Source organism: aff. Roholtiella sp. LEGE 12411 (assembly GCF_015206995.1).
Classification (GTDB): domain Bacteria; phylum Cyanobacteriota; class Cyanobacteriia; order Cyanobacteriales; family Nostocaceae; genus Komarekiella.
This window is the reverse complement of the sequence record NZ_JADEXR010000006.1, coordinates 1-57,671: the sequence shown is the minus strand read 5'-3', so window position 1 is coordinate 57,671 and position 57,671 is coordinate 1. Positions and strand designations below refer to the sequence as shown.

Annotated in this window: 26 protein-coding genes and 2 pseudogenes (1 of these 28 running past the window's edge); 12 read left to right on the top strand and 16 right to left on the bottom strand. The window is 40.2% G+C overall.

Annotation, left to right across the window (positions count from 1 at the left end; translation table 11 throughout):
* From IQ246_RS02680 to IQ246_RS02635, 10 genes and pseudogenes are all read right to left on the bottom strand, one after another.
* On the bottom strand, positions 1-564 hold the start of the coding sequence (locus IQ246_RS02680) for a condensation domain-containing protein (RefSeq protein ID WP_193999877.1). 2,571 nt of this gene lie to the left of the window's left edge; the window shows 564 of its 3,135 coding nt (coding positions 1-564); the start codon lies at positions 562-564; its stop codon lies beyond the left edge, outside the window.
* Between the two features lie 223 nt (positions 565-787).
* Positions 788-1,402, bottom strand: a pseudogene (iscB, locus tag IQ246_RS02675) (RNA-guided endonuclease IscB); the annotation flags it as partial.
* A gap of 255 nt (positions 1,403-1,657) precedes the next feature.
* The gene (locus IQ246_RS02670) at positions 1,658-9,478 is read right to left on the bottom strand and encodes a non-ribosomal peptide synthetase (RefSeq protein WP_193999874.1); all 7,821 of its coding nucleotides are present in this window, start codon (positions 9,476-9,478) and stop codon (positions 1,658-1,660) included.
* 17 nt (positions 9,479-9,495) lie between these two features.
* On the bottom strand, positions 9,496-14,091 hold the full coding sequence (locus tag IQ246_RS02665) for a non-ribosomal peptide synthetase (RefSeq protein ID WP_193999872.1): 4,596 nt from the start codon (positions 14,089-14,091) through the stop codon (positions 9,496-9,498).
* Between the two features lie 4 nt (positions 14,092-14,095).
* A complete protein-coding gene (locus IQ246_RS02660) occupies positions 14,096-18,703 on the bottom strand; it encodes a non-ribosomal peptide synthetase (RefSeq protein WP_193999870.1) in 4,608 nt (1,535 codons plus the stop codon).
* A gap of 29 nt (positions 18,704-18,732) precedes the next feature.
* Entirely contained in the window at positions 18,733-19,743 is a 1,011-nt protein-coding gene (locus tag IQ246_RS02655) for a TauD/TfdA family dioxygenase (protein WP_193999868.1), read from the bottom strand.
* 14 nt (positions 19,744-19,757) lie between these two features.
* Positions 19,758-24,533: a non-ribosomal peptide synthetase gene (locus IQ246_RS02650; protein WP_193999866.1), complete on the bottom strand. Its 4,776-nt coding sequence runs from the start codon at positions 24,531-24,533 to the stop codon at positions 19,758-19,760.
* Positions 24,534-24,539: 6 nt separating this feature from the next.
* Positions 24,540-25,628 carry an LLM class flavin-dependent oxidoreductase gene (locus IQ246_RS02645; protein WP_193999864.1) on the bottom strand — a complete coding sequence of 363 codons (1,089 nt, stop codon included), beginning with the start codon at positions 25,626-25,628 and terminating at the stop codon, positions 24,540-24,542.
* 116 nt (positions 25,629-25,744) lie between these two features.
* Positions 25,745-30,346, bottom strand: coding sequence for a type I polyketide synthase (locus IQ246_RS02640; RefSeq protein WP_193999862.1), 4,602 nt, complete (start codon positions 30,344-30,346; stop codon positions 25,745-25,747).
* A gap of 318 nt (positions 30,347-30,664) precedes the next feature.
* Entirely contained in the window at positions 30,665-36,073 is a 5,409-nt protein-coding gene (locus IQ246_RS02635; RefSeq protein WP_193999860.1) for a non-ribosomal peptide synthetase, read from the bottom strand.
* A gap of 641 nt (positions 36,074-36,714) precedes the next feature.
* Here IQ246_RS02635 and IQ246_RS02630 point away from each other — a divergent pair.
* Positions 36,715-39,423 (top strand): TonB-dependent receptor, encoded by a 2,709-nt coding sequence (locus IQ246_RS02630; protein WP_193999858.1) that lies wholly within the window; start codon positions 36,715-36,717, stop codon positions 39,421-39,423.
* Positions 39,424-39,518: 95 nt separating this feature from the next.
* Complete coding sequence (locus IQ246_RS02625) at positions 39,519-40,499, top strand: iron-siderophore ABC transporter substrate-binding protein (protein WP_193999856.1); 981 nt, start codon at positions 39,519-39,521, stop codon at positions 40,497-40,499.
* Between the two features lie 16 nt (positions 40,500-40,515).
* On the opposite strand, the gene IQ246_RS02620 is transcribed toward IQ246_RS02625, so the two are convergent.
* On the bottom strand, positions 40,516-42,387 hold the full coding sequence (locus tag IQ246_RS02620; protein ID WP_193999854.1) for an ABC transporter ATP-binding protein: 1,872 nt from the start codon (positions 42,385-42,387) through the stop codon (positions 40,516-40,518).
* A gap of 217 nt (positions 42,388-42,604) precedes the next feature.
* Complete coding sequence (locus IQ246_RS02615; protein ID WP_193999852.1) at positions 42,605-44,374, bottom strand: ABC transporter ATP-binding protein; 1,770 nt, start codon at positions 44,372-44,374, stop codon at positions 42,605-42,607.
* A gap of 511 nt (positions 44,375-44,885) precedes the next feature.
* Between IQ246_RS02615 and IQ246_RS02610 the strand changes: the two genes are divergently transcribed.
* From IQ246_RS02610 to fetB, 3 genes are all read left to right on the top strand, one after another.
* Positions 44,886-45,881: a sucrase ferredoxin gene (locus IQ246_RS02610; RefSeq protein WP_193999850.1), complete on the top strand. Its 996-nt coding sequence runs from the start codon at positions 44,886-44,888 to the stop codon at positions 45,879-45,881.
* Positions 45,882-46,244: 363 nt separating this feature from the next.
* Complete coding sequence (locus tag IQ246_RS02605) at positions 46,245-46,946, top strand: ATP-binding cassette domain-containing protein (protein WP_193999848.1); 702 nt, start codon at positions 46,245-46,247, stop codon at positions 46,944-46,946.
* Positions 46,946-47,743 (top strand): iron export ABC transporter permease subunit FetB, encoded by a 798-nt coding sequence (fetB, locus tag IQ246_RS02600; RefSeq protein WP_193999846.1) that lies wholly within the window; start codon positions 46,946-46,948, stop codon positions 47,741-47,743. The genes IQ246_RS02605 and fetB overlap by 1 nt, the downstream gene beginning before the upstream one ends.
* Before the next feature lie 258 nt (positions 47,744-48,001).
* Here fetB and IQ246_RS02595 read toward each other — a convergent pair whose 3' ends face one another.
* Positions 48,002-50,107 (bottom strand): acylase, encoded by a 2,106-nt coding sequence (locus IQ246_RS02595; protein WP_193999844.1) that lies wholly within the window; start codon positions 50,105-50,107, stop codon positions 48,002-48,004.
* Positions 50,108-50,574: 467 nt separating this feature from the next.
* On the opposite strand from IQ246_RS02595, the gene IQ246_RS02590 reads away from it, so the two are divergent.
* The 7 genes from IQ246_RS02590 to IQ246_RS02560 all read left to right on the top strand — a co-directional run bounded on the left by IQ246_RS02590 (position 50,575) and on the right by IQ246_RS02560 (position 55,988).
* A complete protein-coding gene (locus IQ246_RS02590) occupies positions 50,575-51,606 on the top strand; it encodes an iron ABC transporter permease (protein WP_193999842.1) in 1,032 nt (343 codons plus the stop codon).
* On the top strand, positions 51,603-52,643 hold the full coding sequence (locus tag IQ246_RS02585; RefSeq protein ID WP_193999840.1) for an iron ABC transporter permease: 1,041 nt from the start codon (positions 51,603-51,605) through the stop codon (positions 52,641-52,643). The genes IQ246_RS02590 and IQ246_RS02585 overlap by 4 nt, the downstream gene beginning before the upstream one ends.
* Positions 52,644-52,706: 63 nt before the next feature.
* Entirely contained in the window at positions 52,707-53,579 is an 873-nt protein-coding gene (locus IQ246_RS02580; protein WP_244141910.1) for an ABC transporter ATP-binding protein, read from the top strand.
* A gap of 124 nt (positions 53,580-53,703) precedes the next feature.
* Positions 53,704-53,847: a hypothetical protein gene (locus IQ246_RS02575; protein ID WP_193999838.1), complete on the top strand. Its 144-nt coding sequence runs from the start codon at positions 53,704-53,706 to the stop codon at positions 53,845-53,847.
* Between the two features lie 235 nt (positions 53,848-54,082).
* Complete coding sequence (locus tag IQ246_RS02570) at positions 54,083-54,688, top strand: VWA domain-containing protein (protein ID WP_193999836.1); 606 nt, start codon at positions 54,083-54,085, stop codon at positions 54,686-54,688.
* Positions 54,689-54,747: 59 nt separating this feature from the next.
* Positions 54,748-55,353 carry a VWA domain-containing protein gene (locus IQ246_RS02565; protein WP_193999834.1) on the top strand — a complete coding sequence of 202 codons (606 nt, stop codon included), beginning with the start codon at positions 54,748-54,750 and terminating at the stop codon, positions 55,351-55,353.
* Between the two features lie 233 nt (positions 55,354-55,586).
* Positions 55,587-55,988 carry a salt stress protein, Slr1339 family gene (locus IQ246_RS02560; protein WP_193999832.1) on the top strand — a complete coding sequence of 134 codons (402 nt, stop codon included), beginning with the start codon at positions 55,587-55,589 and terminating at the stop codon, positions 55,986-55,988.
* Here the strand turns inward: IQ246_RS02560 and IQ246_RS02555 are convergent.
* The 3 genes and pseudogenes from IQ246_RS02555 to IQ246_RS02545 form a co-directional block, all read right to left on the bottom strand.
* Positions 55,953-56,159, bottom strand: a complete 207-nt coding sequence (locus tag IQ246_RS02555; RefSeq protein WP_193999904.1) for a hypothetical protein — start codon at positions 56,157-56,159, stop codon at positions 55,953-55,955. The genes IQ246_RS02560 and IQ246_RS02555 overlap by 36 nt on opposite strands.
* 28 nt (positions 56,160-56,187) lie before the next feature.
* Entirely contained in the window at positions 56,188-56,760 is a 573-nt protein-coding gene (locus IQ246_RS02550) for a Uma2 family endonuclease (RefSeq protein ID WP_193999830.1), read from the bottom strand.
* 74 nt (positions 56,761-56,834) lie between these two features.
* A pseudogene (locus IQ246_RS02545) lies at positions 56,835-57,671 on the bottom strand (penicillin-binding protein 1C); the annotation flags it as partial.

The following is a 57,671-nucleotide window of genomic DNA, read 5'->3' as shown; positions in this document are numbered from 1 at the left end:
CTTGAGCCAGGCAATATAATCTTTGTAAGGGCGAACTGCTTTCAGGTGTAAATCTTGACCTTGGCTTGAAGCTTGGTAAAAAGATAAGAATTCCTGAAACAATAACGGGCCGCACCAGCCATCCATGAGAATATGATGAGAAGTCCAAACTAATTGATAAGTATTTTCGTTAGTTTGAAAAAGTGCCAAACGCATGAGAGGTGGTTGAGATAAATTGAAACCGCGATCGCGATCGCTCTGAAGATAAGCTTGCAGTTGTGCTTGTTGTTCTAGTAAAGAATATTCTCGCCAGTCTTGCTGCTCCAATGAAACTGCTACTTGTCGCAAAACTACCTGAAGTGGCTGTTCCTGCTCTTTCCAGACAAAGCCTGTTCTTAAAACTGAGTGTCGCGCAATAATCCTCTGCCAAGCTTGCTCACAAGCCGACACATTCACATTTCCTTGTAAAGTGGAGATGGATTGCTCAAGATGAATACCTGAATTGGGAGCAAATAATGTCTCAAATAACATCCCTTGCTGGGTTGGAGACAATGGATAAATAGCTTCAATATCTTTCTTATTCATCTAAACCTCCAAGAGACCCCCACCAAAACTGTACTCAGTTTGGTGGTTGGAGGAATGGAGCGGAGCCGGAGACGCTCCGCCTCCGGGGTTAATTGTGAAACGTCCCTTGAATAATTTTGTGCGCCAGCACAAACAATGAGAGGGACAGTTGAGCAATTAACAAATCTTTTATTTTCCATATTCGTAACCATCCTTTTTGTGAATTGATTTACAGTATTTATGAGTTTTTGACTCCACAATAAACGCACTGTCTTCCCCACTTTTCTAATAGATATTGTCTTGTTTCGTAGCCAGCAAAAGTCCCCTGCTGGTACTCTTTCCCCTGGATATCTGGATTCCGCATCAACTGCATATCAAAACGTACTAACTCTTGACTAATAGCCTCAATTGGTGCAAATCGACGTAACTTATCAACCCAAGTTTTGATATTGTCAACCCGACTTTGTAAGCTTGGCGCTAACCATCCTGATGGACGGGTTCTATTTAAGAATCTGGGTTTCCTGTAACGAGTTTTTCTAGTGCGTCTACTACGCCTTAATTGTCGTCTAGAGGTCAAAGCGTCTCTGATTGTAAAACCTCTATGTTTTAATTCTGCTGCAAATACAACAACTCCCGTAGCATCGTTGACTAACGCAATTCCGGTGTGTTTTGCGCCAGGGTCAATCTTTAACCGAATAGGTGATACTGGGGAGTTAGGACGCGATTCTTTTAGGATAATGGTAAACGGGAACTGTCTAAATACTGCTGCTTTTTTGTTCCTTAACAACTGTCTAGCCTGTGCGGAATGAATTGGTTCTAAAGGTCTTTTTTTGGAATCAATTACAAATGTTTTGCACATAAGTGCCTCCTTTCGGGTAATGTTAGCTTCGTCAATGTTTCAGGTCGGTAACTATCTCAAAAGCACTGGCTTAACCCTTAAACCTGTTTAACTTTTAAGTTCTAGAGCAGGGGACTAGCTACGCATCCCTTGGTAGGTCTTGAACACTTACCTTAAACGTAGTGACTTAACACTTAGACTGGTCAACTAGACTCTTTCAAGCCCCCACTATATCGGTACTCCGATTAGTGGTGGGTGGTTGACTGCATTTTCCTCCTAATCCAAACCCATTTCAGCAAGAACGTTTTCTAATTGATTTTCATCAAGCATTACATCAGGAAAATCTGAAGGAGTATAACCCCCAGCTTCTGGAGATAGACAATGAGCAATGAGTTCACACAGCACTTCCTTAAATTTGTCGGCTAGAAATTTGACTGTAGTTTGACGATGAAGATTTTTGCTATAAGCCCAATCAACTTGTAGCTTGTTGTTATTTACCAAAGCATTAATTTCTAAAAGATGGCTCCTTTGGCCTTGCTGGCTCAGAGCTAATCCGCTAGATTCTTGAGCAAACTTAAACGAAGAAGACTGAGAAAATGTCTGGTCAAACTGACCCAAGTAATTAAAAAGCACTTCAGCTTTGGGGATACTATTCAGCGTTTTTGTTATTTGTTGATCATGACTTAAATAGCGCAGAACACCATAACCAATGCCTCGATTGGGAATACTCCGCAATTCTTCTTTGACTATCTTTAAAGCTGTTCCTGGGTCTAAAGCTGCTTCTAAATTGATGTGGACTGGAAAGATACTTGTAAACCAACCAACGGTGCGAGATAAATCTACATTGTCGAAAATTTCTTCGCGTCCATGACCTTCTAACTCTACTAATAGAGATTGATTCCCAGTCCAATGAGCAAAAGTTTGCCCCAGCGCCGTGAGCAACACATCATTAATTTGAGTGTTATAAGCTTGTGGCACTTCTTTTAATAGTGCTTGAGTTTCTTCGACATTTAGCTGTATTGATACGATATCTTTAGAAACTTCTGTGTTTTCTCCATTAAGATAATCGATTGGCAGAGCGAAAATTTCCTTTTGAGACAAAGCTAACCAGTAATGCTGTTCTTGCACTAAGGCTTCTGATTTTGCATACTCCTGTAAATGATGTGACCATTGTTTAAAGGAAGTAGTTTTCGCTGGTAAATTAACAGTTTTGCCTTGACTAAGCTGTTCATAAACTGTTTGTAAATCCTCCAGCAAAATTCGCCAAGAAACCCCATCTATAGCTAAGTGATGGATGATAATCAATAAACGGCTTGGCTGATGAGTACCCAAATCAAACAATGCTACTTTAATTAAAAGTCCACTGGATAAATCGAAACTTGCTTGTAATTTGGTAGCTGCTGCTTCGATAGCTGGCTGTTGTTCTGCTGCTGGTAGTGTGGAAAAATCGAATCTTGTTAAATTTACTTCGCTTTCCGGTGGTGCTATTATTTGCTGCCAGCCAGACTCGGTTTGCTCAAACCTTAGCCGCAGGGCATCGTGGTGGATGTATAAATGCTGTATACTTTGCTTTAAGATATCTGGTGCGATCGCTTGTTGGGCTTCCAATAAAACAGCTTGATTGTAATGGTGCGACTCTGGTAAGTTTTGACGGAAAAACCAATGCTGGATGGGTGTCAGAGGTACGAAACCTGTAATAAGCCCTTGCTCGGCTTGAGTAGTCTCCTCAGTAGTCAGACAGACAACAGCTAATTCAGCAATATTTTGGTACTGAAATAACTGTTTTGCAGTCAGCCGTAAACCTACTTGGTTAGCTTTAGCAACTATCTGAATAGTTAAAATAGAATCTCCACCCAACTCAAAGAAGTTGTCTTCAATCCCCACTTGTTCTACACGCAAAACTTCTGTCCATATTTGGGCTAATTTGATTTCTATTGGGTTACGTGGAGCGATAAACTGTTTGTCTAATTCTGGTCTAACGTAATCGGGTGCTGGCAATGCTTGTCTATCTACTTTGCCATTTGGTGTCAGTGGTAGGGCTGGAATCTGCACAAATACAGCCGGAATCATATAGTTGGGCAATTTATTACTGAGAAAGTGGCGCAATTCACTAATTGCAGGTACAGGTTGTTGTTTTGCCACCCAATAAGCAATTATTCGCTGTTCTTCAGCAATAACCACAGATGCTTGTACGGCTGGGTGTTGACTGAGTACCGCTTCAATTTCTCCCAATTCAATGCGGAAACCGCGAATTTTTACTTGGTGATCTACCCGACCAATAATTTCAATATTACCATCACTGCGGTAGCGTACTAAGTCTCCTGTTTTGTAAAGGCGAGAATTAGCTTTTAAGCCAAATGGGTTGGGGATAAATTTTTCAGATGTTAATTGAGGTTGATTAAGATAACCCCGTGCTACACCTGTACCGCCAATATATAATTCACCAGATACACCAATCGGAACTGGTTGCAAATATCGGTCTAAAACATAAGTTTGAATATTGGCAATAGCTTTTCCAATGGGTATTTCTTTAGTAAAATTTTGTGCTGATAAATAGCAAGTTGTGGTTACTACTGTGGCTTCTGTTGGCCCGTAGCTGTTGACTAGCTTTACATTTGAACCTACATACTTCTGCCAAGTAGATACTTTATCTGGTAAAGCTTTCTCACCACCAATAATAACTAATCGTAAAGATGGCGGTAAAGTTAATCTGAGTGCAGGTAATTCAGAAGTTAATTGCTGCCAAAAAGCAGTAGGTAAATCTAATACAGTCAGTGCTTGTTGTTGACATTTTTCTAAAAAAGTAGGTACTGAATTTAACATTTCATCAGTTCGCAGTACCAAGGTTGCTCCCTGTACTAAACAAGGAAAAATTTCTTCGGCGGCTGCGTCAAAGCTAATTGAGGCAAATTGTAGAATGCGATCGCTGGAACTTATTTCATATTCCTCAATAGCTGCTTGAGTGTAGTTCACCAATGACCTATGTTCAATCATTACCCCTTTGGGCTTGCCAGTAGATCCGGATGTATAGATCACATAGGCTAAATTGTCCAGCTTGTTTTGATTAACGGGATTGTGTTGCGATCGCTGTGCTATTAACTCTGCATTATCTATACATATAACTTTTGCTTGAGTATTTGGAAGCTTTGCCGAGACAGATTCCTGTGTAAGCAGCACTGACACTTGTGCATCTGATAACATAAAGCCCAAGCGTTCTTGGGGATAATCGGGGTCAAGAGGCACATAAGCACCACCAGCTTTGAGAATCGCTAAAATTCCAATGAGCATTAACGGCGATCGCTCTACACAAATCCCTACTAATACCTCTGCGCCAACACCCAATGTTTGCAAGTAATGTGCTAATTGGTTGGCTCGCTGATTGAGTTGGTGATAGGTAAGTTGCTCATTTTCAAATACTACTGCAACTGCATCAGGTGTTTTTTCTACCTGTTTCTCAAATAGTTGATGAATGCACCGAGCTTGGGAATACTCAACCTGAGTTTGATTCCAGTCTACTAATAGTTGGCTTTGTTCCTCTGTTGTTAACAGGGGTAATTCCGAAAGCCGTTGCTCTGGATTGGCAATAATACCGCATAGTAATGTCTGTAAATGTCCCGCCATCCTTTGTATAGTTTGCGGCTCGAATAAGTCGATACTGTACTCTAGAGTGCCTACTAATCCCTGCTGTGTCTCTCTCATATCTAAAGTCAAGTCGAACTTCGCAGTCCCACTGTCAGTTTCGAGAGTACTTAAAGTCAAACCCGTTAACTGAATCTCTGTGTTTTGGGCATTTTGCAGCACAAACATCACCTGAAATAGAGGTGTATGGCTTAAGTCTCGCTGTGGCTGCATTTTTTCTACTAGCAGTTCAAAAGGCGTATCTTGGTGGGTATAAGCTCCTAAAGCTACTTCTTTGACACGATGCAGCAACTCTTGAAAACTGGGATTGTCTGCAAGATTAGTTCGCAAGACTAGGGTATTGACAAAGAAACCAATTAACCCTTCTATCTGGCTGTGGTTGCGATTAGCGATGGGAGAACCGATGACAATATCATTGCTGCCAGTGTAGCGGTGTAGTAATGTCTTAAAAGCTGCCAGCAAGGTCATGAATAAGGTGCTTCCCTCTTGCCGACTCAAAGATTTGAGTGCTAGAGATTGGTCTTTTGACAAACAGAAAGAATAGGTGGCACCACGGGAGGATTGAATAGCTGGTCGCGGATAGTCAGTTGGTAACTCTAGGACTGCTGGCGCACCATCTAGCTGTTTTCGCCAGTAAGCAAGCTGGGATTCTAGGACTTCTCCCTCAAGCCATTGTCTCTGCCAAGCGGCGAAGTCTGCATATTGAATTTCAAGTTCCGGTAAAGGTGACGGTTGCCCCTGACAAAACCCTTGATAAAGTGTTGCTAGTTCACGCACTAGCACATCTATTGACCAACCATCAGAGACAATGTGATGCATGGTCAAGAGTGTTACATATTCCTGTTCACTCAGGCAGAGTAATTTCACTCGTAGCAGAGTGTCAGCCTCAAGGTTAAATGGCTGTTGCGCCTCTGCTAAAGCTAGTTGTCTAACCTGGGTTTCTTGTTGAGTCGGAGGTAATTCGCTCAGGTCAATTACTGATAATAACTGTGGTGTTGCTGGCGAAATAACGGCTATGGCTTGCCCTGCAACTGTCCGAAAATTAGTTCGCAAGACTTCGTGACGGCGTAGAATTTCATTAAAACTCTGTTCTAGTGCTGCGAGATTCAATTGTCCTTCTAAGCGCACAGCCGCAGGAATATTGTAAAAAGGGCTATTCGGCTCTAACTCGCTCAAAAACCATAATCGCTGTTGGGCAAAGGATAGGGGTAATTCTTGCGATGGGCAAAGCCCCGTCTCCGACGATCGCGCAATGGGTTTGATGGGCGGTACTTCTAATCCTTTATCGGCTTTAATCGCTGTTTGAATCTCTTTGGCTAACTCGCTTACTGTTGGCAACTCAAACAAGCGACGTAAAGGTATCTCAACCTCAAATACTTGGCGAATCTGGGAAATGACGCGAGTTGCAATTAAGGAATGTCCCCCCAAATCAAAGAAGTTATCGTTTACACCTATCTTTTCTAAACCTAGTACCTGCGCCCAAATTCCAGCTAGCATTTCTTCTACTGGTGTAGCAGGAGCCACAAAATTAGATTCAGATATTAGCTGTGTTAGGTCAGGTGCTGGCAATGCTCGTCTGTCTATCTTGCCATTGGGTGTCAAGGGTAACGCCTCTAACACCACAATAGCTGTTGGAACCATGTAGTTTGGCAGTTTTAATTCTAAAAAGCGGCGCAGTTCGGGAATTGCTAATGTCTGCTGTGGCTGGACAGTTATATAAGCTATTAAGCTATTATTCTCGGTTCCATCTTCTCGAACGATCACCACACTCGCAGATATCGATGAATGTTGGTTGATGGCGGCTTCAATTTCACCTAGCTCAATCCTGAATCCTCGGATTTTTACTTGGTTGTCAATCCGACCGATGTACTCCAGTTCGCCACTGGGTAAATAACGAGCTAAATCACCACTTTTGTAAAGAAGTGCATCTGGTTTGCCGCTGAAGGGGTTGGAGATAAATCTTTGTGTAGTGAGTTCTGGTCGGTTAAGATAACCCCGTGCCAGTCCAGCACCAGCAACATACATTTCCCCAACAATGCCAATGGGTACAAGTTGCTGCTGCTGATTAAGTATATACACTTCTAAATCTGGAATTGGGCGACCAATGACGCTGCCTACAGATTGCATCACATCTTCTCGCGTTAACCGACGATAAGTGACGTGAACAGTGGTTTCGGTAATGCCGTACATATTAACTAGCTGCGGTGAGCGATCGCCATGTCGCTCAAACCAGGGTTTTAGGCTTTGCAGTACTAGGGCTTCGCCACCAAATATAACAAACCGTAGATTCAATAAGTGCTGCTGACCCAAAACAGCATCGGCTTGAATCAGTTGGTAAAAGGCGGAAGGCGTTTGGTTGAGAACCGTTACCCCGTGAGTGGAGAGTAATTTATAGAATTCTTCTGGAGTGCGACTGACCCAATAAGGCACAACCACTAAGCGTCCCCCATAAAGCAGCGCACCCCAAATTTCCCAAACAGAGAAATCAAATGCATAAGAATGGAATAAAGTCCAGACATCATTTGCATTAAATTCAAACCATGCCTGGGTAGCCGCTAAGAGTCGTACTACATTGGAATGCTGAATTAACACACCTTTGGGGGTACCAGTCGAGCCAGAGGTGTAAATTACATAAGCTAAGTTATGGCTACTAACATCAGTTGAGGGATTTTCTTGGCTTTCGTGAGCAATTTTTTCCCAATCGGTATCTAAACAGATGACTTTGGCTGCATAATCCCCTAATTGTGCGACTAAGTTATGCTGGGATAATAAAAGCGGAGTTTGGGAGTTTTCCAATATGAAAGCTAAACGCTGTTGGGGATGGCTTGGCTCGAGAGGGACATAAGCTCCACCAGCTTTGAGAATCCCCAAAATGCCAATTACCATTTCTAAGGAACGCTCTACACAAATCCCCACTAATACCTCTGGGCCAACACCCAATCTTTGTAAGTAATGTGCTAATTGGTTAGCTCGCTGATTGAGTTGGTGATAGGTAAGTTGCTCATTTTCAAATACTACGGCTATAGCATCTGGTGTTCGTTCTACCTGCTCTGCAAATAGTTGATGAATGCACTGATCCTGCGGGTACTCAGTTGTAGTGTCATTCCACTCTTCTAAAAGTTGATTTTGCTCAGTTTTTGTTAACAAAGGTAGTGAGGAGAGTGATCGATCAGGATTTGCAACTATACCCTCCAGTAAAGTTTTCAGATGACCTAACATCGCTATGATGGTGACTACATCAAACCGACTGCAATCATATAAAACCTTGAACGATAACTCTGTACTTACCCCGACTGAAATTGTTATGGGATAGTTTGTCGATTCCACAGACCGAATATTATGGATCTGCATTTCTGTAGCCCATTCTTTTAAGGAAGCGTCTACAGGATAATTTTCAAATACCAAAATACTCTCAAACAGGGGCAGATCTCTACGAACTTCACTCCATCCCTGTACTTGTACTAAAGGGCTGTATTCATATTGTTGCGTCTCTAGTTGTTGCGCCTGAAGTTTTTGCAGCCAAGGAATCAGCAACTCATTCCCACAAACCTGGGATCGCACTGGTAAAGTGTTGATAAACAGCCCCACCATTGATTCCGAACCAACTAATGCAGGTGGACGGCCAGCAGAAGTAGCTCCAAAAACCACATCTTCTTCACCGCTATAACGACTCAGGAGTATAGCCCAAGCCCCCTGTACAAAACTATTTAAAGTCAATTTGTGCTGTCGCGCCAATGTTTGCAGGGCGACTGTTGCTACTGGTGATAGCTTGATTGATTGCTCCCCAAATTTTGTGGGTGAATTTGACAAACTACCGTTTCTCAACTGAGTAGGTGCAGTAAAACCCTTCAGCACTTTACGCCAAAATGCTTCTGCTTGAGCCAGATTCTGCTGTTGCAGCCAAGCAATGTAATCTTGATATGGACGACAGCGTGGTAATGGTAAAACTTGCCCTTGACAAAGTGATTCGTAAGTTTGAAAAACTTGCTGAAGTACTAAAGCCGTAGACCATCCATCTAAAAGCAAATGGTGGCTGCTCCAAATAAAATGATACGTTTCTTGGGCTACTTGAATTAAAATCAAGCGCATCAGGGGTGGGTGAGAAATATCAAACCCTTTCTGGCGGTCTGTTTGCAAGAAAGCTTCTAGGTTCTCTTGCTGCTCAACAACTGACAAGGATTGCCAGTCATACTCTTGCCAAGGTAATTCCACATATCTATGCACCACCTGAAACGGCTCTTTGTGCTGCTTCCAGTAAAAAGAGGTGCGTAAAATAGGGTGCTGATTTATAACTTGTTGCCAAGCTTGTCCAAAAGCTGCAATGTTAATAGTTTTAGTAAACGTATAACAACTTTGAACGACATAAACCCCGGATTCTGGAGCGGAAAGGGTATGAAAGAGCATACCCTGTTGCATGGGCGAAAGTGGATAGATATTTTCAATATTTTTCTTATTCATTATTAATTTCCTTAAGGCTAGCCGAGTTCTGCCATCAATTGATCCAGTTCTTGTTGATTAAACTGCATCTGGGGAAAATCAGAGGGGGTATAGCTGCCAGCGTTAGGGGACTGACAGTGAACAATAAGCGATCGCAATTTTTCAATATATGTTTGAGCTAGTTTTTCAATCGTAGTTTGTTGATGTAATGCTTTGCTATAAGTCCAATTCAGACGCAGTTGGCCATTAACAATTAATCCATTCACCTCTAAAAGATAATCGCGGCTTGCTCTGGGACTTTGAGTTTCTCCAGCAGATTCAGAGGCAGGTCGAAAAATTGATGTTTCAGAAAGTACTTGGTCAAACTGACCTAAGTAATTAAATATCACCTCTGCTTGCGGTAAAGCTTGCAATTTTTCAGCAATTGACTTTTGACTGAGATAACGCAATGCACCATAGTTAATACCTTTACGGGGAATACTACGCAGTTTTTCTTTTACCTTCTTTAATGCTTCTCCAGGGTCAAAAGCGCTGGTGATATCTAGTAACACCGGGAAGATAGTAGTAAACCAGCCAACAGTACGGGATAAATCAAGGTTGTCTAAAATGTCTTCCCGTCCGTGACCTTCCAAATTAATCAAAAGTGAACTATTACCAGTCCATTGATGAAATGTTTGCACAATAGCAGTTAGCAAAATATCATTAATTTGAGTTTGATATGCTGCTGGTACTTCATGTAATAAAGATTCTGTTTCTTCTGGGGTAAGACTAACTGAAACTGTACAAGCTGAAGCAAAAGTGTTGTCTCCATTGAGATAGTCAATAGGCAAAGGCGCAATGTTTTGGTAAGGCTGATTCAACCAGTAATTAATTTCTGATTTTATAGTGTCCAATTTAGCGTATTCTTGAAGTTTTTCAGCCCACTGTTTTACCGAAGTAGTTTTCGCTGGAAGTTGGATTTTTTCGCCATGAATAAGTTGTTGATAAGCCGTTTGCAAATCTTCTAATAAAATTCGCCAAGAAACTCCATCAACTGCTAAATGGTGAATAATAATTAACAGTCTATTAGGTTTATCTTTGCCCAATACAAATAAAGCAAATTGTACTAATTGTGCCTTGGATAAGTTAAGGCTAGCTTGTAGTGTATTAGCTTTGATTTTTATTGAGTGTATCTGCTCATGTTCAGGTAAGCTTGATAAGTCAATGGTATAAAAAGGTGTTATATTTTCAGGTTGACCAATTATTGACTGCCAGCCAAATTCTGTTTTTTCAAACCGCGATCGCAAAGCATCATGATGCAGAATTAATTGGTTTACAACCTGCTCTAATAAAATGGGGTTACAAGTCTGCTCAACTTCCAATATTACCGACTGATTCCAATGATGAGAATCAAGAAACTCCTGTTCAAAAAACCAATGTTGAATAGGAGTTAAGGGGAGAGAACCTTTAACAATTCCTTGTTCAGTGGCGATTTTTGTAGTTATACCTGCTACTAATGCTAAATCGGCAATTGTTTGATATTCAAATATCTGTTTAAGAGATAGTTGTAAACCAGCCTGATTAGCTTTGGCAATCACTTGTAGACTGAGAATTGAATCTCCACCTAATTCAAAAAAGTTATCATGTATACCAACTTGCTCAACGTGCAGTATTTTTGCCCAGATTCCCGTTAAGATTTCCTCAACTGCGGTACGAGGTGGGACAAAGGAATTTTCTAGTTCTAAGTTGCTCGGAACTGGTGCAGGTAATGCCCGACGATCTATCTTCCCATTTGGAGTAACTGGTAAAGTGTCAAGCTGCACAAAAGCTGAGGGTATCATGTACTCTGGAAGCTTGCCTTTCAGGAAGTTGCGAATTTCGGAGGTTGGCAGGATGTGGTTTGGAACAATGTAAGCAACTAATCTTTTATCACCTGGGTTATCTTCCCTAACTACAACCACAGTTTCTTTTACTTCTAGATGTTGGCTCAATAGTGCCTCAATTTCCCCTAGTTCGATTCGGAAACCACGAATTTTTACTTGGTTGTCAATGCGTCCTAAAAACTCGATGTTACTGTCTGGTAGATAGCGAACTAAATCACCAGTTTTATACAGCTGCGCTTTTGGTTCTGGGCTAAAAATATTGGGAATAAACTTTTCGGCGGTTAAATCTGGACGGTTGTGATATCCTCTGGCTAAACCGTCACCACCAATGTAAAGTTCTCCCATAACTCCTATGGGTACTGGTTGCAAGTTAGCATCTAATATATAAAGTTGGCTGTTAGCATAAGGTCTACCAATAGGTACAACTTGAGCGGCTAATTTTGTAGTTGATAAATTACAAAGCGTTGCCACTACAGTTGCTTCCGTAGGGCCATACGTATTTATCAATTCGATTTTACTACCAAGGTGCTTTTGCCAGATAGTAACTTTTTCTGGGAGTACTTGTTCTCCCCCAATAATAACCATTCGTAATGACTCTGGTAATGTATAGTTGCCATTTGCTAATTCAGAAACTATTAAATGCCAGTAAGCAGTTGGTAAATCCAACACTGTTAGTTCTAAATCCTTACACTTTTGCATGAAAATGGATACAGAATCCAACATTTCATCTGTACGCAGTACCAAAGTTGCACCACACGTTAGGCAGGGATAAATTTCTTCTGCTGCGGCATCAAAACTGATAGAGGCAAACTGTAGTATGCGATCGCTTGAGCTAATTTCATATTTAACTTTTGCAGCCTCCGTAAAATTTACCAGAGACTGATGTTGAATCATTACACCTTTAGGTTTACCTGTAGAACCAGAGGTGTAAATCAGATATGCTAAATTTTCTGGTTGTACGTTGCTGGTTGGGTTAGATTCTTCTTCGTTAGCAATTAATTCCCAGTCTGCATCTAGACATATTACCTTTCCTGCATAGGTGGAAATAGTTTTAATTAGTCGCTTTTGAGTGAGTAGGATACTACACCCCGCATCCTCCAACATGAACTTTAAGCGTTGCTGTGGTTGATCCGGATCTAGTGGTACATAAGCACAACCGGCTTTTAAAATACCTAAAAGTGCGATCGCCATTTCTAATGAGCGTTCTACACAAATACCGACTAATTGATCTGGGATAACTCCTAATTTCTGTAAATAATGAGCAACTTTATTAGCTCGTTGGTTTAGTTGTTGATACGTAAGACTTTTCCCTGCAAACTCTACTGCTATAGCATCAGGATTTTGCTCTACAACTTTCTCAAATAGTTTATGAATACACAGATTTTGCGGATAATCAACCTTGTGGCTATTCCACTCTACTAATAGCTGGTGCTTCTCTGTATATGTTAACAGTGGTAAATCTTTTAGTTGGATATGAGGATTATTCACCATCCCTTGCAGCAATGTTTGGAAATGTCCTAGCATTCGGTTAATGGTGGCAAAATCAAAGCGATTAGTCTGATAATCTATAATAATTTCTAATTTTTCTCCAGGAATAACACTAACAGTTAAGGGATAGTTAGTGTTATCAACAGCACTAATACTTTGGACTTCTAAATTACTTTGCCATTCCTTTAATATCCGGTCTACTGGATAATTTTCAAATACTAATATGCTTTCAAATAAAGGTAAACCTCGCGGGACTTCGCTCCAACCTTGCACCTCTACCAGTGGACTATATTCATATTGCCGAATTTCTGCCAGTTGTGATTGTAATTTTCTTAACCAAGATAACAAAGATTCTTCAGCATCAATTTGCACTCGTACAGGTAAGGTGTTGATAAACATCCCCACCATAGACTCAGCGTTGACTAAATCTGCTGGACGGCCAGAGACTGTTACACCATAAACTACATCTGTTTCTCTACTGTAGCGGCTTAAAAGTAGAGCGTAAGCTCCTTGGATAAGGGTGTTGAGTGTGAGTTGATTTTGTCTTGCTAAAGATTGTAGTGCTGCGGTGGTTGTTTGCGAAAGCTTGATTACTTGCTGATTATATTTCTCTGGTTGCTTGAATGAGTCTTGAGTATTTAAATTAATTAAGGGTGTGGGTGCTGTAACTCCCTGTAATAACTGTTGCCAAAATTCCTTTGCTTTGTTTAAATCTTGTTGTTGCAACCAACCAATATAATCGCCAAAGGAAGCATCTAATATTAAAGGTAAATTTTTACCTTGGTAAAGAGATTGGTAAATTTTTACTACTTCTTTTAAGACTAAAGCTGTTGACCAACCATCTAAAATGAGATGATGTTTACTCCAAATGAAGTAATAGCAATCATCATTATAGCGAATTAAATGCAGCCGCATTAAGCATGGTTGTATAAGGTACAAATTGGAGGTGCGATCGCTCTCCAAAAATTCCTGCAATTTCTGCGGCTGCTCATTTGAGTTGATGCCTCGCCAATCGTGCTGTATTAACGATACTTTTACTTCTCGATGCACAACCTGTAAAGGTTTTTCTAGATTTTCCCAATAAAAAGCTGTGCGTAAAACAGTGTGGCGGTTGACTACTTCTTGCCAAGCTTGCTCAAAGGTTACAACATTGAAATTGCCCTTCAACGAGTAACATAACTGGACAAAATAAACAACCGATTCGGGAGCATATAAACTATGAAAGAGAATGCCCTGTTGTAGTGGTGATAGTTCATAAATATCTTGGATGCTATCAGCTTTCATGTTGTTACTTCTCACTCCCACGGTTAATTTTTGTCAGTAAAAAGTCGAGGTCTTTTTGACTTACCTTTGCTTTGGAGAAATCAGAAGGGGTATAACCTCCTACATCAGCCGATTGACAATGGCTAATAATTTCCCGCAGTGCTTGGACAAATTTATCGGCTAGACTTGACACAGTAGCTGCTTTATGTATTGTGGTGCTATAAGTCCAATCTAGTTGCAGGCTACCTCCAGCCACAAACCCGCTAATATCTATGAGATGAGTACGGCTTCCTAAAGGGCTACGTGTTACACCGCTCGATTCCGATGCTAATTGAAATAAAGTAGATTCTTGTAAAACTTGGTCAAATTGTCCTAAATAGTTGAAACAAACTTCAGCTTCGGGCATAGCTGCTAATTTTTCAGTAGTATTGCTGCATAAATACCGCAATACAGCATAATCAAAACCCCGATTTGGGATACTACGTAGTTGTTCTTTAATTACTTTTAAAATATCCCCAACTGTCTCACTATTTTCTAAATCTAACAAAACAGGAAACACAGTCGTAAACCAACCGACGGTACGCGATAAATCCACATTAGTAAAAATGTCTTCTCGTCCATGTCCTTCTAAGTTAACTAACAGTGTTTTTTCTACTGTCCACTCTGCAAAAGTTTTTACCAATGCAGTTAACAAAACATCATTTATTTGTGTATGGTACTTGCCTGGTACTTCTTGCAGCAGTGCTTGTGTCTCTGTTTCATTGAGAAATACTGAGAGAGTTTTACTTGTGGATATAGTATTTAACCCCCCTACATAGTCAACTGGTAAAGGAGACACTCGTTTCCTGAATTCAGAACACCAGGAATCTAATTGCGAGTGTAATATTTTTGTGTTTGCATATTCTTGCAAACGTTCACTCCATTGTTTAAAAGAAGTTGTTTTAGCTGGTAATTTAATTAGTTGATTTTGCTGAAGTTGTTCTATAGCTGTTTGCAAATCAGACAATAAAATTCGCCAGGAAACACCATCAACAGCCAAATGATGAATAATGATTAGTAAGCGGCTATTTTGCTGATAACCTAAACCAAATAGCGCCACCTGCACTAATAGACTATTTGATAAATCTAAACTTGCCTGTAATTCTGTTGCTTTGGTTTCAATAGCTGCTTTTTGTTGCTCTTGGGGTAGTTCAGAAAAATCGAATTTGGTAAATGGTATTTCTGGCTCAACACCAGCATTAAACGATTCCCAACCATTAGCTGTGGTGTGAAAACGTAAGCGGAGTGCGTCATGGTGCGCCAGTAAATGCTGTATTGCTTGCTGTAAGATATTAGACTCGATATCTTGCTGAAATTCTAGCAGAAATGATTGATTCCAATGATGCTGTTCCGGTAAATTTTGGGCAAAAAAGCTATGCTGAATTGGTGTGAGAGGTACAGCACCAATTACCAATCCTTGTTCTGATTCTATTTTTGAGCTAGTATCTGCAACTACTGATAGTTTAGCAATAGTTTGGTGTTCAAAAATCTGCTTGGGAGTAAGGCGTAAACCGACTTTATTCGCTTTAGCGATCGCCTGAATACTAATAATCGAATCTCCACCCAATTCAAAGAAATTATCGTGAATACTAACTTGCTCTAAATTGAGAAGTTCTGCCCAAATTTTAGCTAATGCAATTTCTACTGGGGTAAGCGGTGCAACAAAAGCAGCTTGTAATTCTGGTTTAACTGCATCCGGCGCAGGTAGAGCTTTTTTGTCAATTTTTCCATTCGCTGTTAGCGGTAAAGCCTTCAAGAATACAAATTGTGAAGGCAGCATATATTCAGGTAGCTTTTGCTTGATGAAATCCCGCAGTTCAGCAGATTTTAAATCTTCTTGACTAACTATATAGGCTACAAGCTGCTTTATCCCTGAATGAGCTTCTTTTGCAACTACAACTACCTCTCGCACTTGCGAATGTTGTCGAAGCACAGCTTCAATTTCCCCTAGTTCGATGCGATAACCATGTAATTTTACTTGGTCATCAATTCGACCGATAAATTCTATATTTCCATCATAGTTATAGCGTCCTAAATCTCCGGTTTTGTAAAGTCTTGCGTCGGGTTCACTACTGAATGGATTACGAATAAATCGCTCGTTAGTTAGTTCTGGTTGATTTATATAACCTCTACCTACATTATCACCACCTATATAGATTTCTCCGGTTACACCCAAGGGTACAGGTTGGCAATAGTTATCGAGTAAATATATTTGGGTATTGGCTAAGGGACGACCCAAAGGTACAGTATTTGATAGCGTATCAGTAGAGATTTCCTCTACAGGATAGGTGAGTACACCAACGGTAGTTTCTGTTGGGCCGTAATGGTTAAGAATTTTGCATTTTGGTGCTAATTCACGTACCCGTTTAATCAAATCCCAAGTGGCGGCTTCACCACCAAGAATGAGGCGCTGACGTGGTAGCAGTTTTTCGGGATGAGAACCTGATAATAAAGCAGATAGGTGTGAAGGGACTATCTTTAAACAGTCTATGGCATTGCGATCGCCTACGGCGGGGCGTAGCCCATCGCAATATTCTGCAAATGCAACTGGATCAGTGGCACGTTCTTGGGAAATGATATGCAGACATCCCCCTGTACACAAGGCAGAATAGATAGCTGTGTTGCCTAAGTCAGCCGCAAAGGTGGAGACAATAGCAAAGCTAGCCGCCTCTGGTAAATCGAGTTTTTCTAATATACCGTTGACATAATTGACTATTTGTCGATGTTCAACTGCAACACCTTTGGGTTTACCTGTTGAACCAGAGGTGTAGATAACATAAGCTAAGTTTTCTGGGGTAGCAGGTTTGAGAATGTTGTTTTGAGGCGAATCACTTATATCTGCGTCAATAAAAACCACCTGCACCTGGAAATTCATTTTTTCCACAAGGCGCTTTTGAGTTAACAACACCGATACTTGAGCATCCTGCAATCTGAAGGCTAATGCTGCTTCAGGTAAAGAAGGTTCCAGAGGTAAGTAGGCTGCACCTGCTTTCAAAATGCCAAGGATAGCAACCATCATATCCAAGGAACGTTCAATGCAAAGTCCAACAATAGCTTCCGGTTTAACTCCTAATGATGTCAAATGATTTGCTAAGTTGTTAGCTTTGACATTTAGCTCTTGATAGGTTAAATGTTGATTTTCAAAAATAAGGGCAATATTATTCGGTGTTTTCTGTGCCTGTGCTTCAATCCAGTGGTGAATACAATGATATGGATGAGCAACGGTTTTGGTATTTTTAAATTCTACTAGTAGTTGCTGGCGTTCTTGTGAAGGCAGGATTTCTAGTTGAGCAATTGGAGTCTCTGGATTATTAATTAAACTTCTTAACAAAGTCTGAAACTGTGCTGCTAATCGTTCAATCTCTTTTAGTTCAAATAAGTTAGCATCATAATATAATTCTGCTGCTAGTGAATCACCTTGATGCCAAAATAATAATTTTATCTTGAAGCGTTCAATACAGCTATAAATGTTTTGAATCGAGAAAGATACGTCACCAGCAAAATATTGACTAGGCTGGGATACAAATTCAAATGCCAAGGGTAAAAATGATGATTTTTGAGTATCTTTAGTCTCATCGACAAAATCTTCTAAATTAAAAAAATCTTGCCATTGGACAGCTTCATTTAATTGTTTATCTAACTGTTTTAATATATCAGCAAGTATATAATTTTCTTGTGCTTGAATACGGATTGGTAAATATTTAGCTAATAAACCAACTGCTGGCTGTAATTCTTGATAATTTCTTCCATCACAACACCAAGCTAAAACCACCTCAGATTTGTTAGTCAAACGCCACAGGATAATTTGCCAACAAGCCATTAAAACTGTCGAAATATCAACATGATTTTTTTGTGCGATCGCAGCAATATTAGTTATGGTATCAGAATCAAAGTTAATGCTGATAACTCTGGGTTCAAACCTTAGCTTTTGATTAACTTTTTTTTCGTTTGGTAATTGATTTCTAAAAGAATTAGGCACTTTTTGATTGAGCCAATACTCTTTTGCTCTTTCCGCTTCTTCTCCAATTAATAACTCATTTTGCCAAGCAGCAATATCTGCATATTGTAAAGGTGTATCTTCTAGCTCATTTTCCTGCAAATAATTATCATAAGTTACACTAATATCATGCAAAAGATGATGCAGGGATATTCTATCTGCACAAATGGTTGATATTGCTATAAGTAAAAGGGATTGATTTTCAGATTTTTTAATTACATCAATCTGGGTAGTAAAACCTTCTTTTAAATCAAAACATAATTTATTATAATCTTGAAATAATACCTCAATATTTATTTGTTGTATTTCTGTATCTAAATCATGCCAATCATAATAGTTAAACTTTATAGACGCTTCCTCTCCAATGACTTGTAAAGGAACTGCCATTTCTGCCAATGTAGGAAAACTGGTACGTAAAATTTCATATTTAGCCCAAACATTATGTATGGCTTTTTCTAAAATTGTATATTCAATATTTCCCTCTACTAAAACTGCACACTGAACTCGATATGGCTGATGGTTGGTTTCTTGCTGTAATAACCATAAGCGTTTCTGCTGAGGTGAAATTTGAAAGCCTTCTATTGATAGAGCTTGCATAATTATTCGATGTACTTAAGATTTTTTAATTATTGACCTGTATAAGGTTCCGCCATACCTACCAGAACTTTTCTTGCGCCTGTAAATGGCTTACGCCCATGAGCAGCTAGCATATTATCTAGCAGTAAAATATCCCCTTCTTGCCAAGAGAATGTCACTGTTTCTTGCTCATAATTTTTTTGGATTTCTTCTAACACTGATGATTCCATTTCTGAACCATCTCCATAATAAGAATTACGTGGTAATTCGTCAGTATTCAGTATAGCAAGTAAAGATTGGCGGACTTCAGCTTTTAAGCTTGAGATATGAAATAAATGTGCTTGATTAAACCAAATTGAATCACCAGTTTGAGGATGGGTAGCAACAGCTTGACAAACTTGGCTGGTTCTAAGTTTATTTCCGTCTAACCAGGTAAAATCAATACCAGCAGATTGGCAATAAGCTTCGACTTTGGCTTTATCGTTAGTTTGAAATACAGTTTCCCAAGATAAATCAATCCCTTGTCCGTAATTACGGACATACAGAATCTTTTTTTGAATAAATCGCTCTTTAATTATTGGATCTATTCGTTTAAATACTTTACGGCTATCAGCAATTGGTGTTTCTCCGCCTTGCTCTGCTGCCTTTACGCAAAAGAATGCAATTTTCATTGGCCAATTAAGAGAATAGGCCATTTCGTTATGTAAAGGGATTGATTGATCAGGCGGATATTCTGTTGATGTATATATCTTACCATCAACTTGGCTACGCGGAGTAGAACGATAAGAATATTCGATTAATTCTCCTGCTATAGCCTGCATAAAATTAGCGAATTCGCTATGGGTATTAATTTTAAAATTCCGAAAAAGCAGACCTCCATATTGAATTAATTGTCTCTCTATCCAGTCACGGTTACTGCTTGCCCAACTGACTAAATTTAGTCCATCGACAGCAGGTTGAATGGCGAGAGGTAGCTGTTTATCAGGTTCTAAAAAATTAGTGGTGACTAAGTTTTCTGAAGATACTGTAATTGATTTTCTTTTGAATGCTTTTAGATTCATTTCTCTATATCTAATTATGGTTTATTTTTGCCCGCGATCGCCTTGCGTTCTACTTTGCCTAACTTGTCAATCCGGGCTTGTTGTAATTCTTGATTTTGGCGGATTTGTTGTTGTTTTTCTGTTTCTTGCAATAGTTTTACTAGCTGGTAAAGTAGAATATCAGGTTGTTCCACAACGGTTGTTAGTAGTGTTTCTAAAACAACTGCCACGCGATTAATAGTAGTAGCATGAAACAAATCGGTTTTATATTCAAAGAAACCTTGTAACCCTTCTGATGTTTCTGTTAATTGCAGTTTTAAATCATGGCGAACCATACCACTTTCACTTTCTAAAATGCTCAGATTTAGCCCCTCCAATTTAAAATCTGATTTGGGAGCGTTTTGCAGAACAAACCATACTTGAAATAGCGGTGAATGATTTAAAGTACGTTCTAACTGTAGTTCTGCTACTAACTTCTCGAAAGGCAAATCTTGGTGGGTATAAGCCCCCAAAGCTGTTTCTCGTACCCGTTGCAATAACTCTTTAAAGCTGGGGTTATGAGAGAGATTAGTACGTAATACCAGAGTGTTGACAAAAAAGCCAATTAACCCTTCTAATTCAGTGTGGTTACGGTTAGCAATAGGAGAACCTACAAGGATATCTTCTTGTTTTGTATAGTGGTAGAGCAAGGTGTTGAAAGCTGCCAGCAGAGTCATAAATAAAGTGACACCTTCTTGCTGACTAAGAGATTTGAGATTATTAGATAGTGTAGATGATAGGGTGAACGAGTATTTTTTTCCTAAAGAAGTTTGTAGTTGAGTACGCGGTTTATCTGCGGGTAATTCTAAGATTGTTTTAGCATTTTTTAACTGTTGCTTCCAGTAGCTTAATTGAGTATCAAGCCTTTTTTCTTGTAACCATTGCTGTTGCCATACTGCATAATCAGCATATTGAATTGGTAACTCTGGTAGCAGAGAAGGCTTGCTATTTGAAAATGCTTCGTAAAGTGCTGACACCTCGCTGATAAACACTCCTGCTGACCAAGCATCAGAGATAATATGATGCATTGTGACTAACAAGATGTGTTCTTCTGGAGTGAGATGCAAAAGCACTAACCGCAGCAACGGTACTTGTGTCAAATCAAATGGCTGCTGGGCATTTTCTGCCTCTAGCTTTTGCACTTCTTGTTCTCTTTCAATTATTTGTAAATGCTGTAAATCTACGATTGGTAAAGGTATTCTTAATTCAGCAATAATCTTCTGAATTGGTTGCCCCTCAACAATTGCAAAGCACGTCCGTAAAACTTCATGTCGTCGGACAATTTCGTTAATGCTTTCCTCTAGTGCTGCTACATTTAGCATCCCTTGCAACCGCACCAAATCAGAGCCATTGTAGGCTGTTGAGTCGGGGTCTAATTGATGGAGAAACCACAATCTTTGTTGAGAAAAAGACAGTGGTAATTCTTGATTTCGGTCAATAGGTTCTAAAGAAGGGACTGAATTGGATTCAGGTTTAGCCTTCATTAGCATCTCTATATGTTTGGCAAGTTCAGCTACTGTGGGTGATGCAAATAAATAACGTAGCGGTATTTCTAACCCAAACAGTTTTCTTACTTGGGAAATTACTTGAGTAGCTAATAAAGAATGTCCACCTAAATCAAAAAAGTTATCATGAACACCTACTTGTTCTATTCCCAGAATTTTTATCCAAATACCTGCCAATATTTCCTCAGTTGGGTTACGAGGCGCAACAAATGTTTGTTCTAATTCAGGGCGGGTTTGCTCTGGTGCGGGTAATGCTTTACGGTCTACTTTGCCATTAGGTGTTAATGGTAAACTATCTAGCAGCACAAATGCAGCAGGAAGCATGTATTCTGGCAAATGTTGCTGTAGATAATTTCGCAATTCCGTTTGGGTAATATTTGCATCCAATTTAGTAACAATGTAAGCTACCAAACGTTGATCACCATGTACATCCTCTCTTGCCACTAAAACTGCTTCCCGTATCAGAGGATGTTGAGTCAGTGTTGTCTCAATCTCTCCTAACTCAATGCGGAAGCCACGAATCTTCACCTGGTTGTCAATCCGGCCAAGGTATTCTAATTCACCATTAGGTAAATATCGTGCCAAATCTCCAGAATGATAAAGACGTGTTCCTAGTGCAAATGGGTGAGAAATAAACTTCTGTTGTGTGAGTTCTGGACGATTCAAATAACCTCGTGCCAAACCAGCACCACCAATGTAAATTTCACCCGGAACTCCCATTGGTACAAGTTGCTGATGTTTGTCTAGCAGGTAAACTTGCAAGTCAGGAATCGGAATACCAATTACACTTCCCTGTGCCTGAGTTACATCTGCACAAGTTAATGGGCGGTAAGTAACGTGTACGGTTGTTTCGGTAATGCCGTACATATTGACTAACTGCGGTGACTTGTCTCCATATCGTTCAAACCAAGGCTGCAAAGTTTGCAGTTCTAAAGCCTCACCACCGAAGATGACATACCTTAAATGTTTTAATTTTTCACCAACAGGCACAGATTCATCAACCTGTATCAATTGGCGAAAGGCTGAGGGAGTTTGGTTGAGAACTGTCACCTGTTGAGAAGACAATAACTCATAGAAAGCTTGAGGTGAGCGGCTGACTTGGTGAGGAACTACAACTAAACGTCCACCATATAGCAAAGCACCCCAGATTTCCCACACTGAGAAATCGAAGGCAATAGAGTGAAACAACGTCCACACATCCTGCTGGTTAAACTTAAACCAAGCATCAGTGGCAGCAAACAAACGCACAACATTGGCGTGGTTGACTAAAACACCTTTGGGTTTACCTGTAGAACCGGAGGTGTAAATAATATAAGCCAAGGATGCAGGTACAACTTGACTGTCGGGATTATCTTTACTTTGTTGAGCGATGATTTGTGTGTCTGTATCCAGGCAGATGAGTTGTGTTTTATCGTTAGCTAATTTGTGGCTATGTTGTTGTTGAGTGAGGATAAATTTTAACTGAGCATCTTCTAGCACGAAACTTAGACGCTCGGTTGGGTAAGTTGGATCTAATGGTACATAAGCCGCCCCTGCTTTAAGGATTGCTAAAATGCCAATCACCATTTCTAAGGAGCGTTCCATACAGATGCCAACTAAGGTTTCTGGTTTCACGCCTTGATTTTGTAGGTAGTGCGTTAGTTGATTGGCTTTGATGTTAAGTTGATCGTAAGTCAACTGTTGGTTTTCAAACACTACTGCCACAGCATCCGGTGTTTTTTGAACCTGTTGTTCAAACAAGTGATGCAAACACAGTTCGGCTGGGTAGTCTGCGTTTATCGACTGCGAATTTGTCAGTAGTTGGGTTTGCTCTGGCGGAGTTAGTAAGGGCAATTTGGCTACAGAGCGATCGCAATTAGCAACTATACTCTCTAATAAAGTTTGAAAATGTCCCACCATCCTGTTAATGGTGTCAGCATGGAACAACTCGCTGTTGTATTCCAAAAATCCGATTAACCCTTGCTTGGTATCTTCCACATACAAAGTCAAATCAAACTTAGCAGTCCCGTTGTCTATCATTAAAGGAGCCAAGGTTAAATTTGGTAGTTGTAGGGCTAACATTGGCGCATCTTGGAAGACAAACATCACCTGAAATAGAGGAGTGTGGCTTAATGTCCGTTCCGGTTGTAATTCTTTAACTAACTGTTCAAAAGGAAATTCTTGATGAGTGTAAGCAGCTAAGGCTGTGTCGCGTACTCGTTTCACCAACTCTCTAAAACTTGGTTCTCCAGATACATCAGTGCGGAGAACTAAAGTGTTAACAAAGCATCCGAGTAAATTCTCAATTTCGCTGTGGGTGCGATTAGCAACGGGAGTACCAACTAATAAGTCTGTCTGTCCTGTGTAACGGTAAAGCAAGGTTTTAAATGCTGCAAGCAGTACCATGAACAGGGTGACGCCTTCCTGTTGACTAAAAGACTTGAGTGCATCTGCGATCGCTTTTAGCGGGGCGTAGCCCATCGCTTGCTCAATTACAATAGTTGCACGCGCACCTTGGAAGCTTTGTTGTGCAGGGCGGGGATAATCTGTTGGTAAGTTGAGAATTGGCGGCGCATCTTTGAGTTGCTGCTTCCAGTATGTCAACTGATGCGATTTATCATTTAAATATTGTCTTTGCCACAGTGCAAAGTCTGCATACTGAATTGGTAACTCTGGCAATGTTACTGGAATATCTTGGCAGAAGCCTTGATATAGTGATGCTAACTCTCGAAAAAAGATTTGCCATGACCAACCATCAGAAATAATATGATGCTTAGTAAGTAGCAGAATATGTTCTTGCTCACTCAGACGAATTAGCGTACCTCGAAACAGTGGCACTTGGCTCAAATCAAAAGGTTGACGAGCTTTTTCTGTGGCAATTTGGTTGACTTGTGCTTCTGAGTATATTGGTAATTCTATAGTTGTTAGGGTAAATGTTAGCTTGGGATCAATTACTTGTAAAGTTTGCTCATCTATAACCTGAAAGCTAGTGCGGAGAATTTCATGCCTTTTAATAATTTCGTTAATACTTTTTTCTAAAGCTAGAGTGTTGAGAACACCTGTAAAACGCAATAGACTGGATTCATTATATAAAGGTGTATCTGGTTGTAGCTGATGAAGTAGCCACAACCTCTCTTGAGTTAATGATAAATATAAAATATCTGATGCTGTTCTTTGAGCAATTGATGTTGAGTTTTTAATTTGTAAGTTTTTCTGCTTCAGCCGCATTTCAAACAATGCTCGTTGTTCGGGAGATAATGCGGCAATTCTTTTATTTATATCTTTCACAACTAATTACCCAAATAAGCTTAAAGTTGAATATCTACTTGTGTTGTTTATTAGCTGATAGTTTTGCTTAAAGTTTGTTAGCTTATTTAAGCTTGTCATTACTGTATCGAAATCTAGACCAAAATCAACGAGACAAGCTATTTCATCTACGCCAATTTCTTTCAGACGTGCAATTGTTTGACGACAACTTTCTAGCGTACCAATTAACACTCTACCTTGTTGAAAGTAGCGTTCAAAGGCAAACTCTAAAAGCTGCTGTCGGTCTTCTTCTGTAAAATTTTCGGGATTGAATTGAAAATTGATGCGTTTAGCTAAGTTCTCAACTAAGCCAAAATGTGTTTTGAGATAATTGCAAAAAGGCTGTTTTACTTGTTGCTTAACTAATTGTTCATTATCTCCTATATAAGTATGCATCATCAAAGAAACTTTGCAACTTTTTGGATCGTGGCCATGTTGAGCCAAAGTACGACGATAAAGAGATATTTGTTGTGCTAAATCATCAATGGTGGCGTACAAAAGGGAAGTTAAAACATTAGCGCCTATTTTACCTGCTCCCATAAATGTAGCGTCTGCTTGGCAAGTAATCCAAATGGGTACTTGAGATTGTATAGGACGAGGAAATGTTTTTACTTTAACTTTATTGCCTGAGCCATTAACAAATTCTATTTCTTCACCGTGCCAAAGTTTTTGTAAAATTCCAATGTCACGCCACATAACTTCTTTACGTTCAGCGTAATTTTCTGGACGTAATAAAAAGTCATCGGCGTGCCAACCCGGTGCAAAAGAAAGTCCAACTCTACCACCAGATAAATTATCAACTACAGCCCATTCTTCAGCTACTCTGACAGGATGTTGTAATGGCATGACAATACTACCTGATCTGAGTTGAATTTTATCTGTCACCATTGCTAAAGCTGCACTAATCACCGAGGGATTTGGATATAAACCTCCAAAAGGATGAAAATGGCGTTCGGGAGTCCATACTGCTGTGAAATCGTTTTTATCGGCAAGTTTAGCTGTTTCTATCAAGAGTTTATATTTCTCTGATTCGGTTGTTGAGCCATCGCCGGAAAAGTAGAGGATGCTGAATTCCATATTTTTATGAAAGTTTAGCGCATAGACGCGGAGCGGCTACTCTACGAGAACGCCAAAGGCGAACCCGCAGGGTAGGAGCAGAGACGCAAAGAAGGAGATACACAATTAAAATTGATTTAACTAACTGGTGATTCTTGAGCTAGTTGTTTGTCAAGTTCTTCAAGGGAAAGATTTTCTACTTCTGCTAAAAGTTTTGCGATTTCATTAAGTTCTTCTGATTGTGGTTGTTTTTCGACGATGACATTAGCTAATTCACTAATTGTTGGCGCATCAAAAAGGAGTGTACGTAGTGGTAATTCGACTTGAAAGGCTTCTCTGAGGCGAGAAATAGTTTGGACTGCTAGTAAAGAATGTCCACCTAATTCAAAGAAGTTATCATGAATCCCTACTTTTTCAATTCCAATGAGTTCTTCCCAGATATTGGCAATAGTTTGTTCAATTTCATTGCTAGGGGCTATATAAGTATTTTCTTGCAGAGTACGTGAATGTCTGCTGGCAGTTACTTGGCAAGAATTTACTGGCTTTTGAGCTAATGATAAAGATAAAATTAATTGATTCAGTTGCTCCGTTTTTAACTGTAAATCTTGCGTAGAAACTATAAATTGAGGTAAAGAGGTTGCCAAAATACGGCTAAAACAATCTGCTCCTTCTGCTGGCAGAATAGCATTTTTTAAATTTTCTTCACGCCAGCTTTTGATTTCATCAGGAACACTAGTATTAACTGCCATTCCAACTTGTTGCCAAGCATCCCAGTTAATAGCAACTGTAAATTTGTTATTTGTTGCTGTATTCCAATGAGCGAACGCATCTAAAAAGGTATTAGCAGCACAATAGTCTACTTGTCCAAATCCTCCTTGAATTGAACTTAAGGATGAACAAAGAACTAAGAAGTCTAAATTGATGTTTTTGAGAACATTATTTAGAGTTAGTGTTCCTTGAATTTTGGGTGCAAAAACTTTTTCGGCAATTTCTGGTGTTTTGAGTTGGATCATCCCTGCACCAGCAATACCAGCAGTATGGATGACACCGTGAATTGTACCAAAGCGTTCTAAAGATTGCGCGATCGCACTCTGCATCTGTTCATAATTAGTAACATCAGCAGCCAGTACCAATACTTCTGCACCTAATGCTTCTAATTGTTTGATTTTCTCGTTTTCACATGGGAGAGAACGTCCTAATAAAACAAGTTTTGCTTGTACCGTTTTGGCCAAATATTCAGCTAAAACTAAACCGATACCTCCCATTCCACCTGTAATTAGGTATACTCCTTTTTGGCGCAAACGAATTTTATCTTCGGTAGCGGCTTGTAATGCAACAGGCTCAAATCTTTGTACCCAACGGTAATTATTCCGGTAAGCAATTATTGAATCTTCTGATTCTGCTGTTAATTCTGGCAATAACTGCTCTAGAAAATCTTCACTTGTTGATGTAGGTAGTAAAATATCAACCAGACGACAACTGATATTTTGATATTCTTGAGGAATGACTTTGCACGCGCCTATTATGGTTGTTTTTTCAGGATATAATTCTTCATTTCCTGCTATGTCGTACAGATGATTAGCAATAACACAAAGTTGAATCACATCACTTATCTGTTGTTGTCCAATTGCTTGTGCTAGGTAAAGAAGACTGTAGAAACCTACATTTTGGGTTGTTTCCCAAGATAAAGTTTGTGATTGGGTAAAACTCCATAAGTGGGTAATTGTATTGGGAGTTTTTTCTTGTTCCCGTAACTGTTGTAGTAAGTTTTGATAATCATCCGCTTGAGCCGGATTGATAGCGTATGTATTGGTATCAAGTTGAGCAAATTTTTCTCCTACTTTGACAGTAATTACATCTTGCCCAAGTTGTTGTAATCGTTGAGCAAGTTGTGAACCTACGCCATATTCATCTACAAAAATTAGAGAATAATCAGAGGTAATATCTTTTGTTTTAACAAGAGGAACTCGTTTCCAAGAAGGAATATAAAACCAGTCACTAATATTAGATTTTTTAGCCTGCTTGCTTTCAACTTGATCAAATACTTGAGTTTGTATTTCTGGTTCAATCCAATAACGCTGACGTTCAAAGGGATAAGTCGGTAAAGGTACGCGGTAACGCTGTTCATGGGTATAAAAACCAGACCAATTAATCTCAATTCCTGCTAACCACAACCGCCCTAAAATGTTAAGTAAGAAATTAATATCTGATTTTTCGTCTTGGGGATGACGTAAGGAAGGTAATACAACTTGTCCAGCCGCTTGTTGGGTGTGTTGTTTGACAAGAGTACACAAAGTTCTTCCTGGCCCTACTTCTAAAAGTATGCGATCGCCTGGGGCGCAGCATAGCTGTTCGGTTTCTTGCAGCAAAACTGATAAACCATCTGAAAACTGTACTGTTTGACGTAAATGCTGCGCCCAATAATCCGCAGATGTTGCTTCTGGCGCTGAAATCCAAGTACCCGTCAAATTAGAAATAAAGGGAATTTGAGGAGGATTAAGTTTGACTTTTTGCAGTTCCGTTATGAATGGTTCTAACATCGGTTCCATCATTTGGGAGTGAAAAGCATGGGAAGTATGCAAACTGCGACACTCTATCCCCTTACCTGTCAGCTTTTCAGCAATCTTGTTTACTGCATCATCGCTTCCAGAAACCACACACAAAGAAGGTGCATTACTAGCAGCTAAAGCTAAATCTTCATTGAGGAAAGTTTTAACCTCTGCTGCTGATGCAGAAACAGCAAGCATTGCACCCGTAGCCATTTGCTGCATCAGTCGCCCACGCACAGCAACCAAAGTTAATGCATCTTCCAACGACATCACACCAGCAAGACAAGCGGCTACATATTCCCCAATACTGTGGCCGATCATCGCTTGCGGCGAGATACCCCAAGACATCCACAGTTGAGCCAAAGCATACTCAATTACAAACAATGCTGGTTGTGCTAAGGATGTTTGCTTGAGTTGTTCTGCTAATTGTTTTTCAGACTCATGTGCATAAATAACTGAACGTAAATCTAACCCTAAATGCGGTTCGAGTAGCAAACAACAACAATCCACCTGTTCGCGGAATGTAGGCTCAGTCTGGTAAAGTTCTTTACCCATCCCCACATACTGAGCGCCCTGCCCAGGAAACATGAAGATAATAGAGCGTTGAGTTGGTTCCTCAAAGTGAGTTAATACTTGTTGAGGATCTATACTTTCTAAGGCGTTTATTGCTTCTTGAGTAGTTTGGCAAACCACAACACGGCGATAATTAAATACTCCACGCCCTACTTGCAATGTGTAAGCTACATCTGCCAAATTCAACTCAGGATACAGTCTGAGGTGTTGAGCAAGATTCTTAGTAGCAGTTTCTAAAGCTGAATCAGTTTTAGCTGAAAGTACTAACAACTGATAATCTTTGTTTTGCTTCTCCACTCTTGTCACCAAAGGAGCTTCTTCTAGAATGACATGAGCATTAGTCCCACCAATACCTAGAGAACTAACTCCAGCACGGCGCGGTGTAGAAGTTGCACTCCATTCAGTCAGCTTTGTATTGACGTAGAAAGGACTATTAGCAAAGTCAATTTCTGGATTGGGTTGTTCAAAATTTAAGCTGGGAGGAATCAATTTATGTTGCAAAGCCAAAGCGGTTTTAATTAAACCTGTAACCCCAGCAGCAGCGTCTAAATGTCCAATATTGGTTTTGACAGAACCAATCGCACAAAAACCTGTTTTCTCAGTCTCCGCCCGAAAAACATTTGTTAACGCAGCGATTTCTATAGGATCGCCTAAAGCGGTTCCTGTCCCATGAGTTTCGATATAGCTGATTGTTTCAGGTTCAACATCAGCCAGGGCTATTGCTTCGGCGATCGCTTCTGCTTGTCCGTTGACACTAGGCGCTGTATAGCCAACTTTGTTAGAACCATCGTTATTGATGGCACTACCTTTAATTACAGCATAAATGTGATCACCGTCTGCGATCGCATCCAATAACCGCTTTAATAACACCACCCCTACACCATTACCAATAATTGTCCCTTTTGCTTTGGCATCAAAGGCGCGACAATGACCATCAGATGATAAAATTCCTCCTTCTTGATGTAAATACCCTGTTTTTTGGGGTACACGAATTGAAGCCCCACCAGCCAAAGCCATATCACATTGATAATTGAGTAAGCTTTGGCAAGCTAAAGCAGTTGCTACTAAAGAAGTAGAACAAGCGGTTTGTATTGTGAGACTTGGCCCAGTCAGATTTAATTTGTAAGAAACGCGAGTAGACAGAAAATCTTTATCATTTCCAATTAACTTTTGAAAACTATGCGCTGAACCAATTTGGTCAATATTTAACTGAAATGGCAAATAATTATTTAAACTAGCACCTGCATAAACCCCAATTCGGCTTTCGCATCTTTGAGCATCATAACCAGCATTTTCTAATGCTTCCCAAGCACATTCTAAAAATAATCTATGTTGGGGATCAGTCATCTCCGCTTCTTTAGGATTAAACCCAAAGAAACCAGCATCAAATAAATCTATGTCATCTAATACCGCGCCAGCTTTTATATAGTTAGCATTCTTGAATAATGATGGATCTACGCCAGCCGCAATTAATTCTTCATCACTGAACTGAGAAATTGCCTCAACTCCATCACATAAATTCTGCCAAAACTCTGTGATGTTTTTAGCTCCAGGAAACCGTCCTGTCATGCCAATTATTGCTATACTTTGCTCCAACTTGTGTATTTCTGTACTCATTATTGGTTATTGCTATTGTTATTGTGCGACATCAAAGACAGATAATGCTAAGAGTATTTTCGGAAAATATAAAATTCAACATCCAAAAAACTTCATATTTAAAGGTAAGTAGAGCAGCGTAAATAATTCAAGGTTTGTAGTGTTCGCGTAGCGTCTCGTAGAGAGGACTAATTTATTTTTTCCATTACTTAATGTATTTTGATTTATTCACCCAAACTTACTTATATTTTTCTTCTAGAAATTCTCTAAAAACGATTTTTTAATTAGAATTTGCTCACCTTGATCCATAAAATTAATTTTTTTAATGTCTAATGCCATCTAAAGCTTTTGTCTCTGTTTTCTCATGAATTGTTGTTGTTTATTAATAGCTGCTTTTTGCTTATCAGTACGTTCACGCATTGAGTGGAAGGCAGAGACATCATTTGCTTTCTTATCTAAATGTTCCGCCAGTGACTTAATAGTTGGATTTTGAAACATTTCTACAACCGATAAATCCTGTTTCAATGTTTCTCTGATTTGGTTGTTTACCTGTACCACTAGTAAAGAATGTCCACCAAGGTCAAAGAAATTATCATGAATACCTACTTTTTCTATCTGTAGTACCTGTTTCCAAACTTTAGCTATTGTTTTTTCAACCTCAGATTGAGGAGCTTGGTAATTAGTTGCCAACTCTGGACGCAAGTTCTCCGGTGCAGGTAAAGCACGACGGTCTACTTTTCCATTGGGGTTCAGAGGTAATGTTTCTAAAACTACAAAGGCAGAAGGAATCATATATTCAGGCAGTTTTCTCTTCAAAAAATACCTTAATTCATTCAGGCAAAGGGCTGACTTTTGATCAGGAATTATGTATGCAACCAACCGTCGATGATTTGCTATGTCTTCCCTTACTAAAACCACCGTTTCTCTGACTCTTGGGTATTGGCTTAGTGTTGTCTCAATCTCTCCTAACTCAATGCGGAAGCCACGAATCTTCACCTGGTTGTCAATCCGGCCAAGGTATTCTAATTCACCATTAGGTAAATATCGTGCCAAATCTCCAGAACGATAAAGACGTGTTCCTAGTGTAAATGGGTGAGAAATAAACTTCTGTTGTGTGAGTTCTGGACGATTCAAATAACCCCGCGCCAAACCGGCACCACCAATGTACATTTCACCCGGAACTCCTATTGGTACAAGTTGCTGATGTTTGTCTAGCAGGTAAACTTGCAAGTCAGGAATCGGAATACCAATTACACTTCCCTGTGCCTGAGTGACATCTGCTTTAGTTAAAGGGCGGTAAGTAACGTGTACGGTTGTTTCTGTAATCCCGTACATATTGACTAACTGTGGTGACTTGTCTCCATATCGCTCAAACCAAGGTTGCAAACTTTGCAGTTCTAAAGCCTCACCACCGAAGATGACATACCTTAAATGTTTTAATTTTTCAGCAGCAGCGACAGATTCATCAACCTGTATCAATTGACGGAAGGCTGAAGGAGTTTGGTTGAGAACTGTTACCTGTTGTTGAGCCAATAACTCATAGAATGCTTGGGGTGAACGACTGACTTCATAGGGAACTACAATTAAACGACCGCCATACAGCAAAGCACCCCAGATTTCCCACACTGAGAAATCGAAGGCTATCGAGTGAAACAACGTCCACACATCCTGCTGGTTAAACTTAAACCAAGCATCAGTGGCAGCAAATAAACGCACAACGTTGACGTGGTTGACTAAAACACCTTTGGGTTTACCTGTAGAACCGGAGGTGTAAATAATATAAGCCAAGGATGCAGGTACAACTTGACTATTGGGATTATCTGTACTTTGTTGAGCAATGATTTCCCCGTCTGTATCCAGGCAGATTAGTTGTGTTTTATCGTTAGCTAATTTGTGGCTTTGTTTTTGTTGAGTGAGGATAAATTTCAACTGAGCATCTTCTAGCACAAAATGAAGCCGCTCTGCTGGGTAAGTAGGATCTAAGGGTACATAAGCCGCCCCTGCTTTAAGGATAGCTAATATCCCGACAACCATTTCCATAGAGCGTTCCATGCAGACACCAACCAAGGTTTCTGGTTGTACACCCACATTTTCTAGGTAGTGCGCTAGTTGATTGGCTCGATTGTTTAACTCACGATAGGTAAGTTCTAGGTTAGCAAAGACTAGAGCGATCGCATCTGGTGTTTTTTCTACCTGTGCCTCAAACAAGTTATGGATGCAAGCTTCTTGAGGATAATCAACCTGAGTATTATTCCATTCTACCAGTAGCGTTTGACGTTCAACAGGTGTCAATATTGATAACTCAGAAATACCCTGATTGGGATCAATAACCACACCCTCTAACAGGGTTTGGAAATGCTCTACCATCCTAGCTATAGTATCTGAATTAAATAAATCGGTGTTGTATTCTAGCGTCCCTGTCAATCCTTCTTCACTATCAATCATTGATAGAAGGACATCAAACTTGGCTGTTCTTGTCTCAAGTTCGTCAGTTTTCCAGATGCTATTAGATGCAGGATTCTGAAGCACAAACATCACCTGGAACAATGGGTTATAACTAAGATCCCGATTTGGCTGTAACGCTTCTACTAGCTTCTCAAAGGGTAAATCTTGATGAGTATAAGCCTCAACTGCAACCTTTCGCACTCGTCCCAACAATTCTGTAAATGTGGGATTTCCTTCTAGATTAGTACGCAATACTAAAGTATTGACAAAACACCCAATTAACTGATCCAGTTCAGCACGGTTGCGGTTGGCTATTGGTGAACCAACAAGAATATCTTCTTGATCTGTGTAGCGGTAAAGCAAAGTTTGAAAAGCCGCCAACAAGGTCATAAATAAGGTTGCACCCTGCTGTTGGCTTAACTGTTTGATTGACTCAGTTAATGTTGTAGACAATACAAACTTCTGCTGCGCTCCCCGAAAAGTCTGTATTGGAGGTCTGGGGAGGTCAGTAGGTAGTTGCAATCCAGGTAAATTTCCGCCTAACTGCTGCTTCCAATAAGCTAAATGCTTTTCTATAACTTCACCTTGCAACCAATTTCGCTGCCAATACACAAAATCTGTGTACTGTACAGGAAGCTGAGGTAGTTGCGAGGGTTTACCAGCACAGAAAGCTTGATAAATCGTAGATAATTCTTGAACTAGTACCTTGATTGACCAACCATCACCAACCAAATGATGCAGATTTATAAGTAATATCGATTCTGCTTGCAAGTGCAGCAGTTTTGCCCGCAACAAAGGTGCTTGTCCTAAATCAAAAGATGACTGAGCCTCTTGCTGAGATAACTTTTGTACTTCAGTCTGTTGTTGTTCGTCAGCGAAATGACGTAAATCAATTTCTGGTAAACTGAATGCGATCGCGGAGCGTGCGTTAAGCGCGATCGCATCTGCAACTTTTTGGATAGGTTCACCATCCACCACCTCAAAGCTGGTTCGTAAGATGTCGTGTCTTTGAATAATTTCGTTGAGGCTGCGAACTAACGCAGGCACATTCAACTTTCCTGTCAGATTAATAGCTACAGGAATATTATACGTAGCTGTCCCAGGTTGCAGTTGATTGATAAACCACAACTGCTGTTGAGTAAAGGTAAGTGGATGTTGGCTAGTGGCTGTCTCTACTTTAGAGATGGGCAGATACACACTAGTCAAATTCCTATTAACTTGGTCTAGTATTTGGGTTGTTAACTCAGCAATACCAGCACCATCAAAGAAGTCAGCTACAGATATAGTTACCCCAAAATCAACCTCAATCAGGTTTTTTAACTCAAAAACTTTGAGGGAGTCTAGACCCAAACTACTCAAAGGTTGCTCTAGCGCTATGTGAGAAGGTGTTACCTTTAAGACTCGTGCTACTAGCTTTTGTAAATAAGAGTTTAATAACTGCTGTTGTTGTTCTGCTTCTACTGCTAGTAATTCTGTGCGTGTCAGACAATCTTCTGCTACCGTTGTCTGGGCAATTTTCAAAATACTACTACCAACAACATCTAATGTACCTGCTAAAAATCCTGCTTTAGTAGCGCGACGTTGAATCTTACCACTGGAAGTTTTGGGAATCGTGCCGGCTTTGATTAAAATAACTGCATAAACTTCTATTTCATGTTCTTCTGTAATTGCTTGGCGAATAGCAGCCGTCACTTCATCTATATTAGGTTTGGCACGAAACTCTAATTCTTGTACAACTACCAGACGTTCTTCTTTTTCTACCTCTACTGCAAAGGCTGCAACGCTTGTTGCGCGTAATGTTTTATGGCTTCGTTCTGCGGTTAACTCAATATCTTGTGGGTAGAGATTACGTCCCCTGATGATAATTAAATCTTTAGCTCGTCCAGTAATAAAGAGTTCGCTATTATGCAAAAAGCCTAAATCTCCAGTCCGTAAAAATGGCCCTGACGCTTCGCTGTTTTCATGCGCGGAGCGCTGTACTCCCGTATCTTGCAAGTAGGCGCGGAAAGTTTGCTCTGTTTCTTCTGGTCGGTTCCAGTAACCATGGCCGATACTAGGGCCTGATACCCAGATTTCGCCAACTTCATCGGGTTCACAACGAGTGAAGGTTTCTGGATTGGCAATTACAATCTGCTGCTGTGGTACAACTCGACCGCAACCGACTAATACTGTTGAATTTTCATCATTAGTAGTTGCATCAATTATATGATTACTTTCTAAAGCAGTTTTTTGTAAGGTTTTCGTCGTTACTAAAGCATTTTTTACACTTCCAGATACCATTAAAGTGGCTTCTGCCATGCCATAGCAAGGATAAAAAGCTTCTGGACGAAACCCACATTCAGCGAAGGTAGCTGCAAACTTCTCTAGAGTCTCGTGACGAATTGGTTCAGCACCATTAAAAGCAACATTCCAACTGCTTAAATCTAGGGTTGAACGTTGTTCGGGGGTAATTTTTTCAACACAAAGTTTATAAGCAAAGTCGGGAGCGCCACTAGTGGTTCCTCCATAACGAGAAATTGTTTGTAACCAACGATAAGGACGCTGGAGGAAAGTTGCTGGCGGCATCATGATACAAGGAAAACCACCATATAGAGGTTGCAGCACTCCGCCAATCAGACCCATGTCATGATAAACAGGTAGCCAAGTGACAAACTTACTCCTGGAAGAATGTTCCATATATTGGCGAGTCACAACAGCATTGTGGAGTAGGTTGCCATGACTGAGCATTACACCTTTGGGTGTGCCGGTAGAGCCAGAAGTATATTGCAAAAAGGCCAAAGTTGCTGTATTAATAAAAGGCTCTTGCCAAGTTTTTTCTATACCAGGAGCGAGGTTATCAGTGGCTAGCCACTGAATATTATTGATTTTGTTAGCAAACAAAGATTGCAATTGAGGCAAAAGGGCGGCGGTAGTCAGAATTACTGCTGCTTGTGCATCTTCTAAAATTGCTAAAATTCTGGGGGTGTTGCGTTGGTTGCGTGGTGGATAAGCTGGAACTGCTACGACCCCAGCATACAGACACCCAAAAAAGGCGGCAAGATATTCTAAACCTGGTGGATAAAGTAGTAAGGCACGTTCTCCACTTAGATCTAAGCTTTGCAGTTGAGATGCGATCGCTCGACTAGATCTATCTAGCTCTTGATAGGTCAGGCGATCGCTTTGTGTTTCCCCATCGCCTAAGAATGTGTAACTCAGCTGTTTAGCCTGTCGGCTACTTCTATAACGTAAAAGTTCAACAACAGTAGAAAATTCGCAAATGCCTTCCAAGGCATTACTGCTTTGAGTATTTTTATGTTCAGGCATTGAGATGCACACTTAATTCTGGAATGTAACTGTCATAAGCGGTTTAGCTGAAAACTGTACTAGCGATTTGTAGACTTCTTGACCAAAGTTAGATTCGCGCACAGTCTTGGGTAATGGGCAAGTTTAGCGATCGTTAGAGTTCATAAATAAGAATCTTGCAGACGGTCTTGCAATTTATTCTCAATATTATCTATATCACATTAACGCCAATAATTCTCTTTTAATTTTTATTTTCACAGAATTCTATTAAATTTTTATGCTATTTATTCCGGCTTTTAGCAAAATATACTTCTTTATATAGATGTCTTATGCTTTCTATTGACAAATTGATTGCTTTACATAGGCACGGCACGATAAAATCCATCAACCCTCTGAATTTTCCCTAAAATCATTAAGGTAAGCATTTTGCCTGAACATTCGAGTATTTAGTATTTATTTATACTGCTGTTAAAAATATACAGATTATAGCTTGTCTAGATTTATTGACATAGTTATGCAAAAAACATATCTCTTTTAACTACTTTTTGATAATGTAATAGTCTAATAATTGATAAAACTACTGCTAATAAATTTTAGTAAGCATCTAGAAAATCAATTATATCAGGGTGTTAACAGCTTATTAGCCATGTGTGAGGAAATAGATGAAACCAGTGCTGTTACTTAAAAGCCTGTTACTGACAGGCTCATTTGCTTTATTGTTAGCAACTTCTGCTTGGGGTGAAGAAGTACAATTTCCTAAAAAACAGCAAGAAACAACTTCTACAGATCAAGAGGCGATTTCTAAACAAACTGTAAATCAACCCTATAGCCTTGCAAAAAAGACATTAAAACACAGAACCAAAAGTACTCAAAAGCTAGTTCAAGCATCAGTAGTTGTACAAGTTACCGGAGTCAAACTCAACTCAGTCGATAAACAACTAGAGATAATTTTAGAAACGACTCAAGGGGAACAGTTACAACCTCTCAGCAAAAGCGAGGGGAATAATTTTATTGCAGATATCCCCAACGCTCAATTACGTTTATCGACTGGTGAGGTATTCAGTCAAGAAAACCCATTTACAGGAATTACAGCAGTTACTGTAACCAACTTAGATGCGAATACAATTCGGGTAACTGTGACGGGTAAAGCAAGTGCGCCAAAAGTAGAGCTGTTTGATGATAATGAAGGTTTAATTTTTGGGGTGATACCAACTACATCCACTAGCCAAGTACCACCAGCAGAACAACCAACTAGTGAGACTCCCCAAACGCAGCCAACACCAGCAACAGAACAACCAGCAAGTGAAACACCTTCAGAACAACCCACAGCGCAGACACCTGAGAATGAAGAACCAATTGAATTGGTTGTGACAGGTGAACAAGATAGATATCGTGTACCAGAAGCATCAGCGGCCACTAGAACCGATACCCCAATTCGTGACATTCCCCAGTCGATTCAGGTAATTCCTAGACAAGTTTTAAAAGACCAACAAGTTATTAGGCTGACAGACGCAATTCGTAATGTTAGTGGTATTGTAGAAGGCGATTCTTTTGCAGGAACAGTTGATAATTTCAATATTAGAGGCTTTGATTTTAATTCAACTTTTCGAGATGGTTTTAGAGAACCTGGCGATACATTGCGAGAACTTGCCAATATCGAACAAATAGAAGTCCTCAAAGGGCCAGCTTCTGTGTTGTATGGAAATGCTGAACCAGGAGGAATCATTAACTTAGTCACGAAAAAGCCTCTAAATACGCCCTATTATTCGGCTGATTTCTCTGTAGGTAGCTATAGTTACTATCGTCCTAGTATTGATATTTCCGGCCCACTCAACCCAGACAAATCATTACTATATCGACTGAATGTTGCTTACGAGAATGGTAGTAGTTTCCGAAATTTTGTAGATAGTGAACGTTTTTTCTTCGGCCCTGTATTTGACTTAAAGCTTGGTGATAACACTAACTTATTAGTTAATGTAGATTATCTTAAAGATGAGCGGACATTTGACCAGGGTTTGGTTGCTTTTGGTCGAGGAATTGCTGATATTCCCACTAGTAGATTTGTGGGTGAACCAGGAGACAGGCGGGAAGTAGAAGAGGTAAATGTTGGCTATCGGCTAGAGCATCGTTTTAATGACAACTTAACGCTCCGCAATGCATTTCGATACACTTCAAATGATAGCTTTGATTACCGCGCTCAACCTCTAGAACTTGACGAGGGGACTGGTGAATTATCGCGTAACTTTCGATCCAACGATGACTACACTGAAAGGTACTCTTTACAAACAGATGTTGTTAGTAAATTTACGACGGGTTCAATCCAACACACACTCTTAGTTGGACTTGATCTCGCCAGACAAAAGAGTGATGGTTCACAGAGGCGATTTGAAGGATTAACCCCATCTATAAACATCTTTGATCCAATCTACAACGTTATCTCAAGGCCAGGTCTTTCAGAACTAACAAATGTAGTTAGAGATGGTGACTCCAAAACAGAGACATTGGGCATTTATTTGCAAGATCAGATAGCATTTTCAGACAATTTTAAGCTTCTCATAGGTGGTCGTTTTGACACTGTGGATCAAAACCAGTTTGATAGGCTCTCAGATACTCGTACTATTCAGTACGATGAAGCCTTTACTCCCCGACTTGGTATTGTATATCAGCCAATTCAACCAATTTCACTCTATGCTAGTTATAGTCGCTCGTTTGCACCAAATTTTGCTCAACGTGCTGAGAATGATGCCACATTTTTGGAACCTGAACGCGGTACTCAATATGAAGTGGGTGTCAAAGTAGATTTCAATGACAAACTTTCAGCAACTTTAGCAGCTTACGAAATTACTAAAACTAATATTGCTACATCAGTTGTAATTGACGAAAACGTGTTTAACATTCCAATTGGAGAGCAGAGAAGCCGAGGGATTGAACTAGATATATCTGGTGAAATATCGCCTGGATGGAATATCATTGCTGCTTACGGTTATACAGATGCTGAAATCACACAAAGTAATGATTTGAGAGTTGGTTCTAGAGTACCCAAGGTACCGGAACACAAAGCTAGTTTATGGACAACTTATCAATTTCTTCAAGGTAATTTGCAAGGTTTAGGTTTCGGTTTGGGGCTATATTACCTTTCAGATAGAATAGGTGGTGATATTCCTACCAATGAAGCTGACGATACTTTTACATTACCTAGCTATCTGCGAACTGATGCCGCAATTTATTACAAGCGGGATAATTGGAGAGCCGCTATCAATATCGAAAACCTGTTTGGCGTGACGTATTTCGAGTCCTTTAACTTTGGCAGAAATACAGTAATTCCAGGCGCACCGTTTACGGTGATAGGGACAATTTCGTTTGAATTTTAGTCAACACTATGGGAGCCACTACGTTTGTCTGCATACTTATAGACGCGTAGTAGCTTTCTATTGCTTAGTAAGTGGGGTAAAGTGGAGACAAAAATATGAAAATCAAGCGTTTTATCAAACTTTTTTTACTAGGAATTGTGACTATTGTTTTACTTTGGGTAAGTCATAGGTATCTTTTCCAAAATCAGCCATTTCAGGGTGATAGTAAGTCAGCGAATTCTCAATTACCAGTAGCTACACGCTTAGTCAAACACGCTTTAGGGGAAACAAGAATTCCTATTAAGCCACAGCGAATAATTGTATTAAATGATATTGGTCTTTTAGATCCAGTATTGTCTTTGGGTGTCAAACCAATTGGTACAGTAAGTTATTTTCCAGAGTACGACTTTTTATTCCGTGGTGTAACCAATGATGAAGCGGCTGGTATCGAGATAGTTGGTGTGGGAAATCAGCCTAATTTGGAAAGAGTTCTCATGCTCAAACCCGATTTAATTTTGATGCGTGAATATCAAAAAAGCATCTACAAGCAATTATCAGCGATCGCACCTACAGTTGTCGTAGATTTGCCGAGTCTAAATTATTCTTTCAAAGAAAATCTCCGCTTTATTGCTCAAGTATTAGGTAAATCTGAAAAAGCAGAACAAGTCATCGCTAAATACTATGAACGAGTTAAGAAGTTACAAAATTTAATGGGTGAGCGTCTAAAAGATATAGAAGTATCAGTGATTAATCTTTTTGCAGAAAGTCTCATCGCTACATATTCAGATAATGAAACTTATAATCAAGTTTTCCAAGACATTGGTATTAGACTTATACCTACACTAGTAAACCAAAAGGAAGATACTTTAGTATCGAGTATCGAGGTATTAAAAAATTACGATGCTGATATTTTATTTATCATGAATGATACTCAGCAATTGGCACAAACTTTTTTCAAAAATCCTCTTTTAACTACGCTAAAAGCAGCACAAAATAATCAAGTGTATGCAGTACAAGTAAATAGATGGTGGACATTTGGTTTTTTTGGAGTCAATAAGCTACTTGATGATCTTTTTAAATATCTAGCTTCAGCCTGAAAAGGAGTTGATAAAGTCAAAAATTTAACTCTTCACCTTTACTAATAATTTCATCTAACTTTCCTTGCGCTGCTATTTTACCTGCTTTCAGTAGAATTATTTTGTCGGCGCGACGTAAAACAGAACGCCGATGAGAAACCACAAGACAAGTTGGCATCCAATTTTCTTCTTCAATTTTGTTATTAAATATCCGCGACCATAACGCTAATTCTGTCTCTACATCCAATGCACTAGAAAGGTCATCAAAAACCATCAATTCTGGTTTACGAACAAACATTCGGGCAGCTGCTAAACGTTGTAATTGTCCACCAGATAGTCTAACTCCTTTCGCTCCTACTAAAGTTTCCATTTTTTCATTCATGGCAGCTAAATCTTGTTCAAATACGGACATTTTTAGCGCCTTTTCTATTTCGGAATCAGTTTTTTCTAAACCCAGTAAAATATTTTCTCTCAAGGAATAACTAAACAGTTGGGGAATTTGAGGAGTATAAGCACTACGAGGTGGTACAAAGAAATTAGCGGGGTCTTCTACTAAGCACCCATTCCAATAAATAGCACCTGATTGCTTGGATAATAATCCTAATAAAACTCGTAGCAGTGTCGTTTTACCAGAACCAATGCGACCAGTAATCACAGTCAAACTACCGCGCTGTAGTTGAAAGCTGATGTCTGTTATTCCTTGGTTAGTACCGGGATAGTGGTAAGTGAGGTTAGATATGGTTAACAATTGTAAGCGGTAAGCGTTAGCCATGTCGTCAGGCTTATCGCTCTTTTGCCTTTGTGGTTGTTCTAAGGGTGAAAGTGGTTGTTTGCGATCGCCTACGGCGCGGCGTAGCCCATCGCGCAGGTTATTTAGATAAAGTTGATTTTTGGCGACCAAAGTATCTGCTGTCGCACCAGAAAGCAAAGCTGTCATGCGCTCAAAGGAGACTTCAGTTTGCTTGTACAATGCCATGAATCTCCCTAAAGAGTTGAAAAAGCCCGTGACAAAGGAAAGATTATAAATAAACAGAGCAAAATCACCTACAGTCAGCTGACTATTTTGGCTCTGAATTAACACAGAAGCTAGCACCAAAGTTAAACCCGTCCCTAGATTCACCATATTTTGAAATACTGAATCTAACATCGCATTTAATAAGCTATCTCTGACCATTACTTCGCGGCGTTTATCGTTGAGAGTGCGAAAATGATCCAGCACATCTTTTTCTGCACCAGCTACTTTAATTGCTTGCACCGAACTAAATATTTCGCCTAAAATTCCTGTCACCTTTTCTGTTGCTTCGCGACTAGCTTTGCGGTATCGTTTGATGCGATTTTCTACTTGTTGAATAATGCCGATCATCCCAACCAAAGGCAGAAAAACAAACAAGGTCATTTGAACATTAACGCTTAATAAAATAACCAAAGAAAGAACAGCAAATATTCCTTCCCCAAGTAGTTCTGATATCCATGCCACATTGTCTTCTATTTGTTGAGCATCTTCACGAAAATAACTAATAATTTCACCTTGGGACACAGATTTTTCCACCCCACTGTTAACAGTCACAGGTTGAGCATTAGGATTGTTTAACAAGCGTTCTAAGAGATTGCGTCGCAGCAACGAACTCATGATGAAACGGTGCTGAGTTTTGGTTAAGCGCCCTGCAAATATTGTCCCAATGTGTCCTAAATTCAGAGCCAACAATAATGCAATCCAAGCTAAAGGTGTTAATCCAAATTGTGCTTCGCCTGTCAGACTATCAAAGAATTCTCGGATAATTAACCCAGGAATGGCAGGCAAGCCCATAATTAAAATCCAAAAAAAGGTATCAATTATGTACAGTTTTGGTTTATAGCAAATTAGGTTCCATAATAATTTCCAAGCTGGTGTTTTTTTGGTTGCTGACATATTATTTTTTTTGCTCATATAAATTTCAAATAGTTTTTCATTTCACGCAGAGGCGCTTACCACAAAAGAGGAAAACCACAGGTGGGTGCGAAGAAATCAAATATAAGTAATTTTCAAAAGAGTGAGAGTAAAAGCAGTTTCTTCCGCTTTTCGGGTTCGCTACTTGCTTTATCCTGGAAGACTTGTCCACCGCAGTGGCTCACCTCCTGCCTTTTATTCATACTAATAAATCTGTCAAACCAGTCTTCAGTAATTGAGCAAAGCGTGAATGAGAATTTGGAATTAATTCTTCCCGCAAACCATATTCGCTAACCCGACCTTTGTCTAAAATCAGAATTTGATTTGCTCTTTGCACGGTTGCTAATCGGTGAGCGATAATGATGGCGGTACGCCCAATCAATAGCTGGTCTATAGCTTTTTCAATGAGTTTTTCTGTTGTGGGATCGAGGCGTGAGGATGCTTCATCTAAAATTACTAGGCCAGGATCTTTGAGAAAAACACGGGTAAATGCTAATAATTGCGCCTGTCCTGCTGATAAGCCGCTACTATCAGGCCCTAATTCAGTGTCTAAGTCTTTGGGTAATGAATGTAGCCATGCAGATAATCCCAGCATCTCCAAGGTTTCATAGATGCGATCGTCGCTGATATTTTGGTTAAAAAAGGTGAGATTATTGCGGACTGTGGTTTGGAATAACTGGACATTCTGAGTTACTAGCCCGACGTGCTTGGGTAAGTCTGTTAAGGGAGCCTGATTGATGGGCACATTCCCCAAACAAATTGTGCCTGATTGTGAGTCATATAATCTCAGCAATAACCGTGCTAAAGTCGTTTTACCGCTACCTGTACGTCCTAATAGTCCCAATACATGACCGGGCGGTAAATGGAAAGATATATCTTGCAGTATCAATTCCGGTTTTGTATCTTGCCTTTTGATGCGCTCGTTATAGCTAAATGAGACATTTGTAAAAGTAACAGAAAGTGCGCCATTAGGAAGTAACTCTTTGCCTCCTGCACTCAGTTGTGATTGCATTTGAAATAAGTCTTGAATACGATAAATACTGGCTTCTGCTTGTTGAAGCTCTTCTAACTGAGTGCGAATTTGCTCAATTGGTTCGCTTAGAAGAGTCGTGTAGTAAAAAAATATGTATGCAGTTCCGATAGTGATCGCTTTTTGATTCCAAAGGTAAAGAGCTACAGCCAAAGCAATGATATTACCTAGCGTGAATATACCGTTAGTTGTACCCCAGAGGATAGTATCAGCAAAGCGTGCTTTGTGATAGGTTGGTAGCCAGCGTTGCAGAATTTTATAGAAGCGGTGCATAACATAATTTTTGGCACCATTTGCCCTGATGTCTTCAATGCCAGTTAGTTGCTCACCCAAAAATCCGAAAAACTCTGCATTGATTTGGCGATAACTTCCCCAAAAGGGGACGGCGATGGAACGTAGACGAATTAGAGTAGACAGCGCAGTCAGGGCGAAAAATGAAATAGTCATACCAGCTCGCCAATCTTCGGCGAACATGACCACAATCACACCCAAAATCAGCAGCAAACTACCTAAGATGTAAACGCTAAATTTTGAGAAGAATTCTGAAAGATTGTGAATATCACCGTCCACTCGTTCCACTAATTCACCAGGTGTAGAAACCTTGTGAAAAGATAAATCGAGTTTTAGGCAATGCTCAACTAAATCAGCACGTAAGGCATTAGTAGCTGTCCAAGCAACGTTTTCGCCGTAGTATGTAGCCACAATTGACATTAATTGCATTACTAAAGCTACACCGATAAATAGAAATGCGGCGGAGAATAAGTTTTGCACGGAGCCACCCGCTACAGCCGTATCAATGAAATTACGTAGAATTTGCGGATTGAGGAGTTGCAAACCGATACTAGTTAATAGAGCGATCGCAAACTTGGCAACGCGCCCCTTTTGAGGCTTAAGGTAGTCTATGAATAAATTCCAAAACTGTTTTAGACCAATTTTCATAACGTCGCCAAATCTTAGCCAGGATTGTTCTGAAAGTTGTAATCCAATCAAAACTAATTGAGAAAATTATGCAAAAACAGTATACTATAGAAACGACTGTTAACCCAGCAATAATTCTTTTTAAGTAATTTATTACTAATAAATTTCATTAAAATTATGATTTACTGGCTTTAGCAGTGCAAAAAAGCAAAATACCAAAAATTCATTTATAAAAATCCGAGCGACTGTTGAAACAATGAGCAACGGGCGATTCTTTTTAATCAGGACTTACGCAAGTGTCATATTTTTAACGCCAGAGGTTGTCCAGAGTCAAAGGTCAAAAGTCCAAAAAATCTTGATTCTTGAACGCCACTTGCTTCTCCTGTGGTTGCCGCTGCGCGAACAAGTCAAAAGAGCCGCAAGGGCGCAGTGGCTCCCCTTGACCCTTGACCCTTGACTCTTATACCAGAAGCCTTGTGTGCCAGTTGCGTAAGTCCTATTAATATTTTATGGTGTGTAGGTCAATTTAAATATGGTAATCAATCAGACCCGTAACAAATGCCGTTTCTGTTCCGAAATTTCCCAAGCTAATGGTGAAGACCCCATTGGCTCTGCCATAGCAGTTGAACAATATTTAATTATTGAAGCTCCACAACCCTGGCCAGTTGAGATTTGGATTGAACCCGAACCTATGCCGCAAGGAGTGTTGGACGCATTGAATTTTGTTTGGGAACATGGTAGAACAATTCGGCAGCTGGCGATCGCTCCAGATCCGGAGTACTCTATACCTGGTTATAAGCACGTCTTTCACTACCATAGACCAGCAGGGTTATTTGCTGAGTATGAGAAACAAGAATTTCTCGTACCCGATGCTGAAATTGGTGCTTTAGCACTGGCTTTAATAAAAGAACCAGAAAAGCTACCAGATTTTGAACAGTATCGGCAAAAAAGTAATCATCTTAGAGAATTACTTGTTTGCAACCACGGTAACGTTGATGCTGCTTGTAGCAGATTTGGTTATCCTCTTTATCAAAAATTGCGTTCTGAGTATGCTGCTGTAACTAATAGCAACTTGCGGGTTTGGCGATGTAGCCATTTTGGTGGTCATCAGTTTGCGCCTACCCTAGTTGATTTACCTCAAGGACGCTACTACGGTCATTTGCAGCCAGAAATTTTGGATTTATTGATATGGAATCATGGTTCCGTCAAAGAACTTTACCCTTATTATCGGGGATGGGGTGGTTTATCCAAATTGGTGCAAATTGTAGAAAGAGAAATATGGCTCCAAGTGGGCTGGAATTGGCTCAAATACCAAAAATCAGGTCAAGTTATTGCTCAGGATCAAATTAATCAAGAATGGGCAGATGTTCGGATTGATTTCACTACACCAGATGGAAGTAAAAGCGGTGCTTATGAAGCTAAGGTAGAAGTTAGTGGTTATGTAATGACCGCTTTTTATTCGGGAGAAAATGAACCCTTGGAAAAAATTAAGCAATATCGTGTTAGTCATTTAGTAGAAGTAGAGTAGCATTCAACATTTGTTGCGATATCTACATTGCTATAGAACCCATTTCACATCTTTTACTGTATCGAAGTACATTGACGGCAAAAGCCTGATGCGGCAGCTATGCTGTACTCTAGTTAACAGACTAAGAGTGGGAAATTCTTGAACCTCTACTGTCTCAGATATTGCGGACAAAGAAGCAGACTAGACCGCCCAACTGAACAAAAACAGAGATGTTGGATGGCATCTTCTATCAACTCGATAATGGCTGTGAAAAATTACCTAAATAAGTGCCCTCTAATCGACGGTATATTGGCATTATAAACAGTGAGAGAAGAGGGTTATTTGCCAACAACTCTATTAAAAAAACTACTACAAACAAGCTGAATGGCCAATCAACTAAGTAAAAGCTCTATCACCAATTCCGAATCATTTACTAACGCTCCAATTTTATCAGTACAAGGTTTAGGTAGAAAAATCAAAAATCAATGGTTATGGCAAAATTTAAATTTTGAACTTCTACCAGGAGAACGCATTGCTGTAGTTGGTGCTTCAGGTTCTGGTAAAAGTCAGCTGCTAAGAATGATTGCTACTCTCGATCCAATACAAGCAGGATACATTTTTTTTCAAGGAAAATCTATCGATGCTTACTACACACCTTATTATCGCTCTCAAGTTGTTTATCTCCACCAGCGCCCTGCACTTTGGGAAGGAACTGTAGAAGATAATTTAAAACAAGTTTATCGTTTAGCAGCCCATCGACATCAAGTTTATAAACGCGAGCTAATTCTTAATTATTTACAACTTTTACATAAACCTGCTGATTTTTTACAACGTCCTGTGAGTGCAATTTCTGGCGGTGAATCTCAAATTGTGGCTTTTCTGCGTGCTTTGCAACTTTCCCCTTTAGTATTATTACTTGATGAACCTACCGCCTCATTAGATGTCGCCACAGCCAATTGTTTAGAAGCTTTGGTTGCAGCTTGGCAAAAAGAAGACACCCAACGAGCATATCTTTGGACAAGTCACGATTCAGCACAATTGCAGCGCATTACCCATCGTCAAATTAACTTAGAGTTTAACGAATAATGGCAGCCAGTTATCTTTCTATTAGTTACATCCAACTTGCATTAGCGGCTTTATTTATTCTCATTAATATAGGTCTTTCATTCGCTCTGAATTTAGGGCTAGGAAAAAGTCTTTTAATTGCTTCACTACGCATGGTAGTGCAATTGTTGTTGGTAGGATACTTGTTACAATGGGTATTTACTCTTCGTAATCCAATATTAATTATAGCGTTAGCTCTAGCGATGACGATTATGGCAAGTCTATCAAGTGTTAATCGGACTCGCCGACGATTTGCCAGCATTTACTGGAATAATTTTATTTCGCTTTTTTGTGGTTCATTTTTAGTTACAGGCTTTACTGTTAGCGCGATTATTCAAGTACATCCTTGGTACGATCCCCAGTATCTTATTCCTCTGTTAGGTATGATTTTAGGTAATGCCCTGACTGGTACATCTCTGACGTTAGAACGTTTTATGGAAGATTTAATTAATCGTCGAGAACAAGTAGAAGCACTATTAACTTTAGGTGCAACTCGTTGGGAAGCTGCACATCAACCAATTAAAGAAGCATTAAGAATCGGGATGATTCCCACAATTAACTCAATGATGGTGATGGGGTTAGTTAGTCTACCAGGAATGATGACTGGTCAGATTTTGGCTGGTGCTAGTCCTGTGGATGCTATCCGCTACCAAATTGTGATTATTTTTGCCCAAGCATCGGGAACTGCGATCGCTACCATCGGAGTTGTATTACTGGCGTTTTTATCGCTATTTAATCAAAAACATCAGATGACAGATGCTTTGTACAAGCAAAGCTAAACACAATTTTCGTGACAACTCTGCACAAATGGAACAAGTTTATTCTCACCTATTTACACTCAAATAAAGAATATGGCCTCATGCGATCGCCCCAGACACTTAGAAGTTTGTGGGCGTAGACGTAGCCCGTCGCAGACATCGCAAAGGCCAAAAGTAGACAATAGACATCTGGTAGAAATTAAATATGCGTTACCCATAACCCTTGTAGAGACGTAGCAGTGCTACGTCTCTACTTTTTCACCAGATGTCTAATTGACCTCAGAATATTTTACGTTCTTCTAAATGAGCAAGAATCTTAGAGCGATCGCGCCACACAGTCCGCAACTTTTTGTTAGCGAACATCTGTAACTGATCGCTGATGTGGGGCGATCCGGGTTGAGTTGCGTTACCGTAGCTGGTGAGTGCCATTGCTCGTACAGGGTTGGAAAATTCAATTGCAGCCACATAGGAATCACCTCCAACAGCTTGGAACTGCCCGTTTGTTGCGGGAGCAGAATTTAGTACTCGAAAAATTCCCAGGCTACCATCACCACCATTACCAGGCAAATCCACATCACCTAACCGTAGCCGAAAAACCTGACCCCAAGGTACATCAAGCGCCCCATAAGTCTTTTCTACCTCTGCTGCGACTGCTTGCAGAGTTGCAACTGCACTTTCCGGATTAGCTAAACCATCGGGTGTGGTGCGTGGAGAATTTTCATTCCAAGGTTTGCTAAACGCTTTATCTAAGTCCATCTGTTGTATCCAAAAGGCAAATAGTACCGCCCCGCGACTATCTGCATTGGCTTGTCGATCCCAGGCTTCTAGGACATTAGCTGCTTTTTGCCCTAAGTCCTGACCGTACTTGCGTGCAGCCGGAATTAAATCATCCAAAATCCGATCAGCCAGTTCCATGCGGGTAGAGTGCTTGTATGCAATCATTTCATCAAAAGAGATTTTGTCATCCTCAGCCAACATCCTTACAGAACGTTGTGAGCGGAAACCCATGAAACGAGGTGCTATGTAAGGCGGGTAATTATCTGCTTTGATGGCGACTGGAAATGTAGTTGTCCAAGGTGGGTCATTTGTATTTTGCAACCAGCCACTTTTGGGGTCAACTATGCGTGGTAAATCTTGGTAAGGATGAATTTTTGTCCACAAAGTTTTAGACATATTTCCTGGAATTATGCCTTCCCAGTATTCAAAATCACCCTTGGAGCGTACTGGAACTTGACCGTTGAATAGGTGCATAATATGCCCTTTTCGATCTGCATACATCACCGTAAACATTGGCAATTGTAAGCGCTGGAGTGTCTTTTCAAACTGGGCAAGATTTTTTGCTCGTGCCATATCCCACCACTGCTGGAGTACACCTGGTCGATCAAGTCCTGCAACCCTCAGCGCCACGGCTTTACCATTTTTCTCGGCTACCACAGGCCCGTGGACAGAACTTTTCACGACTAATGGTTGCTTTTGTAAGGAACCATCTTTCTGCTTCACCTTTAAGGAGAGGGTTTTTGTCTGAAAGTTACGAACTTTGTCATCAAACCGATAACCATTACCTGCGAGTGTGAGTTCATAAACATCCCAACCATCATAAGTATTAACGGTGTGAGTCCAACCTAAGTTGTTGTTAAAGGCGATCGCTAATACGGGAATACCTACAAGTGTTGCCCCATAAGCGTCAATCCCTGGTGCGGTGATTTGAGCTTCATACCACAAAAATAAATCAGACCAAGGTAGATGTGGGTTTGCTAACAACATAGCATTCCCATCAGCAGAATGACTTGGTGCGATCGCCCAACCATTAGATCCTGCTTGCAACTTTTCTTTGCTCAGGTCTAATACTTGCTCCGGATTGACCACAAAGGTGAAATTGAGTACCCGATGTAAGTGAGCCATGACATCTTCTGCCTTGACTGGTAGCACCGCCTCAACTTCATCATTAATTAAGTTAGGATTTTGTTTTGCATAAGCATTGATCCCAGTAGCAAAAGCGTCAAGATAACTACGAAAAGTTGGACTCTGTGCTTTGTACCAAGCACTAGCGCGTTCTGGTACTCCCGCAGTCTGTACCCAACGATCTGACTCTAGGTATTCTTCTCCCCAATATTCGGCCGCACGTCCCCGTGCTTGACCATAGAGACGCAAAAGTAAATCTCCATGACTTTGCATTTGTGCCCAACCAAAGGCATAAAATGCACTCTGGTCATCTTTACCGTAAATATGCGGTACACCATAAGTATCCCATAATATCTCTGTGGATTTTGTTGGTACAGCCATAGTGCGGCTGCCTACAAGCAAAACCAGTATCAAACTGAGTATTAAGGGTAAAACGCGTATTGATTTTATTTTGTAAACCTTGAGTAAACTATCAATCCTCATGAACACCACCATTTACAGATGTAATGCTTGGGCATTGGGCATTGGGCATTGGGCATTGGGCATGGGGGATGGGGGATGGGGACAAGACAAAGGAGTAACTTTTTAAATAATTCTCCTTTGTTCTTTATGTCCTCGTTCTCCCTCTAGCTCGCAATTCTTATTACACAATTTTTACTACCCAATCGCTAGTACCCAGTCCTCAATCCCCTGTTGGCACGCAAGTGACTTGGACAAGGCAGATTTAAGTTGATCTAACAATACCATTTTGTTGAGAAACTATATCAAAGCTAGAAGGGTATCTTTTATTCCTTTTAAAAAATGGGGAAAAGGCTACATGATCATGTAATCTATATATTTATCAAGAAAGATTATCAACTTCATGATTAAAATACTGTTAAATATTGATATTATCTATTGAAAAATAACTAGTACAGTGCCGCGTAATATTTTCAAATAACGACAGGATCATGATCAAAGCGACCACAGTATCACCTAGAGAATTAAAACAGCCACAAATATCAGCCTTATTTGGTCTGGTTTTGGGATTATGTATGCTGCTAATTTGTTTGGTGTACAGTGTGACGCTAGGTGCAGCAGAAATACCTCTAGGTAGGGTTTTGACATCTTTTATAGCCTTTGATGGTTCATACGATCACTTAGTTATTCAGACCCTGAGATTACCGCGATCGCTAATTGCTATCCTTGTAGGTTCAGCCCTGGCTGTATCGGGAGCATTGATGCAGGGTTTGACGCGAAACCCCTTAGCAGATCCAGGTATTTTAGGTATTGAGTCGGGAGCCGCCCTATTTGTCGTAGTGGCAATTTTTGTTTTTGGCAGTTCATCCCTAAGCATTTACGCCCTTGTGGCCTTTTTGGGTGCGGGAGTAACAGCGGTGTTAGTTTACATCCTTGGTTCTCTGGGACGAGGAGGAGCCACCCCACTGAATCTAACCGTAGCGGGAGCGGCGTTAACTGCTCTAATTTCTTCCTTCACTACTGGTATCCTTCTTGTCAGTCAACAAACACTCGAACAAGTTAGATTTTGGTTAGCTGGTTCATTATCTGGTCGAGATTTTAATTTATTCTTACAACTACTGCCTTTCGTCGGTATGGGATTAGTGGTAGCTTTTGCCCTCGGCAGACAAATTACCACTATGAGTTTAGGTGAAGATGTCGCCAAAGGGTTGGGTCAACAGACAGCTTGGATCAAAATATTTACCGCTATCAGCGTAGTCTTACTAGCAGGCAGTTCCGTTGCCCTTGCAGGGCCAATCGGCTTCATTGGTTTAGTAGTTCCGCATATAGTGAGATTTTACATTAAAGCCGATTATCGTTGGATATTACCTTATTGTGCAGTTTTAGGCGCGATTTTACTTTTGATCGCAGATATTGCTGCCCGTGTGCTGCTCAAACCGCAGGAGTTACCTGTAGGTGTAATGACAGCAATCGTTGGCGCTCCTTTTTTTATATACCTGGCTAAGTCAAAGGTGAAAAAATGAGTTTTAATTGGCTAGTCATTCGTTCCCAAGCGATATCTTTCCGCATCGACCGACGTGTACCAGTCATACTGTTATGTTTAGCAGTAGCGATCGCAGTGGCGATGGTGATGAATGTGGCCAAAGGTGAATATCCAATCTCGCCTTTAGATATCGTGAAAACTGTATTGGGCTTAGATACAGGAAACCCAGACCATCCATTCGTGATTCAGAATCTACGTCTACCCCGCACCCTTGTAGCTTTTATGGTGGGAATGGCGCTGGCAATTTCTGGCACTATCTTTCAAGGACTGACACGCAATCCATTGGCAGACCCAGGTATTATCGGTATCAACGATGGGGCGAGTCTGGCGGCAGTTTTTGTAATTGTACTGTTTCCATTAGCACCAATTTATACTTTACCTCTAGCAGCCTTTGCTGGTGCTTTGCTAATGGCGGCTTTAATTTACTCACTGGCTTGGAATAACGGTAGTTCCCCAATTCTATTAATTTTGATGGGTATTGGCTTGTCTGCGATCGCCAGTGCCATAACCAGCTTGATGATTACCTTTGGCGAAATTACTGACGTTAGTAATGCTTTGGTTTGGTTAGCAGGGAGCGTTTACGGCCGGACTTGGGAGCAAGTCTTTTCTTTGTTACCTTGGTTAATTGTTTTTGTACCTATGGCTTTGATACTAGCAAGACATTTGAACGCTCTTAACTTGGGAGATGATGTCGCCAAAAGTTTAGGTAGTCAAGTGGAATGGCAACGTGGTTTACTCGTGCTGGTGGGTGTAGCTTTAGCAGGTGCAGGAGTCGCCACCGCCGGAAATATTGGTTTTATTGGTTTAATCGCACCCCATTTAGGACGACAATTGGTAGGTGCAACCCATGAAGGCTTGATTCCTACTTCCGCACTCTTGGGGGGCATGATTGTTGTGTTGGCAGACTTGCTAGGAAGAACGCTCTTTGCACCCATAGAAATTCCTTGTGGGGTAGTGACTGCTGCTATTGGCGCACCTTATTTTCTCTATTTGTTAATTCGTAATCGAAAAAAATAGTGGGCAAATCAATTCAAAATACCCTACGGGAAGCAAGCTACAAAATTCAAGATGGTATTAACTATGAAAGGATTATCAACCAAGGGTCTGTCTTTAGCTTATGATGGTGTGCCAATTATTCGTGACCTGAATTTGTCAATTCCCACCGAACAAATTAGTGTTTTAGTAGGTGCAAATGGTTGCGGTAAATCAACATTGTTGCGAGGTCTAGCTAGACTTCTCAAACCCTATGGCGGTACAGTCTATCTTGATGGACAATCTATTTTTAATCTTTCTACTAAGGACGTAGCGAAGCAATTAGGCATCTTACCGCAAGGCCCAGTTGCACCGGAAGGATTAACAGTCAGAGACTTGGTGGCACAAGGACGTTATCCTTATCAAAATTGGTTGCAGCAGTGGTCAGAAAAAGATGAAATAATTGTCCAACAGGCACTAGAGATTACAAGTTTGTTAGAGTTAGCCGAAAGAGGATTAGATACCTTGTCTGGTGGACAACGACAACGTGCCTGGATTGCAATGGCACTAGCGCAAGATACAGATATTTTACTGTTGGATGAACCGACTACTTTTTTGGATTTGGCACATCAGATAGAAGTTTTAGATTTGTTATATGAATTGAACCAGCATCAGGGACGAACTATTGTCATGGTGCTACATGATTTAAATCAGGCTTGTCGTTATGCTGATTACTTGGTTGCGGTAAAACAAGGCAGGATTTTCACCGCTGGAGAACCCAAGCAGGTAATGACTGAGGAAATGGTACAAGAAGTTTTTGGCTTAGAGTGTCGTATTTTGGCTGATCCAGTTGTGGGGACACCGATGTGTGTACCCATAGGACGCAAGGGAAGAGTCAATATGGGAGAGCGATTTTTTTCCGGGGAGATGGGCAACAATTCAACAGGGGTTCTAAACGTTAATCATGCCATTCGCCCTTGAAACTTGGTAGATGCAAGTTCGGTGTCACGAACAGTGTGCTGAATATTCAGGTTAATATATTGGACAGAATCGGGCTAAAAAACACAATTTTTCAGACTGCGATCGCGTCAAATAAAAAAGCATAGTGAACGCTCAAAAAAGATATGGAAAAAACGGCGTTAGCGGAGCGCGGCTATTTACCGGGCCTTTTAGGAGAAATCGCGCCAGAGGGCATTGGGCTTTGCAAGTGCTGAGAAACCGGATACTACAGCAGTTTGCCTTTGCTTGACAGAGATGCTTCGCCAGCGCAGTCCTCACAAGTAAAGTTGTTTTTAGCCATACTTAGCCTCCATGATTGCGATCGCTGTAAAAATGAGTAACATTTGAGTAGCGGAATCAGATTCAAAAGCTGCCTCAGCCAAGCGTTTTGAGTAGCAAGATTGATACAAAAGCTTAAAACCCTTAGTAAGGCGTGAAAGAGCGAGGTTAGACTAGTACCACAGGATAACAATCAAAGGAATAATATGATGAGCGATCGCGACTATACATTAATCATTGACAAAAGTGGTAGTATGTCCACCCCTGACCAAGCAGGTGGTAGAAGTAGATGGGATATAGCCCAAGAGTCTACTCTGGCTTTAGCAAGAAAATGCGAACAGTTTGACCCAGATGGGATTACTGTTTACTTGTTTTCTGGTAGATTTAAACGTTACGATGATGTTACCTCGGCCAAAGTCGCGCAGATATTTCTTGAAAACGACCCTGCTGGCACGACCAACTTAGCAAGTGTACTTCAGGATGCCCTCAATAATTACTTTAAACGCAAAGCAGCTGGTCAAACCAAACCCAATGGCGAGACAATTTTAGTCATTACTGACGGCGAACCAGATGATCGCAAAGCAGTATTTGAAATCATAATTCAAGCTACTCGCCAAATGGAGCGTGATGAAGAATTAGGAATTTCTATTATTCAAGTAGGTTCAGATACCCAAGCAACTAAGTTTCTTAAAGCTTTGGACGATCAGTTGCAAAGTGTTGGTGCTAAATTTGATATTTGCGACACAATAACTTTAGATGATTTAGAAGACATGAGTCTGGCAGATGTATTGATGAATGCAATAACTGACTAAATATATAGTTCAGAGCCTACTCAATTCTTACTTTTGACTCTTAATTGGAGAATTACATAATGTTAGAAAATCGTGATTATACCTTGATAATAGACAAAAGTGGCAGCATGGCAACTCCAGATCAAAAAGGTGGTAGAAGCCGATGGGTAGCAGCACAAGAATCTACTTTAGCTTTAGCTAGTAAGTGTGAGCAATTTGATCCTGATGGCATCACTATCTATGTCTTTTCTGGTAGATTCAAACGCTATGAAAACATCACATCAAGTAAAGTATCACAAATTTTTCAAGAAAATGACCCCTCTGGTACTACTGATTTGGCAGCAGTATTGCAACACGCAACTGATGATTACTTTCAACGCAAAGCATCTGGTAAAATTAAGCCCAATGGTGAAACAATTTTGGTGGTTACTGATGGCGAACCAGACGATCGCAAAGCGGTAATGAAGGTAATTATTGAAACTTCTCGCCGTATGGATAGAGATGAAGAACTAGCTATTTCCTTCATTCAAGTAGGTACAGATCAGCAAGCCACTCGCTTTCTCAAAGTATTAGATGATGAGCTCCAAAGTGCTGGTGCTAAGTTTGATATCTGTGACACGATCACTATGGAAGATATGGAAGATTTGACTCTATCAGAAGTGCTGTTGAATGCTATTAATGACTAGCCATTTTTTACAGAATTCAAAATATCAAAAATCCTATTTTCCAGGTTTTTGATATTTTTTCAGTCAGGATGTGGATTTCGGTTCCTAAGTACTATAGGATTATTATTTAATTTTTGAAAAAAATTCAGTACACCTTTATTACTTCTTCCCTATTTCCCATTCCCTGTTTCTACGAGTGATTCAGCAATCAAACCGGATTACTTATAGCTATACTGTTTATAGGAATTGCAACAATGGATTCCATTGATGATTTGTTAGCTCAACTCAAAGCTGAGTACGAAGAAATACAACCCAAACAGCAGCAACCAAAGTCAAACTCAGCCAAATCGTTCAAATCATTTATCCAACCGTCAACAAAATCACCATCTTTAGTAGATAATATTTTAGCGGAAATTAAGGCAGATTTTGCAGTTCAGGAGGCTGCTGAGGAGTTAAAAAGGCAACAAGAACTAGAACAAGAACAAATTCGACAAGAACAACTAAAAGCCAAACAAATAGAGACTTTGAGAGCGCAGGCAAAAGAATGGTTAGCTAAATTAGATCCTTTCTCGTCTGAAGGACTTTGGTTTGAACGGTTTGCTGAAAGATATTCCTCAAAATTAGAGGCGGCGATTGAATACTTGCAAAACAACTAATTTGCGGGAGTTCCCCCCATTGTGGTAAGTAGCGTGGGAAACGCGCCCATGGGACTGGGACTCTAATGCCCAATGCCCAATCCCCAATGCCCAATGCCCAATCCCCAATGCCCAATGCCCAATCCCCAATGCCCAATGCCCAATCCCCAATGCCCAATGCCCAATTTTCAAAATTAGGTTTCGGATATCAGTATGTAAGTTAGGAAATTCTTGCTTGTTGGAAGATTTGTTGAGGTGTAATTTGTAGCCCTTCAAATAGGGAATCTTCTAAACTATCAGTACTGCGTCTGGTTTGAGGGAGAATATCGGGATAAAAAATAGTAATAGTTTTTGCTCTAGTATCAATAATCCAAACTCGCTGAACTTTAGCTTTTAGATAATCAGTTGCTTTTTCTGTCATTTCTCCGAAAGTTTGGCCAGGGGAGATAATTTCAATGACTAATTCGGGTGGAACAGGACAAGCTTCATCTTGCAACCAATCAGCAGAAAGACGATGATAAGAAACATAAGTCAAATCTGCTACAGGAACCCAGTCTTGTTGATTTCGTGTTAGCTTAATTGCCCATTCAATTACAACCCGCCCCTTTTCTTGTGCCCATGCAGACAATAGTATAAATAACGCACCTGTTATAGAACTATGAAAAAATTTTGGTGACATTTTGTCGTTTTTAAATTTGGGAACAGCTTCTGCGTCAATGAATTCGTAGGTGATGTCTCCTTCAGGAAGTGCGAGGAATTCCTCAAGAGTGAGTTGAGTTTTAAATTGAGTCATGGTTGGTTTTGAGGTTGGGGGATGACTCTATTTTAGATTTTTAAGGTGATGTCTATCTACAAGGGGCTGTGCGTCTACTTCTTTACTTGAGAATTAACAATAGAAAAACCGCGTCGCGTGGGTTTGATACTAGCTAACTCCACTTGAAAACTTACTTTGTCGCTGATTTCACCGCTTCTCGCTTCTAAAGTCCAATTACCAGGATGCAAATACCAAAATAAAGAATTAGCTGACTGTGTAGCTAACTTTTCACCATTCAACCACCACTCTACAGATTTAGATGTTGTCCCTGTTAGCTTAAACTCCAGCTTTTGCTTCGCTTCGTTACCTGGATACAGTAAGAATAAATCGCCATGATGCGGAGATAAAATCCTCAGATTGCTAGAAGTAACACTAAATTGCTGCTGTTTTGCTAACCATTCATCATACTCTGGCGGCAAATTGGAATTGTTCTGAGTTGCGTAGGCTTGTTTATCTTCAGGGTAGAAATATTCCTGTACTATTGAGGTACAATCAGGTGTTGGTCTTAATCCAGAAGTTGCACACATCTGGAGTTTAACTAAACCTTTTGGAGGTTGAAAATCTGTTGGTTCTTGATGTTCGTGCAAGTGTAACATAATTCGATTCCATAGAGGTGCTGCACCTGTAACACCTGAAACCTGTCGCATCGGTTCGCCGTTAAAATTGCCTACCCAAGTAGCAACGGTGTAATCAGTAGTGAAGCCAACCGTCCAAGTATCACGGAAGTTGGAAGAAGTACCAGTTTTAACAGCAGCAGCAAAGGGTAAATTTAATACAGAGTCTACACCAAAAGCTGTTGCACGAGCATGGCGATCGCTTAACATATCAATAATTAGTTGCCATGTTGTAGGGTTAAATGGGGTATGGGAGATGGGGCATAGGGCATGGGG

What these genes read in the sequence shown, in the direction of transcription:
- IQ246_RS02550 (WP_193999830.1), bottom strand. Translation starts at nt 56,760, where the DNA reads ATGACTCAATTTAAAACTCAACTCACTCTTGAGGAATTCCTCGCACTT.
- IQ246_RS02640 (WP_193999862.1), bottom strand. Translation starts at nt 30,346, where the DNA reads ATGAGTACAGAAATACACAAGTTGGAGCAAAGTATAGCAATAATTGGC.
- IQ246_RS02635 (WP_193999860.1), bottom strand. Translation starts at nt 36,073, where the DNA reads ATGCCTGAACATAAAAATACTCAAAGCAGTAATGCCTTGGAAGGCATT.
- IQ246_RS02560 (WP_193999832.1), top strand. Translation starts at nt 55,587, where the DNA reads ATGGATTCCATTGATGATTTGTTAGCTCAACTCAAAGCTGAGTACGAA.
- IQ246_RS02570 (WP_193999836.1), top strand. Translation starts at nt 54,083, where the DNA reads ATGATGAGCGATCGCGACTATACATTAATCATTGACAAAAGTGGTAGT.
- IQ246_RS02645 (WP_193999864.1), bottom strand. Translation starts at nt 25,628, where the DNA reads ATGGAATTCAGCATCCTCTACTTTTCCGGCGATGGCTCAACAACCGAA.
- IQ246_RS02620 (WP_193999854.1), bottom strand. Translation starts at nt 42,387, where the DNA reads ATGTCAGCAACCAAAAAAACACCAGCTTGGAAATTATTATGGAACCTA.
- IQ246_RS02665 (WP_193999872.1), bottom strand. Translation starts at nt 14,091, where the DNA reads ATGAAAGCTGATAGCATCCAAGATATTTATGAACTATCACCACTACAA.
- IQ246_RS02565 (WP_193999834.1), top strand. Translation starts at nt 54,748, where the DNA reads ATGTTAGAAAATCGTGATTATACCTTGATAATAGACAAAAGTGGCAGC.
- IQ246_RS02655 (WP_193999868.1), bottom strand. Translation starts at nt 19,743, where the DNA reads ATGAATCTAAAAGCATTCAAAAGAAAATCAATTACAGTATCTTCAGAA.
- fetB (WP_193999846.1), top strand. Translation starts at nt 46,946, where the DNA reads ATGGCAGCCAGTTATCTTTCTATTAGTTACATCCAACTTGCATTAGCG.
- IQ246_RS02595 (WP_193999844.1), bottom strand. Translation starts at nt 50,107, where the DNA reads ATGAGGATTGATAGTTTACTCAAGGTTTACAAAATAAAATCAATACGC.
- IQ246_RS02670 (WP_193999874.1), bottom strand. Translation starts at nt 9,478, where the DNA reads ATGAATAAGAAAAATATTGAAAATATCTATCCACTTTCGCCCATGCAA.
- IQ246_RS02590 (WP_193999842.1), top strand. Translation starts at nt 50,575, where the DNA reads ATGATCAAAGCGACCACAGTATCACCTAGAGAATTAAAACAGCCACAA.
- IQ246_RS02615 (WP_193999852.1), bottom strand. Translation starts at nt 44,374, where the DNA reads ATGAAAATTGGTCTAAAACAGTTTTGGAATTTATTCATAGACTACCTT.
- IQ246_RS02625 (WP_193999856.1), top strand. Translation starts at nt 39,519, where the DNA reads ATGAAAATCAAGCGTTTTATCAAACTTTTTTTACTAGGAATTGTGACT.
- IQ246_RS02630 (WP_193999858.1), top strand. Translation starts at nt 36,715, where the DNA reads ATGAAACCAGTGCTGTTACTTAAAAGCCTGTTACTGACAGGCTCATTT.
- IQ246_RS02580 (WP_244141910.1), top strand. Translation starts at nt 52,707, where the DNA reads ATGAAAGGATTATCAACCAAGGGTCTGTCTTTAGCTTATGATGGTGTG.
- IQ246_RS02605 (WP_193999848.1), top strand. Translation starts at nt 46,245, where the DNA reads ATGGCCAATCAACTAAGTAAAAGCTCTATCACCAATTCCGAATCATTT.
- IQ246_RS02660 (WP_193999870.1), bottom strand. Translation starts at nt 18,703, where the DNA reads ATGCAAGCTCTATCAATAGAAGGCTTTCAAATTTCACCTCAGCAGAAA.
- IQ246_RS02585 (WP_193999840.1), top strand. Translation starts at nt 51,603, where the DNA reads ATGAGTTTTAATTGGCTAGTCATTCGTTCCCAAGCGATATCTTTCCGC.
- IQ246_RS02610 (WP_193999850.1), top strand. Translation starts at nt 44,886, where the DNA reads ATGGTAATCAATCAGACCCGTAACAAATGCCGTTTCTGTTCCGAAATT.